Annotated in this window: 44 protein-coding genes and 1 tRNA gene (2 of these 45 only partly in view); 21 read left to right on the forward strand and 24 right to left on the reverse strand. The window is 34.0% G+C overall.

The genetic code is table 11. From position 1 onward, the window contains the following. The 5 genes from ITJ86_RS04710 to ITJ86_RS04730 all read left to right on the forward strand — a co-directional run. Positions 1-732: the 3' portion of an aspartate-semialdehyde dehydrogenase gene (locus tag ITJ86_RS04710; RefSeq protein ID WP_195870453.1), read on the forward strand. 258 nt of this gene lie to the left of the window's left edge; the window shows 732 of its 990 coding nt (coding positions 259-990); its start codon lies off the left edge, out of view; the stop codon is at positions 730-732. A gap of 196 nt (positions 733-928) precedes the next feature. Beyond that, positions 929-3,094 (forward strand): prolyl oligopeptidase family serine peptidase, encoded by a 2,166-nt coding sequence (locus ITJ86_RS04715; RefSeq protein ID WP_195870454.1) that lies wholly within the window; start codon positions 929-931, stop codon positions 3,092-3,094. Between the two features lie 171 nt (positions 3,095-3,265). Beyond that, the gene (locus ITJ86_RS04720; protein WP_230080221.1) at positions 3,266-4,627 is read left to right on the forward strand and encodes an Ig-like domain-containing protein; all 1,362 of its coding nucleotides are present in this window, start codon (positions 3,266-3,268) and stop codon (positions 4,625-4,627) included. 11 nt (positions 4,628-4,638) lie between these two features. Further along, the gene (locus ITJ86_RS04725; protein WP_195870455.1) at positions 4,639-7,113 is read left to right on the forward strand and encodes an FG-GAP-like repeat-containing protein; all 2,475 of its coding nucleotides are present in this window, start codon (positions 4,639-4,641) and stop codon (positions 7,111-7,113) included. A gap of 135 nt (positions 7,114-7,248) precedes the next feature. After that, on the forward strand, positions 7,249-8,163 hold the full coding sequence (locus tag ITJ86_RS04730) for an ABC transporter ATP-binding protein (RefSeq protein ID WP_195870456.1): 915 nt from the start codon (positions 7,249-7,251) through the stop codon (positions 8,161-8,163). Here the strand turns inward: ITJ86_RS04730 and ITJ86_RS04735 are convergent. After that, positions 8,142-9,152: a helix-turn-helix transcriptional regulator gene (locus ITJ86_RS04735; RefSeq protein ID WP_195870457.1), complete on the reverse strand. Its 1,011-nt coding sequence runs from the start codon at positions 9,150-9,152 to the stop codon at positions 8,142-8,144. The genes ITJ86_RS04730 and ITJ86_RS04735 overlap by 22 nt on opposite strands. A gap of 861 nt (positions 9,153-10,013) precedes the next feature. Between ITJ86_RS04735 and ITJ86_RS04740 the strand changes: the two genes are divergently transcribed. The 6 genes from ITJ86_RS04740 to ITJ86_RS04765 all read left to right on the forward strand — a co-directional run bounded on the left by ITJ86_RS04740 (position 10,014) and on the right by ITJ86_RS04765 (position 17,194). Continuing rightward, on the forward strand, positions 10,014-10,544 hold the full coding sequence (locus ITJ86_RS04740; protein WP_195870458.1) for a hypothetical protein: 531 nt from the start codon (positions 10,014-10,016) through the stop codon (positions 10,542-10,544). Between the two features lie 479 nt (positions 10,545-11,023). Beyond that, positions 11,024-11,134, forward strand: a tRNA-Met gene (locus ITJ86_RS04745). Positions 11,135-11,427: 293 nt separating this feature from the next. After that, on the forward strand, positions 11,428-13,266 hold the full coding sequence (locus ITJ86_RS04750; RefSeq protein WP_195870459.1) for a hypothetical protein: 1,839 nt from the start codon (positions 11,428-11,430) through the stop codon (positions 13,264-13,266). A gap of 613 nt (positions 13,267-13,879) precedes the next feature. Next, positions 13,880-15,286: an RtcB family protein gene (locus tag ITJ86_RS04755; RefSeq protein ID WP_195870460.1), complete on the forward strand. Its 1,407-nt coding sequence runs from the start codon at positions 13,880-13,882 to the stop codon at positions 15,284-15,286. Positions 15,287-15,398: 112 nt separating this feature from the next. Next, positions 15,399-16,145: a nucleotidyltransferase domain-containing protein gene (locus ITJ86_RS04760; RefSeq protein ID WP_195870461.1), complete on the forward strand. Its 747-nt coding sequence runs from the start codon at positions 15,399-15,401 to the stop codon at positions 16,143-16,145. Continuing rightward, on the forward strand, positions 16,142-17,194 hold the full coding sequence (locus ITJ86_RS04765; protein WP_195870462.1) for a nucleotidyltransferase domain-containing protein: 1,053 nt from the start codon (positions 16,142-16,144) through the stop codon (positions 17,192-17,194). The genes ITJ86_RS04760 and ITJ86_RS04765 overlap by 4 nt, the downstream gene beginning before the upstream one ends. Positions 17,195-17,754: 560 nt before the next feature. Here the strand turns inward: ITJ86_RS04765 and ITJ86_RS04770 are convergent. The 3 genes from ITJ86_RS04770 to ITJ86_RS04780 all read right to left on the reverse strand — a co-directional run bounded on the left by ITJ86_RS04770 (position 17,755) and on the right by ITJ86_RS04780 (position 21,573). Continuing rightward, entirely contained in the window at positions 17,755-19,653 is a 1,899-nt protein-coding gene (locus ITJ86_RS04770; RefSeq protein WP_195870533.1) for an amidophosphoribosyltransferase, read from the reverse strand. Positions 19,654-19,747: 94 nt separating this feature from the next. Beyond that, positions 19,748-20,674, reverse strand: coding sequence for a PfkB family carbohydrate kinase (locus ITJ86_RS04775; RefSeq protein ID WP_195870463.1), 927 nt, complete (start codon positions 20,672-20,674; stop codon positions 19,748-19,750). Between the two features lie 179 nt (positions 20,675-20,853). Then, complete coding sequence (locus ITJ86_RS04780) at positions 20,854-21,573, reverse strand: hypothetical protein (RefSeq protein WP_195870464.1); 720 nt, start codon at positions 21,571-21,573, stop codon at positions 20,854-20,856. A 411-nt stretch (positions 21,574-21,984) separates the two neighbouring features. On the opposite strand from ITJ86_RS04780, the gene ITJ86_RS04785 reads away from it, so the two are divergent. Then, complete coding sequence (locus tag ITJ86_RS04785; protein ID WP_195870465.1) at positions 21,985-23,586, forward strand: T9SS type A sorting domain-containing protein; 1,602 nt, start codon at positions 21,985-21,987, stop codon at positions 23,584-23,586. Between the two features lie 117 nt (positions 23,587-23,703). Here ITJ86_RS04785 and ITJ86_RS04790 read toward each other — a convergent pair whose 3' ends face one another. After that, positions 23,704-24,345 (reverse strand): ribonuclease H1 domain-containing protein, encoded by a 642-nt coding sequence (locus ITJ86_RS04790; protein WP_195870466.1) that lies wholly within the window; start codon positions 24,343-24,345, stop codon positions 23,704-23,706. A 95-nt stretch (positions 24,346-24,440) separates the two neighbouring features. Beyond that, a complete protein-coding gene (purN, locus tag ITJ86_RS04795; RefSeq protein ID WP_195870467.1) occupies positions 24,441-25,007 on the reverse strand; it encodes a phosphoribosylglycinamide formyltransferase in 567 nt (188 codons plus the stop codon). 276 nt (positions 25,008-25,283) lie between these two features. On the opposite strand from purN, the gene ITJ86_RS04800 reads away from it, so the two are divergent. The 5 genes from ITJ86_RS04800 (at position 25,284) to pyk (ending at position 29,586) form a co-directional block, all read left to right on the forward strand. Then, positions 25,284-25,517 carry an acyl carrier protein gene (locus tag ITJ86_RS04800; protein WP_013750595.1) on the forward strand — a complete coding sequence of 78 codons (234 nt, stop codon included), beginning with the start codon at positions 25,284-25,286 and terminating at the stop codon, positions 25,515-25,517. 12 nt (positions 25,518-25,529) lie between these two features. Further along, entirely contained in the window at positions 25,530-26,780 is a 1,251-nt protein-coding gene (fabF, locus tag ITJ86_RS04805; protein ID WP_195870468.1) for a beta-ketoacyl-ACP synthase II, read from the forward strand. A gap of 7 nt (positions 26,781-26,787) precedes the next feature. Continuing rightward, positions 26,788-27,528: a ribonuclease III gene (rnc, locus tag ITJ86_RS04810; RefSeq protein WP_195870469.1), complete on the forward strand. Its 741-nt coding sequence runs from the start codon at positions 26,788-26,790 to the stop codon at positions 27,526-27,528. A 131-nt stretch (positions 27,529-27,659) separates the two neighbouring features. After that, entirely contained in the window at positions 27,660-28,139 is a 480-nt protein-coding gene (locus ITJ86_RS04815) for an IPExxxVDY family protein (RefSeq protein ID WP_195870470.1), read from the forward strand. Positions 28,140-28,143: 4 nt separating this feature from the next. Then, positions 28,144-29,586, forward strand: a complete 1,443-nt coding sequence (gene pyk, locus ITJ86_RS04820) for a pyruvate kinase (protein ID WP_195870471.1) — start codon at positions 28,144-28,146, stop codon at positions 29,584-29,586. Between the two features lie 22 nt (positions 29,587-29,608). On the opposite strand, the gene dinB is transcribed toward pyk, so the two are convergent. After that, positions 29,609-30,712 (reverse strand): DNA polymerase IV, encoded by a 1,104-nt coding sequence (gene dinB / locus ITJ86_RS04825; protein ID WP_195870472.1) that lies wholly within the window; start codon positions 30,710-30,712, stop codon positions 29,609-29,611. Positions 30,713-30,801: 89 nt separating this feature from the next. Between dinB and ITJ86_RS04830 the strand changes: the two genes are divergently transcribed. After that, positions 30,802-31,269, forward strand: a complete 468-nt coding sequence (locus tag ITJ86_RS04830) for a CYTH domain-containing protein (RefSeq protein ID WP_195870473.1) — start codon at positions 30,802-30,804, stop codon at positions 31,267-31,269. A 58-nt stretch (positions 31,270-31,327) separates the two neighbouring features. Here ITJ86_RS04830 and ITJ86_RS04835 read toward each other — a convergent pair whose 3' ends face one another. From ITJ86_RS04835 to ITJ86_RS04850, 4 genes are all read right to left on the reverse strand, one after another. After that, the gene (locus ITJ86_RS04835; RefSeq protein ID WP_195870474.1) at positions 31,328-33,235 is read right to left on the reverse strand and encodes an OmpA family protein; all 1,908 of its coding nucleotides are present in this window, start codon (positions 33,233-33,235) and stop codon (positions 31,328-31,330) included. Between the two features lie 21 nt (positions 33,236-33,256). Next, positions 33,257-34,165, reverse strand: coding sequence for a PorP/SprF family type IX secretion system membrane protein (locus ITJ86_RS04840; RefSeq protein WP_195870475.1), 909 nt, complete (start codon positions 34,163-34,165; stop codon positions 33,257-33,259). 26 nt (positions 34,166-34,191) lie between these two features. Further along, positions 34,192-40,287, reverse strand: a complete 6,096-nt coding sequence (locus ITJ86_RS04845; protein ID WP_195870476.1) for a fibronectin type III domain-containing protein — start codon at positions 40,285-40,287, stop codon at positions 34,192-34,194. A 223-nt stretch (positions 40,288-40,510) separates the two neighbouring features. After that, on the reverse strand, positions 40,511-41,461 hold the full coding sequence (locus ITJ86_RS04850; RefSeq protein WP_195870477.1) for an endonuclease/exonuclease/phosphatase family protein: 951 nt from the start codon (positions 41,459-41,461) through the stop codon (positions 40,511-40,513). Positions 41,462-41,533: 72 nt separating this feature from the next. Between ITJ86_RS04850 and hflX the strand changes: the two genes are divergently transcribed. Both hflX and ITJ86_RS04860 read left to right on the forward strand, forming a co-directional pair. Beyond that, positions 41,534-42,745, forward strand: coding sequence for a GTPase HflX (gene hflX / locus ITJ86_RS04855; RefSeq protein WP_195870478.1), 1,212 nt, complete (start codon positions 41,534-41,536; stop codon positions 42,743-42,745). A 200-nt stretch (positions 42,746-42,945) separates the two neighbouring features. After that, positions 42,946-45,216: a transglycosylase domain-containing protein gene (locus tag ITJ86_RS04860; protein WP_195870479.1), complete on the forward strand. Its 2,271-nt coding sequence runs from the start codon at positions 42,946-42,948 to the stop codon at positions 45,214-45,216. 74 nt (positions 45,217-45,290) lie between these two features. On the opposite strand, the gene ITJ86_RS04865 is transcribed toward ITJ86_RS04860, so the two are convergent. From ITJ86_RS04865 to ITJ86_RS04925, 13 genes are all read right to left on the reverse strand, one after another. Next, complete coding sequence (locus tag ITJ86_RS04865; RefSeq protein WP_195870480.1) at positions 45,291-46,199, reverse strand: DUF3078 domain-containing protein; 909 nt, start codon at positions 46,197-46,199, stop codon at positions 45,291-45,293. 140 nt (positions 46,200-46,339) lie between these two features. Continuing rightward, positions 46,340-46,846 (reverse strand): DUF2480 family protein, encoded by a 507-nt coding sequence (locus ITJ86_RS04870; RefSeq protein WP_195870481.1) that lies wholly within the window; start codon positions 46,844-46,846, stop codon positions 46,340-46,342. A 17-nt stretch (positions 46,847-46,863) separates the two neighbouring features. Beyond that, complete coding sequence (locus ITJ86_RS04875) at positions 46,864-48,699, reverse strand: ABC transporter ATP-binding protein (protein WP_195870482.1); 1,836 nt, start codon at positions 48,697-48,699, stop codon at positions 46,864-46,866. Positions 48,700-48,712: 13 nt separating this feature from the next. Next, the gene (locus ITJ86_RS04880) at positions 48,713-49,039 is read right to left on the reverse strand and encodes an iron-sulfur cluster assembly protein (protein WP_195870483.1); all 327 of its coding nucleotides are present in this window, start codon (positions 49,037-49,039) and stop codon (positions 48,713-48,715) included. Between the two features lie 70 nt (positions 49,040-49,109). Beyond that, positions 49,110-49,532 (reverse strand): SufE family protein, encoded by a 423-nt coding sequence (locus tag ITJ86_RS04885; RefSeq protein WP_195870484.1) that lies wholly within the window; start codon positions 49,530-49,532, stop codon positions 49,110-49,112. A 33-nt stretch (positions 49,533-49,565) separates the two neighbouring features. Beyond that, positions 49,566-50,387 (reverse strand): META domain-containing protein, encoded by an 822-nt coding sequence (locus ITJ86_RS04890; protein WP_195870485.1) that lies wholly within the window; start codon positions 50,385-50,387, stop codon positions 49,566-49,568. Positions 50,388-50,433: 46 nt separating this feature from the next. Beyond that, a complete protein-coding gene (locus tag ITJ86_RS04895) occupies positions 50,434-51,648 on the reverse strand; it encodes an aminotransferase class V-fold PLP-dependent enzyme (protein ID WP_195870486.1) in 1,215 nt (404 codons plus the stop codon). 154 nt (positions 51,649-51,802) lie between these two features. Beyond that, positions 51,803-53,116 carry a Fe-S cluster assembly protein SufD gene (sufD, locus tag ITJ86_RS04900; RefSeq protein WP_195870487.1) on the reverse strand — a complete coding sequence of 438 codons (1,314 nt, stop codon included), beginning with the start codon at positions 53,114-53,116 and terminating at the stop codon, positions 51,803-51,805. 152 nt (positions 53,117-53,268) lie between these two features. Beyond that, positions 53,269-54,021 (reverse strand): Fe-S cluster assembly ATPase SufC, encoded by a 753-nt coding sequence (gene sufC, locus ITJ86_RS04905; protein WP_195870488.1) that lies wholly within the window; start codon positions 54,019-54,021, stop codon positions 53,269-53,271. 4 nt (positions 54,022-54,025) lie between these two features. Then, a complete protein-coding gene (locus ITJ86_RS04910; RefSeq protein WP_195870489.1) occupies positions 54,026-54,433 on the reverse strand; it encodes a hypothetical protein in 408 nt (135 codons plus the stop codon). A 60-nt stretch (positions 54,434-54,493) separates the two neighbouring features. Continuing rightward, entirely contained in the window at positions 54,494-55,942 is a 1,449-nt protein-coding gene (gene sufB / locus ITJ86_RS04915) for a Fe-S cluster assembly protein SufB (protein WP_195870490.1), read from the reverse strand. Between the two features lie 15 nt (positions 55,943-55,957). Then, positions 55,958-56,287 carry a HesB/IscA family protein gene (locus ITJ86_RS04920; protein WP_195870491.1) on the reverse strand — a complete coding sequence of 110 codons (330 nt, stop codon included), beginning with the start codon at positions 56,285-56,287 and terminating at the stop codon, positions 55,958-55,960. A gap of 136 nt (positions 56,288-56,423) precedes the next feature. Further along, positions 56,424-56,663, reverse strand: a complete 240-nt coding sequence (locus ITJ86_RS04925; RefSeq protein ID WP_195870492.1) for a hypothetical protein — start codon at positions 56,661-56,663, stop codon at positions 56,424-56,426. 274 nt (positions 56,664-56,937) lie between these two features. On the opposite strand from ITJ86_RS04925, the gene thiL reads away from it, so the two are divergent. Continuing rightward, positions 56,938-57,671, forward strand: the 5' portion of a protein-coding gene (thiL, locus tag ITJ86_RS04930; RefSeq protein ID WP_195870493.1) for a thiamine-phosphate kinase. Its footprint extends 319 nt past the window's final position; only the first 734 of its 1,053 coding nucleotides appear in the window; the start codon lies at positions 56,938-56,940; the stop codon falls past the right edge of the window.

A 57,671-nucleotide genomic window follows, 5' to 3' on the forward strand; every position in this document is an offset into this window, starting at 1 on the left:
ACTACAGTGATTGATAATTCTTCAGCATGGAGAATGGATTTGTCAAAAAAATTAGTGGTTCCAGAAATTAATGCAAGCGAGTTAGAAAAAACAGATAAAATTATCGCTAATCCTAACTGTTCTACGATTCAGATGGTAATGGCATTAGCTCCACTTCATAAAAAATATAAAATTAAACGTATTGTTGTTTCAACCTATCAGTCCGTATCTGGTACAGGTGTTAAAGCTGTTGAACAAATGGAAAATGAAATCGCTGGTGTAAAAGGCGATATGGCATATCCTTACCCAATTCATAAAAATGCAATTCCTCATTGCGATGTTTTTGAAGAGAATGGTTATACCAAAGAAGAAATGAAATTGGTAAATGAAACGCAGAAGATTCTAAACGATCGTACAATTGCGGTAACTGCAACTGCAGTAAGAATTCCTACAGCTGGTGGACATAGTGAAGCTATTAATGTAGAGTTTGAAAATGATTTTGATCCTAGTGAAGTAAGACAATTACTTAACGAAACAGACGGAGTTACCTTGCAAGACAACTTAGATGTTAACGTATACCCAATGCCAATGTATGCGCATGGTAAAGACGATGTTTTTGTTGGTCGTATTAGACGCGATGGGTCACAACCAAACACATTAAACCTTTGGGTTGTAAGTGATAACTTAAGAAAAGGAGCTGCAACAAATACGGTTCAAATAGCAGAATACCTTATTAAAAACGGTTTAGCGTAACGCTATCCATTCGTTTTTGTATTTTTTTTATAATAGGGATATATTCATGTATTTCAACTAATTAATTAGATGGTTAGTTGAAATACAGTTTATATATAAGTCCAAATTTACTGTAAGTTTTTAAGGGGTTGATATTATCTCAAAACTAAAACCTTATATTTGAAGTAATATTGTTTTATTTCGAAAACCCTTAGTTATGAAAAAATTACTCCTTCTTACTTTAGTGCTAACATTTTTTGTATCATGTAAAAATGAAAACGAAACTGTGAAATCGATTACCGTAGAATACCCAGAAACTAATAAAGTAGATACTGTAGACACTTATTTTGATGAATCTGTTGCGGATCCTTACCGTTGGTTAGAGGATGATAGAAGCAAAGAAACTGAAGCGTGGGTAAAAGCTCAAAACGAAGTTACATTTGGCTATTTAGATCACATCCCATATCGCGAAGAATTAAAAGATCGACTGACAAAACTTTGGAATTATGAGAAAGTTGGTGCGCCATTTGTAGAAGGTGATTACACTTACTTTTATAAAAATGATGGTTTACAAAACCAATCCGTAATTTATAGATTTAAAACAGGAGAAGACCCTGAAACCGCTGAGATTTTCTTAAATCCAAATACCTTTAAAGAAGATGGTACTATTTCATTAGGTGGCATGAGTTTTTCTAAAGATGGTAAAACCTTAGCATATGCTATTTCTGAAGGAGGAAGCGATTGGAGAAAAATTCTTGTGATGAATACCGAGACGAATGAAATCGTTGAAGATACTTTAATTGATATAAAATTCAGTGGCATGTCTTGGTATAAAAACGAGGGCTTCTACTATTCTAGTTACGATAAGCCAGAAGGAAGTGAGTTGTCTGCAAAAACAGATCAGCATAAACTGTATTATCATAAATTAGGTACAAAACAATCCGAAGATCAATTAATTTTTGGTGGTACTCCAGAAGAAAAGCACAGATATATTGGAGGAGGAGTGACAGAAGATGACAATTATCTTGTTATAACAGCAAGTGTTTCAACCTCTGGAAATAAACTTTTCATAAAAGATTTATCGAAACCAAATAGTAATCTTATTGCTATTTTAGATCATACAAATAGTGATTCTAATATCATTGAAAATGTAGGGACAAAGCTCTACATTATGACAAATTTGGAAGCTCCAAACCAAAAGATTGTAACCGTTGATGCGGCAAATCCAACACCAGAACATTGGGTAGATTTTATTCCGGAAACCAAAAACGTATTGTCTCCATCAACAGGAGGTGGTTACTTTTTTGCAAATTACATGGTAGATGCAGTGTCAAAAGTATTGCAATATGATTACGACGGGAAATTAATTAGAGAAGTTGCGTTGCCAGGCATTGGTACAGCTACAGGTTTTGGCGCAAAGAAAGAAGAAAAAGAGCTTTATTATTCATTTACTAATTATGTTACTCCTGGAAGCATATATAAATACGACATTGAAAACGGAACGTCTGAGCTCTACAAAAAACCATCTATAGATTTTAATACAGAAGACTACGAAAGTAAACAAGTATTTTATACGTCTAAAGATGGTACTAAAGTGCCAATGATAATTACACATAAAAAAGGTTTAAAACTCAATGGTAAAAATCCGACAATGCTGTATGGTTATGGAGGCTTTAATATTAGCTTAACACCAAGTTTTAGTATAGCAAATACAATTTGGCTAGAGCAAGGAGGAATTTATGCTGTACCAAACCTAAGAGGTGGAGGTGAATACGGAAAAGCATGGCACAATGCAGGAACTCAACTCAAAAAGCAGAATGTATTTGACGACTTTATTGCAGCGGCAGAATATCTAATTTCAGAAAAATATACATCATCAGATTACTTAGCAATTAGTGGTCGTTCTAACGGAGGTTTATTAGTTGGTGCGACAATGACGCAACGTCCTAATTTAATGAAAGTCGCTTTACCTGGTGTTGGTGTTTTAGATATGTTACGTTACCATACATTTACAGCTGGAGCTGGTTGGGCATACGATTACGGAACTGCAGAAGATAGTAAAGAGATGTTTAATTACTTAAAAGGATATTCTCCGGTTCACAATGTGAAGTCTGGTGTAGAGTATCCGGCAACAATGGTAACTACAGGAGATCATGATGATCGCGTGGTGCCAGCACATAGCTTTAAGTTCGCTGCCGAATTACAAAGTAAGCAAGCAGGTATTAACCCAACATTGATTAGAATTGAAACCGATGCAGGCCATGGAGCTGGTACACCTGTAAGTAAAACCATTGAGCAGTATGCAGATGTTTTTGGTTTCACGCTTTATAACATGGGATTTGAAGTATTACCATCAAAAACCGAAGAAAAAGTAAAAGACTAATGTTAGTGAAATAACACTTAAATCAGTGAATTTGTCGCTTTACTTACATCAAAAATTGTAAAAAAAAAGAGTATAAATATTCTTTTTTCAGATAACTAGTTTCTTTTTTGTTAACTTTTGTAGGACTTTTAAATTCTAAACTGTCTTATTAATAGTGCGTAAGTATTGTAAATGAAAAAAAATTACAACATATTTTTTCTTTCAATTTTGTTTCTGTTTTCTTGTAGCAATGACGATGGATTAACACCATTAGTTATAGAGACAAATCCAGATAGTTTAACTATAGTTCAGGATTCGGAAATTGAGATTTTTATATTTCTTAACGATTTAAATATTCCGTCTATCGGAGAATTATCGGTAAGCCAACCTGTAAAAGGTAATGTTGTAATAATAGACCCTAATAATACCCCAAATAACCCGAGCGACGATCATATAAAATATACGGCGAACCCAAATGAAGTTGGTATAGATACTTTTGAATACACAATTTGTAGTGCTTCAGGCGATTGTAAAACAGAACTAGTTTCTATTACTATTTCAACAAACTCTAGTGTGCTTTATGATTTAGAAAACATGCCGTTTTCATCATTATCAGATTATCAATTTTTTGAAGGTGATCTTAAAAACCTACAGCCTACAAATGGTGTCATTCCATACACATTAAATGCCACATTGTTTAGTGATTATGCTAAGAAAAAACGTTTCATTTGGATGCCAAATAACAGTAAGGCGTCGTTTGTAAGTGATCACGAACTTTTAGATTTTCCTGTTGGAACCATTTTAATAAAGAACTTTTATTACGATAATGTTTTACCAGATAACACCACCCAAATTTTAGAAACAAGATTAATAATTAGAAAACAAGACGGTTGGGTTTTTGCAAATTATGTTTGGGATGAAGAACAGTCTGAAGCTCGTTTAGATCTGGATGGGAGTTATGTAGATCTGCAGTGGCAACAAGCAGGAACTACAAAATCTGTGCAATATAGAATTCCGTCAGGAGCTGAGTGCCATACCTGTCATAAAGTGTCAGAAATAGCAAAACCAATAGGCCCAAAACCTAGAAACTTAAATTTAAATTTTGAGTATATTGATGGTGTCGAAAATCAATTAGAGAAGTTAGTAAGTCTTGGTTATTTAGAAAATGCACTGCCAGGAACCATTTCAACGATTCCAGATTATACCGATAGCAGTATTGCCTTGGAAGAAAGAGTGCGAGCGTATGTAGATATTAACTGTGCACATTGCCATTCAGAACATACACATTGTTCATATAGACCAATGCGATTAGATTATTTATCTACTGAAGACCTAACAAATTTAGGGGTTTGTGTTGATGCAGATACTGATCTTGGTTTTGGACTAGGCCACATTATAGAACCAGGTGATGCAAGAAATTCTGTAATGCATTTTAGGCTAAGTGCTGTAGAACCTTCAGTTAGGATGCCTTTGTTAGCACGTACTGTTGTGCATACAGAGGGTGTTCAACTTATTGAGGAGTGGATAAACTCATTAGATATAAACTGTAATTAAAAACAACCGATATGAAAAAACTATTACTCATTACATTGCTTGTAATGTTGTTTTGCGCTCATAGTTATGCGCAACAACTAAACCAAAATGCTAACTGGCCAAATAATCAATGGACAGTTACGGGTTCTTATGATGCTACTTATCTGTTTGAAGACCCAACATCATCTGAAAGCGGATCGTTTTCTTTTGATGATAATCTTCCTGGTGGCTCTTCAGACAATACGGTTGCGGCAGAATCTCCTATAATTAATCTTAGTGCAGCTTACAGTGCCAATGAAACTGAATTGACAGTTGTATTTCCATATGTTTTTAATACATGGCAAGATGGTCAATCTCTAAGCCTTCAGTATTGGAATGCTGGTTCTAATGAATGGGTAAATTGGGGAAATGAATTGCAAGATAATTCCGAAAGTTTTAATGACTTTTGTGATGGCACACCAACAAATTTCACAAGTGAAGCCCTAAATATTGCTTCTTTTACAAGTACACAATTAACAGGATTTAAATACCGTATTTACTTTAATGACAATTCGACGTATGGTTGGGGTTTTTGTGTGGACTCGCCTTCTATTAGTTCAGCCGAACCACCAGCATGTCCAAATGTAACTTCAGTATCAGTCAACAACATTAATGCTGTAAGTGCCACTGTTAATTGGGGTGCAGGTGCATCAGAAACATCTTGGGAAGTTGCTATTGTATTAGCTTCAGAAGGTATTCCATCTTCAGGTAATACCACAGCAACCAATACTTATAGTTTTAATGGATTGTCTTCAGAGACTGATTATGTAATTTATATAAGAGCAAATTGTAATGAAGGAGGTTATAGCCATTGGGTAAGCCAGAGTTTTACGACTGGAGTAGATACGTCTGCTTATCCTGTGTCGTTTACAACAAACCCAATAAATACAACGGGTTCTAACGACTTAGCGTTAGTGGATTTAAATGGTGATTTTTTAGACGACGTGGTATCAGTTAGTGCTAATAATTTAAATATTCATTACCAATTAGCTTCTGGTGGGTTTAGTATGAGTAATATAGCAACTCCAACTGCGGAAAACACGCCAGATTGGAGCTTAGCTGCAGGCGATTTTGATGGTAATGGTTATAACGATCTACTTTATGGAGGCTTTGGTGGTGTTACGTTTATGCAAGCAAATAGTACAGGTACAGGTTATACAGAAATATCAGGCTCAGACTATGTGTTTTCTCAACGTTCAAATTTTGTTGATATTAATAATGATGGTCATTTAGATGCTTTTGTTTGTCACGATGTACAAGCTAATGTGTATTATATAAATGATGGAACAGGTGAATTAACGTTTTATCAAGGGCCAAGTACAGCATTGCCTAATGGCATAGGAGTAGTGCCTGGTGGAGGTAATTACGGTACAGTTTGGATAGATTTTGATAATGATAGAGATATGGATTTATTCATTGCAAAATGTAGAGGTGGTTCTTCAATTAGTATTAATGAGTTATGGAGAAATGATGGAAATGGTGTGTTTGTAAATGTCGCAGACAGTAATGGTTGGCATAACACCAATTATCCAGGTGTTGGTCATGATAATTCTTCAAATTTGGGAGATTTAGTGCAAACATGGTCTTCAGCTTGGGCAGATTTTGACAACGATGGAGATATGGATGTTTTTGTTGGCGCAAGTAGTACAGTAGATGGAGATTCTAAATTAATGCGAAATAATGGAGATGGTACTTTTACCGATGTAACGGCTGGATCTGGCGTTTTAGATGCGTCTTTAGGTCGGGAAAACGCACCTGCAGATTTTGATAATGATGGTTATGTAGACATTTTAAGTAATGGAGATATATTATTTAACAATGGAGATTTTACATTTACAAAGTACACAATAAATATGCCGCCAAGTGGAGCTATTGGAGATACAAACAACGATGGTTTTTTAGATGTGTTTCGCAACGGAAATATTTATTTAAATAATACAAATGCGAACAATTGGATTAAAATTAATACCGTAGGAACCGATAGTAATATCAATGGAATTGGTGCTAGAGTAGAAATACAAACAGACAACGGAACGCAAATAAGAGATGTTAGAAGTGGCGAAGGATTTGAATTTATGAGTACACTTAACACCCATTTTGGGATTGGTACGTTAACAAGTATTAATAGCATAACTATTTATTGGCCATCTGGTACTGTAGATTTTATAGCGAATCCGGCAATAAACACATCGCATACTATTGTAGAAGGTTCTGCATTGAGTGTTATTGATGAAACGTTAGTAGATCTTACTATTTATCCTAATCCGGTTGAGGCAGACCTTACTATAAAAACGTCTGCAGATGTTATTAATAAAATCGCTACGGTTTTTGATGTGAATGGAAAGCGTGTTTTAAATCAAAAGTTGAAATCGAATACCGTTGATGTTTCGAATTTAACAAGTGGAGTTTACTTTTTAAGATTAGAATCTGAAGGAAAAATTATAAAGCGAAAGTTTATTAAGAAATAATAGACTGTCCGTTCGAGCGCAGTCGAGAACTAAATGGAACGACCTTAAAAGATGAATCATTTACTTATAAACCGTTTGAGAAATCAAGCGGTTTTTTTATGCTAGTTAATTTTTTGAAACATTTATATTTGCATTATGCTTCAGGTAAAAAATGTCACTTTTGGATATTCAAAAACTAAGGTTTTAAAAGCAATTGATTTTACAGTCAAAGCTGGAGAAAATCTTGCTATTATTGGAGAAAGTGGCTCTGGTAAAAGTACTTTGTTGAAATTAATCTATGGCGAATACGATTTAAAACAAGGGCAAATATTTTGGAAGGACGAAGAAATCCTAGGACCCAAATACAACTTAGTGGTTGGGTATGATTTTATGAAATACGTCACCCAAGAATTCGATTTAATGCCAGTGACTACAGTTGAAGAAAACATAGGTAAACATTTGTCGCGTTTTTATCCTGAAGAAAAGCAAAGACGAACAGACGAACTCATTAAAGTTGTAGAACTTGAAGCCTTTGCTAACACTAAAGTAAAACTATTAAGCGGAGGCCAAAAACAACGCGTTGCCATTGCGAGAGCCTTAGCTAAACAACCCGAGATCTTATTATTAGACGAGCCTTTTAGTCACATAGATAATTTTAAAAAACAATCGCTTAGACGTAGTATTTTTAAATATTTAAAACAAAAAAACATCGCTTGTGTTGTCGCTACTCATGATAAAAATGATGTCCTTGGTTTTGCAGATCAGTTATTGGTTATTCATAACGCTGAGATTATTGTAAAAGATACTCCTCAAAACATTTACAAAAACCCTAAACTACCTTTAATAGCCTCATTTTTTGGTGAGTTTAATGTGATTGAGCCTTATGGAATTGTGTATGCAAATCAGCTTAAAATCGTTGAGGAATCCGATTTAAAAGCACTTGTAAAAAGGTCTTATTTTAATGGTAGTTCTTGGTTGATTGAAGCAGAATATAATTCGGAATCTATTTTTATAACTCATGACATCCGATTAGAAAAAGGAACCACAATTTACTTGTCAATTTCTTCATAGTTCTTTACTGAAGTTTTCAATTTTTTAAGCATTCTATTTCTCAATTTTAATGGCTTCAACACTTCAATACTATCACCAAAACCTAAAATGAGACGTTCTAACTCAAAATTAATTTGAACAAAAATATTGAAAATCATACCATCATTTGTTTTTTCAATCATACGTTGTGAGGAGTGAAATGGTTTTGTAATCACGTAAGGTGCATTTTTCAAGTCTATTTTAAACTGAATGCGTTCCGCTCGAGAATTTGAAACCGTTACTCCAATCACTTCTTTGTAATATTCGTCGCCATCAATTTGAAAATCATCATAAAATTCGTTTTCAAGTTTTACTATTTCAGTAATTCTGTCTAAAGCCAAAGTGATATATTTTCCGTTTCGTGCACACAGTAGAAACCATCGATTATTAAATTCTTTAAGTAATTGCGGATGTACTTTCATTACACTGGCTTTTCGTGCTTTAAAAGATTTATAAGTGACTTCAATCACTTTTTTCGATTGTATGGCATTGTATAAAACATCTATATATTCAAGACCTTTTAATTGCTCATTTTTATCTAAATGAATAATAGCACGTCTATCCTTTTGAGTTGAATTTACTGAATCTTCTAACCGCTGTAATACACCATCCATTTCTTGAAACAATGAGAAATCCTTGAATTGTTTCAGTAACTGAATGGCTTCATTCATAACTTTCACATCTTTATCAGTTACAGCAATTTTTACTATACTATAATCAGCATCCTCATACTTATAATACTTTCGGTCATAGACCACAATTGGCGCATTATAACCCAACTTATCACTTCGCATCATTTGTAAATCTAACTGAACCGTACGTTTGCTAACATTAATATCTTTACCCTCATATTCATACAGCGCATCAGAAACTGCTTCTATTAAATCGTTAAGTGTCCATTGTCTAAACTGATTTTGAAGACACTTATCAATGGTTTTATATCTAATTAATGCGTTTTTATTTACTGCCATATCATTTATTTCCGTTAAGAGTCCTGTAAGGTTTCAAAAACCTGACAGGTCTGAACTTATAAATTTAAACGAATAAAAACAATACGCAAAAGGATTACGTAGTTCCTAAAACTTTTCATTTCAAAAAAAATGACCATATTTGCACCTATAAACAAAGAAAAAACAACCTATGACAATACAAAATTTACATAATCGGATGCTGAAAAGCTATTTCTGTAATGTAGAGAAATAGGTGAAAACTAAAAATAGTCAAGTTTAAAAAGCATCCTCATAAAAAAGGATGCTTTTTTTATTAATTTTTTTCAAGTTATTAATTATGCATGCCTAAAACACAAATAACTACGCTTCAATTCTTTAGGTAATCTGCCATTTGCGGACAGGAATTCTATACTCAAAAACCACCATAAAACACTGATAATCAATAAAATAAACTTATTTTTTATTTGGAAATTAGAAATATTCATCTTTATATTTGCATCGCAATGTCATGCTGAGCGCAATCGAAGCACAACCAAAAATACAAGTTGAATTAAAAATTAGAAACTATGAGTTTATTTATAACATATCAAATCGATCCAAAAGGAATTCTGCCTTTTGTGAGGCTTCGTGATTATCGTTAGATAAACTTTTCAAACTTATAAATGAAAATCCGAAGCCAGTTAAATACTGTTTCGGATTTTTTTTTATTCTGAATTAATTTCAGAATCTCACAATTAGCATTTCTGCTAAACATCTTTCCACAAACAGTAATTATAAAAATCGAATCTCAATGTCATGCTGAGCGTAGTCGAAGCATCTCAATTCAATTCTAAAGAAATTAATAATTAAGAAAACCTGAAAATAGTTCAGGACAAATAAAAAATGGACACCAATTTATTAAACAATTATGTGCTTAAAGCCATAGATGCTTATCCATACGAACTAGAAGAAACTGTAGAAAATCTAAACTACGCCTTATCCTACGAAGCTAACAACGCTTATGCTTTGTATTTAATGGGACGTTTACAAGCCGAACAATTTGGCGATTACGAAAAAGCCAAGCAGTATTATGCAGAAGCTTTGGCTAACAAACTAGATTTTCACAAGGTGTATTCGCACTACATTTTAGTGTTGATATGGAACGAAGATTATAAAGAAGCTCAAAAGCTAATCGACTTTGCCTTTACTGTAAAAGGACTGAACAAAGGCGAAGTTTATATGTTTCAAGGGCAATTATTTGAAAATCTTCAAGCCTATAAAAAAGCTATAAAAGCACTAAAAAAGGCTAAAATTTTTGGATATAACGATGGATTTATCTGTACTGTAAATTCTGAAATTTCAAGAATTAAGAACAAAATGAAACCAAAGAAGAAGAAATCTAAAAGCAGAAAGAAGAAGAAAAAAAAGAAATAATAACCTAGCCTACAACTTTGTCATACTGAACTTGTTTCAGCATCTCAACTTTATAGATTATAAAATAATAAACGATGAAATGACAAGTATTAACTAAAAGATTTTTAACCAGAACAGACAAAAACAGGACGACTTATCGTCAGTTCTAAGATTACAGGTATCACTTATTTCGTTGAGCCTATTGATAATGGCAAACCAGATAAACTTTGGGGAGGCGTTGATTCGACAACAAATAAATTGACTGGAGATTACGAAAACAAAGTCATAGGAGCTGTAAAAGAAAAAGACAGAAGAGATAAAGTTTATGAAAATCAATAAATTTTGAAATATTTTTAACTACGCAAAAACATTGCGCAATAGCGTAGAATATTTGCATTGTAATTAATAAGAAGTCTCTTTGGAATCAGACTTTAAAAGTAGTGCTCTGCCAGATAATGAGGCTGGCAGAGTTTAATAAAACGTTCTTTAACATAAAAAATAGTCCAGTAGCTCAGAAGGTAGAGCAACGAATACTTTTCGCCATCAGCACAAAAAGGTTCCTATAAAGATTCATAATCCGTGTGTCGTGGGTTCGATTCCCACCTGGACTACAACAAAAATTACTGACACAGAAAGTTCCTATAACATTCATTGGAGAAATTACTTTCCGTTAGTAAAAGACATAAAGCGTTCCTATAATCTGGTTCGATTCCAGAGCTCGAAAGAGCTTGAGGCTAATTTACGCTTCGTCTTAAAAGACAACTAGAGTTCCTATAATTTCCCCTCATCGCTCTTAGGAGCATGATTTATTACTCTTCGTCTTTAAACATAATAGGTAAAAGGTGTTCCTATTCATTGACTGTTAATCAAAACCATACACCTCACTTATTTAAAAATTAATATTATGAACACATTAAAATTATTTAGCGCTGTAGTAGCGAAAACATCAAACGAAAAGCCATACATCTCAGATGAAGGTTACATTATAGCACCAAATGCACTTTGGGCAAAAGACAGAATCATTGCTTTTTTAAAAGCTGAAAAACTAAATGGCAGTGATTTGAATAAAACCTTTCACAAATCATGGAGTAAAATCAAGAATAGCTCTACTTTCGAATTGTGTATAGAACAGATTAATCACTATATGTCAACCTATGGAAGTGATTTTCAGGATGATATTTATATTCCTGAAGAAGTTTTAAGCATTCCAAATGTAAAGCTTAACTATAAAGTTATTAATGCATATTCTGCTGATATAATGAAGCAAAAATGTTTGGCTTTATTAAAATCTGGCATGGCCTTAAAAGAAGATACCGTAGATGAATTAATCATTGTTTTAATAGATGAATTAGGCTATACTTTTACTGGAAAAGAAAATATTAAGAACAAAGAAGCTATTGTAAAATTAGCCGAGTTTTATAATATTTATCCAGAGAATGCTGTTGAGTTTTTTAGATACATAATCTATAGAGCAACTGATACGACTTTGTTAATTAAAAATGATGCGTTAATTGAATTGATTAAGAACAGTTCATACAACCCAACGCAAGCATTTAACAATTTTGGACTAGAAAAACTTGCTGAAATCTTTAACCGATTTAAACCTCTGTTTTTGGCATTCAAAAGCAAGGCACCAAAAACGATTAATAAAATTAGTAAGCTATCTAAAACATATCACAAGCCATTAGTTTCTAATCCGTTAAACGATGTTACAAATACATTACTAACTGATAAAGATGTACACTGGTTAGATAACGCAACACCTTTTGCTTTGTTCAAAGCTTTGTCTGCTTGTTACACAAGAAAACAAGGTCAAGATGCCTTTTTATACAGAATTAGAAACGGTAAATCTTGGGTAAAAACCAATGATGTTTCCACTACAAGTAGTACAAATTTGCTCGCTAACCTTTTAAAGAGAAATAAAACTGGTAAGCACAAAAAAGCAGTTGTAGAAAATAATGTATTCAAGGAAAATTATCAGTTTTTACTTAACTATTTAAAGCAACGTTTTAATTTGTCTGGTAAGTGTTTGTTTTTTCCAGAGGATATTACTTACGCTTTGCCAACATCAGAAAAATTGTATGTAGGTAACATTCCTACTGGTACACGTTTTTATGGTAAAAAGTTAGCGGTTGGTATTTATTGGGAAGATGCCTGGGGAGCGCGCGATTTGGATTTATCTGGTATAAATATTGCTGGTAAAATAGGTTGGAATACAACTTATAACCAACAACAAGGTAACCTAATGTATTCTGGTGATATTACCTCAGCACCAAATGGAGCTGTAGAATATTTATATGCCAATAAAGGATTGAATGTACCTGCTTTGATTCAAAATAATGTATATAACGGAACTGCAGATTGCGGTTACAAAATTGTAATTGGTAAAGGAGCTAATATCTCTAAAGATTACATGATGAACCCAAACAAAGTTTTTGCTGACATTAAATGTGAATCTGTACAGAAGCAAACTATTTTGGGCATGTTAATCCCTAAAAAAGATAAGCAATGTTTTGTATTATTAAATTTTGGCGCAGGTAATACTAGAGTTTCTGGTAATTCTGAAGTATCAACTTTAGCAACCAAAGCCTTGTACCAACAATGGAACGAACCTTTGTCATTTGATAATTTGGTGAGAACTTTAGGTGCTGAGATTACAGATTATAAAGACGAAGCAGATTTTGATTTCTCTTTGGAGAATTTAGAAAAAGATAGTTTTTTAAAACCTTTTATATCAAAGTAGATTTCTGTTTTGGGCGTTACCCTCTTTCGCAAAAGAACTTCAGAGGGTCGCGCTTTCCACTATATCTTTTGCAAAAAGGCAAAAGGATGCCGTTTCTATCGCTAACGCAGAGCAAGGAACATTTAAATACAAGTAAGAGAACAAGAACACAAGGATTGAAAACAAAATAAGTAAAATCTCAAATCCTAAATCAATTCATAGAATTGAACGTCAAGGCGCAGAATAGATGAAGAAAAGCTTCGAAATCAGGAGAACGAAGTTCGACGCGAAGTTTTCAAATCGGTTTCAGTTTGAAAAACTGAAAATTCCTTGGATTGACCGTGATTTTTTGGCTTGGTTTATCCTGAGCGTAGTCGAAGGGTTTTGCATCAAGGCAAAATGAACAAAAATAAAAAAACAATACCTACAAGAATAGATACTGAATCAAGTTCAGCACATGCCTTGCAGGATAAAAAACAACTACGCAAAAACAACGCGTAACAGACTATAATATTTGTAGTGTAATTAAAATGTCATTCTGAGTGTCACACTGAGCGCAGTCGAAGTACAAAGCGAAGAATCTCATTAAAGAAAACTATTAATTAAAAGGTTCCCACTTTCGTGGGAAATGAATATGGAAACAAATAAAAAAATAACAGGTCACGATTTAAAAGCCCTAGGTTACAGACAAGGCAAATGGATGAAAGAAGCCATTGCACATATCAACGAAAACAAACTCGAAGGTAAAGAAATGGAAACCTATTTAGAGCAATTCAAATCGCCAGACCCAATAGCATTACACAACACACCAATTGACTTTTCAATAAATATCAAAGCAGAAAACGAAGAAGAAAAAGACAACGTAGATAAGGTGATTAATTCCATGCAAACCCTAATGAAAACACCAACATTGGTCAATGGCGCCATTATGCCAGATGCTTGTCCAACTGGTCCAGATGGAACAATTCCAGTGGGTGGTGTTGCCGTAGCAAAAAACGCCATTCATCCAGGCATGCATAGTGCAGATATTTGCTGTTCGGTAATGTTAACCGATTTCGGAAAAGCAGACCCAAAGGCTATTTTAGATGCAGCACATACTAATACTCATTTTGGTCCTGGTGGACGCGATAGAGATTCGCAATTCAGATTTCCAAAGGAATTATTAAACGCTTTTGAGTCTAACTATTTCTTGAATGATGGTAACATGATGCAAATCGCAAGGTCACATTTAGGAACGCAAGGCGATGGTAACCATTTCTTGTTTGTTGGTAAATCTAAAAACACAGGAAACACCATGTTAGTGACACATCATGGTTCAAGAGGTCCTGGTGCAAAATTGTATACCAAAGGCATGAAAATAGCAGAACGTTTCAGAAAGGAATTGTCACCAGATACCAAAAAGCAAAATGCGTGGATTCCGTTTGAAACAGAAGAGGGACAAGCGTATTGGGATGCTTTGCAGATTATAAGAGATTGGACAAAAACCAATCATGAAGTATTGCATAATTCCGTGGCAGAAACTTTAGAACTAGAGATTGAAAACCGTTACTGGAACGAGCATAATTTTGTCTTTAAAGATGGTGATTTATTTTACCATGCTAAAGGCGCAACACCTTTAGACCCTAAGTTTATGCCAGACATTACAGGACCAAGATTGATTCCGTTAAATATGTCTGAACCTGTTTTGATTGTTGAAGGTAATACCACCAACACCAATTTAGGGTTTGCACCACATGGCGCAGGTAGAAACGTAAGTAGAACCCAACATAGAAAAAGCAAAACAGGTACAATCATGCAAATCTTTAAAGAAGAAACGCGTGGATTAGATATCCGATTTTTCTCAAAAGAAATTGACATTACTGAGTTGCCATCGGCTTACAAAAATGCCAATACGGTTAGAGCCCAAATGGACGAATTTAACCTAGGAAAAGTCATTGACGAAGTAATGCCTTATGGTTGTATTATGGCTGGAGATTGGCAGAAGAATGCACCGTGGAAAAAACGACGTGAGAAACGTAAAAACTCTAAAAGTAGAAAATAGTAAGACCTCGCAGGTTTTTAAAACATTGCAGGTCTAAAATGTTTAACCTTAGAAAGGAAAAAAGGTGGACTGACTTCGGTTGGTCTGCTTTTTAAAATTATATACTTACAAAATGAAAACTAAAATACTTGAAAAACTCTCTCAAATAGAGAAAGATAAGAACATAGAAATACTATTTGCAGTAGAATCTGGAAGTAGAGCCTGGGGATTTGAATCACCAGATTCAGATTATGATATACGTTTTGTTTATAAGCATAAAAAAGAATGGTATCTCAACCTTTGGGAACAAAAAGATACTATAGAATTTATGAACGAAGATGATTTAGATGGTTCTGGTTGGGAATTTCGTAAAGCCTTAAAGCTGTTAGCAAAATCTAACGCTTCTTTTTTAGGTTGGCTATTTTCGCCTATTGTTTATCGTGCTGATCAAACGTTTTTAAATGAAATAAGAATTTTAGCACAGAACAATTTTAATCCTGTGTCTGGGTTTTATCACTATCATAGTATGAGCAAAGGTTTTGAAGAAACACTTGATACTGAAGAAATGACTTTAAAGAGTTTTTTCTATGCTATAAGAACCGCTTTGTGTGCGAATTGGGTTTATAAAAAAGGAACGATTCCACCAGTATTGTTTACTGACTTATATCCAATAATCGATGCGGAATTTCATTCAATCTTAAACGATTTAATAGTTTTAAAAAGTCTGGAAATTGAAAAAAGTTCTAAACCAGTTGATGCTATTTTAATAAATTTAGTACGAGTTATTATTGCAGAAAACAATAGCGTTAAAAATGACTTGAAAAACAAGAATGCTAATCCTGAAGAGTTTAATGAATTCTTCTTAAAAGAAATAAAATGACAATTGAAGATTTAAAAAAATCAGGATCAATAATTTTTGAAAGTATTAGTGGCAGTAGGGCTTATGGCTTAGATACTGCCACTTCTGATACCGATATCAGAGGCGTGTTTATTTTACCTAAAGAAGAATTCTATTCTTTAAATTATGTTGGGCAAATTAATAACGAAACCAATGATATCGCTTATTATGAGTTAAACAAATTTGTGGAATTGCTTTTAAAAAATAATCCTAATATAATGGAGCTTTTAAATGTTCCTGAAGAATGTGTGCTTTATAAACATCCCATTTTTGATTCCATTAAAAAAGAAGATTTTTTATCAAAACTTTGCAAAAATACATTTGCTAATTATGCTTTTACACAGATAAAAAAGGCAAGAGGCTTAAATAAGAAAATCGTAAATCCTGTGGATAAAGAAAGAAAGTCCGTTGAAGATTTTTGTTATGTTAGAGATGAAAAACAATCCGTTCCTTTTAAGGGTTTTATTACAGATAAGAGCCTAATGCCTCAACATTTTGGACTGGTTAAATTGTCTCATATGAAAGATTGTTATAATCTATTTTATAATGAAAACTTAAATTATAATGGAATTTCTAGACCGAATGCCAATGAAGTTTGCTTAAGTTTGGTACCGAAACCTGAGAAGCCAGTTGCAGTTTTATATTTTAATGTTGATGGCTATTCAACCTATTGCAAAAAATATGCAGAATATTGGAATTGGGTCGAGAAAAGAAATGAAGAGCGTTATAAAAGTAATATTTCGCACAGTAAAAATTACGATGCAAAAAACATGATGCATACGTTTCGTTTGTTACATATGGCTAAAGAAATTGGTTTAACCAATGCGATAAATGTTAGAAGACTAGATAGAGATTTTCTGCTATCGATAAAAAATGCCGAATTTGAATACGATGATTTAGTCCATAAAGCTGAAAAAATGAAATCGGAACTTGATGAGATCTACACTAATTCAAACTTAATTGACCGACCAAATACTGAAAAGGTTAATCAATTGCTTTATAACACTAGAAATCAATTTTATAATCTATAAAAAATGACCTAGCAGGTTTCAAAAACCTTGCAGGTCTAAAATGTTTAACCTTAGAAAGGAAAAAAGGTGGACTGACTTCGGTTGGTCTGCTTTTTTGTTTTGTAAAGAGTATAAAAGAAGCTATTTAGGAAACACTAGAAAATGAAAAAGGATGAACAGACGTTCATCCTTTTTGCCCCAAATCTACCATAAACTTAACCTACTTATGTTATGGTGAGTCAAATATAATAGTACACTATTGTAATTTTAGTATTTTTTGGATAAACGACCTATAAATTAGTCTAAGCGTGGAAAGTGTTGTTTTTATGGAATATTAAGTGTTAAAATAGGCTTTTCGGCAAATTTTAAGGTTTAAAGTAACACTTTAATAAAGGGCATAAAAAAAGGCGAACGAAGTTCACCTTTTTTTGCCCCAAATCTACCATGAACTTAACCTACTTATGTTATGGTGATACCAATGTATATTTAATTTGTTAAAACGAATCAATTATCCGACGAAATGCAATTTAATCCGATTAAGCACTTAATTAATCGGATTAAAGGTGCTGTAAATGTGTGTTTTAGTAGGCGCGTCTATTATTGCCCTCATAAAAATTAATAAAAGCTCTATTGACAACTCTATTACCTCCAGGAGTTGGATAATCTCCAGTAAAGTACCAATCTCCTAAGTTTTTAGGACATGCTTTATGCAAGTTTTCAACAGGTTGAAAAATAATTTTAACTTCAGCATTTATGTTTTCACCACCCAATAACTCTGATATTTTTTCAGAAATTTGTTCATCTGTAAATGGACTATAGATCTCCTTTACATAATTTACAATCTTCTTATCCTTCATCTCGACCTGTGCTACACACTTCTTGTAAATCTCTTCTACAATATGATATTGATTATTATCTTTTAATAATTCTAGAGCAGCTCTGAAAGCAATTAAGGTTTCAAGGTTTGCCATGTCTATACCATAACAATCTATGTAGCGGATTTGAGGAGCCGAAGAAACCACAACAATTTTCTTAGGGTTTAATCGGTCCATCATCTTAATGATACTCTTTTTTAGTGTGGTACCTCTTACAATACTATCATCTATTATAACTAAGTTATCTGTTGGTTTAATAACACCATAAGTAACATCATAAACGTGTGCCACCAAATCGTCTCTACTACTATCTTCAGTAATAAAAGTTCTTAGTTTAACATCTTTAATGGCTATTTTTTCAATTCTGGGACGTTCAGATAAGATTTCTGTTACCTTTTCTGAAGATAGTTTGCCACCGCCATTGAGAATGGATTGTGTTTTCTTTTCGTTGAGATGATCTTCAACGGTTTCAATCATTCCATAAAAGGACGTTTCTGCGGTATTCGGTATATATGAAAACACACTATTTTTAGTGTCGTTATTAATGGCTTCAAGAACTTTAGGCATTAATAAACTACCAAGCATTTTACGTTCTTGGTAAATTTCTGCATCACTTCCACGTGAAAAATAGACACGTTCAAAAGAACACGCTTTTCGTTCTAACGGTTCTAATATCTTTTTAATTTTGGTTTTACCAGATTTTTTGGTGATAATGGCATGTCCAGGTTCTAATTCTTTAACCGCTTCAAAAGGGACATTAAATACCGTTTGAATTACAGGGCGTTCAGAAGCTACAACAACAATTTCATCATCTTTATAATAGTAAGTTGGTCTAATACCAGAAGGATCTCTTAATACAAAAGAATCACCATGACCTAGTAAACCAGCCATAGCATAACCACCATCCCAGTTTTTAGCAGCTCGCTTTAATATTTTACTAACCTTTAGGCGTTCAGCAATTAAAGGTGAACATTCATTTTTATTGTAGCCCTCTTTTTTAAGATCTTTATAAATTTTAGAAACGGCATCATCTAAGAAATGGCCAATTTTTTCCATTACAGTAATGGTATCTGCTTTTTCTTTTGGGTGCTGACCTATTTCAATAAGATTATCAAAAAGTTCATTAACATTAGTCATGTTAAAGTTACCAGCGACGATGAGATTTCTGTGCATCCAATTGTTTTGTCTTAAAAACGGATGAACACTTTCTACACTATTTTTTCCATAGGTACCATAACGCACATGACCTAATAAAACTTCACCAATGTATGGAATTTTACTTTTTTGTAATTCAACATCATTTTGATATTCTGGATGTTTGGTCAACTCATCATTAATACGTTCATTAATTTGAGCAAAAATATCTTGAATAGGTTGTTGCGCTATAGATCGTACTCTACTGATATAGCGTTCACCTGGTTTTACGTCTAATTTAATGCTTGCAAATCCAGCTCCATCCTGTCCACGGTTGTGCTGTTTTTCCATCATTAAATACATTTTGTTAACACCATAAAAAGCACTTCCATACTTTTCTTTATAGTATTCTAATGGTTTTAAAAGTCTAATAAGTGCAATTCCACACTCATGTTTTAACGCATCACTCATGATTAATTTTTCGGCTATTAATTTTTTGTATTCAGAAGGTACTGAAATAAATTCAGCACTAAAGAAAAACGCGCTCAATTTTGAGCGCGTTAGTTTATGTTAATTCGATATCAAATTGAGTTAGACTCTTAAATTGGTCTAATCGTTTGTAAATTTCTTTGTCCGTTAGGTTTTGCATGCGCTCTGTTCCAAATTTTTCAACACAGAAAGAGGCTAGAGTAGAGCCGTAAATAACAGCTGTTTTCATGTTTTCAAAAGAAAAATCTCCTGTTTTTGCTAAATAACCAGCAAATCCACCAGCAAAGGTATCACCTGCACCTGTTGGATCAAATACTTCTTCTAATGGAAGCGCAGGAGCATAGAATACATTACCATTATGAAATAATAATGCTCCGTGTTCTCCTTTTTTAATGACAACATACTTTGGACCCATTTCATGAATCTTTCTTGCTGCAACTACTAAAGAGTATTCACCAGATAGTTGTCTTGCCTCTTCGTCATTAATAGTGATAACATCTACATTTTTAATTACAGAAAGCAAGTCGTCTAATGCGATATCCATCCAAAAATTCATGGTATCTAAAATGGCTAATTTAGGCTTTTTAGACATTTGATCTAACACGCCTTGTTGTACTAGTGGATGTAAATTTCCTAACATAACAACGTCAGAATCTTTGTAGCTATCTGGTACAACCGGATTAAAATGTTCTAATACATTCAGCTCAGTGACTAAAGTGTCACGAGAGTTCATGTCATTATGGTATTTTCCACTCCAGAAGAAGGTTTTTCCTTCGTTTACAATTTCTATACCTTCAATGTCAATATTTCTATTTTTTAAAAGGTCTAAATAGTCTTGAGGAAAATCGCCGCCAACTACAGAAACTGCAGCAGAATCTACATTAAAATTTGAGGCAGATAAACCTATATATGTTGCAGCACCACCAAGGATTTTATCGGTTTTACCAAATGGTGTTTCAATGGCATCAAAGGCTACAGTGCCAACAATTACTAATTTACTCATAGAAGCTGTTTGAATTAAAGTGCAAATTTACGTAAAATATATTCCTTGTGAAACATGAAATTTATCAATTAGTGATTGAGTTTTTATGTCTTAAATAAGATGAAATTAAAAAAGCCACAATTTAAAATTGTAGCCTTTTTAATTATAATTCTAGATTATAATTTAATCTTGATTGTTACTTATAATTTATTTATACCAATATGTAATAAATCACCATTTAGATTGCTAGATCCATTATCAATTAAATATTTAATATTTACATTGTCTCCTGCTGTAAAATGATATTGAAAAGTACCTGATACACCAAAATAATCTTGAGATGTTGATGTTGCAAAACCTCTTGCCATATAACCTATACGCTGGGTACCTATAAAAACAGCAAGAATGTATTTGTTACTTCCGCTTCTTAAATTTCTAACTGAGAAACTACCGTTAATTAAATAACTACCTGTTTTAAGAATTTCAATTTCACCATCTCCTATGACGTTAAAATATTCAGAATCAATTTCTGTAATTTCAGTAGTTCCAAGTGGAAATTGAGTAAAGTTTGCACTTCCATTTGAAGAAGTAATAGAGCCTGATGCTCCATCTAAATTTTTATACATTGTTAAAGAAGGTGTGCCATTTTCTTCTTTAGATAAACGTTTCCAACTTGTTGAACTTAATTCGTAGACCTCAAGACTCTCGGTAGTGGTATTATAAATAGTTAGACCTTCAGCGGGAGATGAAATTAAATCGCGCTCAGCAGTTGTAAGTCTAGGTAATAATAAGCCTTTATCGCTACTTTTTAATTCTAAAATACTAGATGCATCTGGATCTTCTACACCAATACCTACTTGTGAAAAGCTTAGGGTTGTAAAGATTAAAAACAGGCCTAATAGGGTTAAGTTTACTTTCATTATACTATAAAATTATGAGATTTTAGAGACAAATAAACACTAAAATTATTAAGTATCAAATTTTATGCGCAATTATTTACGAATGATACGTTTGAATTTGCGCGTTTAGTTTTGATCTTTTTACATTAATTAGTGTGCTATGATGACGGGGTTACTTTTTTTGTGTTTATGAATTGACATATGCTCAATATGTCGATTTCGGCATAACGTATTAAATATAATGTTTGCAGATGTAACGTAAGTTCGCTTTTAGAGTAAATACGATAAATTATTTTATTAAAACATAAACACCTGACAATAAGGATGTAAGATAGGTTTTAGGTGGTTTGGAAACTTAATTAATTATAATTTCATTTGATTAATTAGAATTATTAACGTTTATTGCATCTTCTCCCTTAAAACTTAACTCACATGAAATACAATTTTTTAGTATTATTTTCAATATTCTATAGCTTAAATATTGACGCTCAAGATTTATCTAGTACTATGACTGTTGCTCCTGGTACGTCTGTTTCAATAAAAGGTGGTACAACATTATCTGCAGCAGAATTAAACCTAAAATCTACATCAGATAGTTTTTCTAGCGTTATGTTAGATGGCACCATTACGCCTTCAACAGTAGTTAATTATGACCGATATGTCAATGTTGTAGGAACTACTGGAGAAAATGGAGGTAATGATTTAATTTCATTACCAGTTAAAACTGCAAGTGTTACTTTTGGTGATTTTTTAAACTATAGTGCAGACTATGGCTCAACTGTCAACTCAGCGTCTATTCCTACAAATGGCTCTGTATATGGGTTTGGTCCTTATAATAATGCGAATCAGTCTTATACTAATTACGCTTCAGCTACTCCGGGTAATGGCGACGTGTTAGAGCGTGCCGTTGGTTATAGAGCAGCTTCTAATTTAGGAGAGACTTTAAGATTTTCAGGTACTATATCTAAAGATACAGAAACTGTAACTATTACGACTACAGATCCAATTATTGCACCAGAGGCAGATGGTAATCCAAAAAACTGGAACTCAGTTGGTAATCCATATCCAACGTATTTAAATTCTTCTTTGTTTTTAGAAGAAAATGAAGATCAATTAGCAGTAGATGCTACAGGTATATATGGTTATAACAGTGGTACACAGTCTGGTACTGGTATTATTGGTAATTTTACAATAATTAATAGATTGGTTAATACAGATCTTAATATAACTCCTGGTCAAGGTTTTTTACTTGCTAATGATTTTACTGAAGCTTCTAATGTAATAAGTTTTACACCTGCAATGCGTGTTTTTAGTGGCTCTGATGATTTTATATTAGGAAGAAGCGATAATGTAAATGAAATGGTAAGACTAAAGGCAGAACATGCTGGCGGTGATTTTGCAACAGAAATATATTTTAATGAGAATTCTACTCGAGGCTTAGATCCTGGTTATGATGCCAGACTTTTTGGAGAGGCTTCTCTTGATTTTTCATTGTACTCACATTTAGTTGAAGATAATGTTGGAACAAGCATGGCGATTCAAAGTTTAGGATCTACAGATCTTAGTTCTGTTCGTATTCCATTAGGTCTTAAAGCATCGCAAGGACAACAAATAACGTTTAGTATTGAGATATCTACTCTGCCAGCAAGTGCAGAAGTTTATCTTGAAGATAATGTTGAAAATACATATACATTATTAAATCAAGGAGATTACACATTTACAGCAGATACTGCAATTAATGGAACTGGAAGATTTTATTTAAATATAGGTACCGAAACGTTATCTCTAATCGATAATGATGTAAATACACTAAGCTTATATGCAGCCAACCATAAGATTTTTGTTAAAGGTGAATTGTTAGCGACAACTCAGGTTAATGTTTATGATAGTTTAGGTCGTGCGGTAATGTCTTCTAATATCTCAGTAGGCTCAGATTCAAACGAAATTAATGCATCGCAATTAACAACAGGTATTTATATTGTTAAATTAAATAATGGTGTGCAAGAACTTACTGAAAAAGTAATTCTTAAATAATATCCATTACATATAATCTTAATGGGCTATTAATTAAATGTTAATTTAATTAATAGCCCATTTTTTTAGATTAAAATTACTAGATAGCCTATTGGTTAACTAACGTGTTGTGATTCGTTATTTCCTGCCAAAATCTGCAGGAATCTCGCCCCAAGCCTTAGTTTCCCACTTTACAATAGTAGTAGAGTAATCGTTTGTTTTTAACCATTGTACAGCACGATCTACTAAGTCGTAAACAGGTTTGTTTTTGGTGTTACGCGGGAGTTTAGAATTACATGATTTTTTGCGTACCCAACTCATAGCTGTTCTAGAATCGGTGTACATAATGCGATCACTTTTATGCTGTTTTAAAAACGCTAACCCATGGACTAAAGCTAAAAATTCACCAATATTATTAGTGCCTTGTTCAAAAGGCCCTTGATGAAAGAGTTGTTTTTTTGTTTTGGTATCTACACCTCTGTATTCCATAATGCCTGGATTTCCGCTTGACGCTGCATCTACAGAAATAGAATTATAATTGGGTTGCCCTATTTTTTTGAGTTCTGTTTCAGAAAGTCCACTGGAAAACGATTTATTTTTTCCTATATAATCAAAATAATTCCCTTTTAATGCTTTTTCGGCTTCATCACGTGTGGGGAATGATTTGTATTGTGCACCTTGATAATCTTTAATTTGAGATTTACAGGCATTCCAAGAGGTATAGACTCCTTTTTTATGACCTTTCCAAACGGTATAATATTTTTTTTTCTTTTTACTCATCTTTAGTTCTCGCGATAACGGGAATCTCTGTTGTTATTCTGAATGAAATAAAGAATCTCAAAACGATGCTTCAAAACATTCAGCACGACATTTGATTAATTTAATAATAACTCATTAACTACGCTCGGAAAATGCTCCATCTCTAACGAATGAATCTTTCCAGCCACATCGTCCGCAGAGTCCGAAGCTAAAACTTCACATTTTGCTTGAAAAATAATCGCTCCTTCATCATAGTTTTCATTCACGTAATGGATTGTAATCCCAGTTTCAGTTTCATTATTCTCAACAACAGCTTGGTGAACATTCATACCGTACATGCCTTTTCCTCCATACTTTGGTAATAGTGCAGGATGAATATTAATGACTTTGTTTTCGAACTCTTTTAATATGAATTCAGGAAACTTCCAAAGAAAACCTGCCAATACAATAAGATCTGGTTGTGATGCCTTTAATAGGTTTAATACATCATCTGACTTTGAAAAGGCAGTCCTGTTAAATGATAATGCGCTAACATTCAATTTTTTACAGCGATCTAAGACTTTGGCATGAGGATTGTTAGTTAAAACCTGAATAACAGACGCAATATCGCTGTTGTAAAAAAACTTAATTAAATTTTCAGCATTAGAGCCACTTCCGGACGCAAAAATTACAACACGTTTCATCAATTAGTTTATATTTTAAATTATTGTTTGATGGAATTCACTAATTTAAAAATCACAGAATGCACTGCAACTTTTGTTTAAGCTCATTTCATTTACAAGTATATTTCTTCTTAAATATTCGAACAAAAAAAAGAATAATAATTAACAATTAGGGTAATTCCAAAATACATTATCTTTTTTTTTACTAAATTACAAACACATTTTAACGGTAAAGATGAATAATCAAATAAAGTTTTTTATTTTTGCCATCTAATTAAAACTTAAAATTAAAAAATTATGTCAGACATTGCATCACGAGTAAAAGCGATTATCGTAGATAAATTAGGTGTTGATGAAAACGAAGTTGTAACTGAAGCAAGCTTCACAAACGATTTAGGAGCGGATTCATTAGATACTGTAGAATTAATCATGGAATTTGAAAAAGAATTCGATATTCAAATACCAGACGATCAAGCTGAGAATATAGCAACAGTTGGTCAAGCGGTTTCTTATATAGAAGAAGCAAAATAATAACTCAATTTTATGGAATTAAAGCGAGTCGTAGTAACGGGTTTAGGTGCACTAACACCTATAGGTAATACCAAAGATGAATATTGGGATGCTCTTATTAATGGAATAAGTGGTGCTGCTCGTGTAACACATTTTGATGCTGAAAAGTTCAAAACGCAATTCGCTTGTGAAATAAAAAACTTTGAGGTTACTGACTTTATTGACAGAAAGTTAGCGCGACAAATGGATAAGTTTTCGCAGTATGCAATGGTGGCTTCTGATGAAGCAATTGCAGACTCAAAACTAGATCTAGACGTTATAAACAAATTAAGAGTGGGTGTAATTTGGGGAGCTGGTATTGGTGGCTTAGAGACATTTCAGGATGAAGTGTTAAACTTTGCTGCTGGTGATGGAACACCTCGATTTAATCCACGCTTTATTCCAAAAATGATTGCTGATATAGCACCAGGAAACATATCTATAAAATATGGTTTTATGGGTCCAAACTATACTACAGTATCTGCATGTGCATCCTCTGCAAATTCAATGATCGATGCCTTAAACACTATTCGTTTAGGGACTTGTGACGTGATTGTAACAGGTGGAAGTGAAGCGGCAGTTACTATTGCTGGTATGGGAGGATTTAATGCTATGCATGCCATGAGTACTCGAAACGAAAGCCCTGAAACAGCTTCTAGACCATTTGATGCTAACCGAGACGGTTTTGTATTGGGAGAAGGAGCAGGTGCAATTGTATTAGAAGAGTATGAGCACGCCAAAGCAAGAGGAGCTAAAATCTACGCAGAAGTTGTAGGTGGAGGTTTGTCTTCAGATGCATATCATATGACAGCGCCACATCCTGATGGTATTGGTGTTGTTGCGGTAATGAAAAATTGTTTAGAAAATGCAGGCTTAAATCCTGAAGATGTAGATCATATTAATACACACGGAACATCAACACCATTGGGTGATGTTGCCGAATTAAAAGCTATATCCGAAGTATTTGGCAGTCATGCTAAAAATATAAATATTAATTCTACAAAATCTATGACAGGTCACTTGTTGGGTGCTGCTGGAGCTATAGAAGCAATTGCGTCTATTTTAGCCATGAAGCATGGTTTAGTACCACCAACAATAAACCATGAAACGGTTGACGAAAACATAGATCCGGAATTAAATTTAACGCTCAATAAAGCTCAGAAACGAGATATTAAAGTCGCTATGAGTAATACCTTTGGATTTGGCGGACACAACGCTTGTGTATTATTTAAAAAATTAGATTAAATCCCGAATGAGCTTCATTCGTAACATATTAAATTCCCGTTCTCAAAAAGACGGGAATTTTTTTTTAAAAATTAAAGATATCATTGGGTTTAAACCCAAGTCTAAGTCTCTTTATATCAATGCGTTTACGCATCGTTCTATGAATATAAAGGACGATAAAGGAAACCCTATTAATTACGAGCGTTTAGAGTTTGTAGGTGACGCTATTCTTGGTTCTGTCATTGCTGCTTATCTATTCGAAAAAGTGCCTCATGGAGACGAGGGCTATCTTACAAAAATGCGTTCTAAAGTGGTAAGTAGAGAGCATCTCAACAAATTAGGTGAAGAATTAGGACTTATTAATTTTGTAGAAAGTAGAATTCCAACGTCTAATTTTGGGAATAACATACACGGTAATCTTTTTGAAGCTTTAGTTGGTGCTATTTATTTAGACAAAGGCTATAGTTGCTGCGAAAAATTTATTTATAAACGTGTTATTAATCCACATGTAGATATTGAATCTTTAGAAGGCAAAGTCATTAGCTATAAGAGCTTATTGATAGAATGGTGCCAGAAAGAAAAAAATACTTTCGATTATGAAGTGTATGAAGATACAGGAAAAGATGAGCTAAAACACTTTTCTGTAAAACTCACTATTAATGACAAAGTGGTATCTAAAGCGCGAGCAACATCTAAGAAAAAGGCTGAAGAAAAAGCATCTAAACGCGCCTTTTTTGCTTTACAAACTCAAATTACTAAACTGGATTAAGTTTCATTCTTCAATAGAAATAAATCAACGCAACTATAACGTTTTCGTAGATTTTAAGTGTTAATCTTAGCATTTTCTTAATTAAATTAAGCGATTAATGTGCTATATTTACCATTCAAAGTTATAATTGTATGGCTTTACACAAACTTCAGGTAGATGATTTCTATGATGATTCCTATAAACTAATTGCGATTCATTGTAGGATAGAAGATTATCGATTGGCTTATTTGCTCAACAAGCATTTAGAGCTTAAGTTAGAACGTAAGGAACAAGATATCGATTTTAAGTATTTAGAATCTTCATACAGTATTTTTGAATGGGATAATGAAACGGAATATGTGTTATGGAATTTAATTTCTAACATATGTAAAAAAGAAGAGGATAGTTTAAGTAGTACAGGAACGTTATTTAGCGCTTCTGAAAAAGTGCTTAAAACATTCCATTTAATTTCCGAATATAAAAAGGTTGATTATTTCATTAAAATTTCTGACGAAATACAGAATGTAGATGAAAAAATGATCTTAAATAAGTTACAAGCCATTCCGCAAATTATAACAAGTTATACGGTAGATCCGTTAAAAATAAAATCGAAAGACCATTTAATATTTTAGATTAATGTCAATAAACAAGAAAACAAAAATAGTAGCAACTTTAGGACCTGCAACAAGTACAAAAGAAGTATTAAAAGCAATGCTAGATGAAGGTTGTAATGTATTTAGAATTAACTTCTCTCATGCCGATTATAAAGACGTTGAAGAACGTATAAAAATGATTAGAGAGCTTAATGAAGAGTTTGGTTATAACGCTTCAATTTTAGGAGATCTTCAAGGACCTAAATTAAGAGTAGGTACCATGAAAGGTGAAGTGGTTGTAAATGAAGGTGACGAAATTATTTTTGCAACAGGTAAACGTTTCGAAGGCACTAAAGAACGTGTTTACATGACCTATGATAATTTTCCACAAGATGCACAACCAGGTGAACGCATCCTATTAGATGATGGAAAATTAATTTTTGAAGTTGTTTCTACAGACAAAGTTTCTGAAGTTAAAGCACGAGTTATTCAAGGAGGTCCTTTAAAATCTAAGAAAGGAGTTAACCTTCCAAATACTAATATTTCACAACCAGCATTAACTGAAAAAGATATTGAAGATGCCATTTTTGCGATTAGTCAAAAGGTAGATTGGATGGCCTTATCGTTTGTACGACACGCAGAAGATTTAATGCAATTAGAGGAATTAATAAGTGAGCATAGTGATTATAAAATTCCAATAATAGCTAAAATTGAAAAGCCAGAAGCGGTTGAAAATATCGATAAAATTGTTGCGTATTGTGATGGTTTAATGGTTGCGCGTGGTGATTTGGGTGTAGAAATTCCTGCTGAAGAAGTGCCATTAATACAAAAACAACTCGTTTTAAGAGCTAAACGTGCGAGAATTCCGGTAATTATTGCCACCCAAATGATGGAAACAATGATTACAAGTTTAACTCCAACACGTGCAGAGGTTAATGATGTAGCCAATTCTGTGATGGATGGAGCTGATGCTGTTATGTTATCTGGAGAGACTTCGGTTGGGCAATATCCAGTACAAGTTATTCGCCAAATGTCGAATATAATTCGTAGTGTAGAAGATTCACCATTAATTGAAGTGCCACAATCTCCTCCACATATTCGTACGAAGCGTTATATAACAAAAGCTATTTGTTTCCACGCAGCAAACATGGCCAATGAAATAAGTGCTAAAGCAATTTCTACATTAACGAACAGTGGTTATACTGCTTTTCAGATTTCGGCATGGAGGCCATCTGCTCATATTTTAGTGTTTACATCAAACAAACGTATACTAACACAACTAAATCTTCTTTGGGGAGTTACAGCGTTTTACTACGACAAATTTGTAAGTACAGACGAAACTATTGAGGATGTGAATAGAATTGCGTGTAAAAAAGGCTATTTAGAAGTTGGTGACATGTTAATTAGTTTAGCGGCAATGCCAATACAAGATAAAGGTATGGTAAATACGTTACGAGTTTCTGAAATAGAGAATTGTAGTTTTTAGACCATATTTGTAGAGGAACTAATTAAAACTTAAACTGTAATTGTACACTTACAGTGTTTTCTTTTAAAGGTTCAGTTTTTTGTGGCTTAGTATTTAAATTAGACATTGAAATACCTAAAAGCCTAACTGAATTATTTAAAGTGTTTTGATATAACAAATCTTTAGCTGTTTCTAGTATTATAGCCTTATCGCGCACAAAATAAGCCAAGGTTTTACTTCGTGTTTGCAAGGTAAAGTCGCTATACTTTATTTTTAAGGTAATGGTTTTGCCTGAAACATTGTTTTTATGTAAGCGTTTAGATACTTCTTCTGCGATATGCTCTAGTTTTTCGAGCATAAAAATTTCAGAAGAAAGGTTTTCATTAAACGTGCGTTCTGCAGCTAAAGATTTACGTATTCTATTTGGTCGGACTTCACTATTGTGTATACCTCTAACGACGTGGTAATAGTAGCTTCCTGATTTTCCGAAATGGTCTTCTAAGTAGTCCAAAGATTTTGCTTTTAAATCTTTACCAGTAAAGATGCCCTTTAGATACATTTTTTCAGCTGTGACTTTTCCGACACCATAAAATTTACGAATGTCTAAATCTGCTAAAAATTGAAGCACATCTTCTGGGTTTACCGTATGTTGCCCATTGGGTTTGTTATAATCGCAAGCCACTTTAGCAATAAACTTATTGATAGATATGCCTGCAGAAGCCGTTAAGCCAACTTCTCTAAAAATGCGCTGTCTTATCTCTTCTGCAATTAAAGATGCGCTAGGGAAGCCTAATTTGTTTTCTGTAACATCTAAATAAGCTTCGTCTAAAGATAAGGGTTCAACTAACTCTGTATAGTCAAAAAATATGTTACGTATGCGTTTAGAAATTTCTGTATAACGTTCAAAATCTGTTTTTACAAAAATAAGTTCAGGACATAATTTTATAGCTAAACGACCAGACATGGCGCTTTTTACACCAAATTTTCGTGCTTCATAACTTGCAGCACTAACGACTCCACGTGTTCCACCACCTCCAACAGCAATTGGTTTACCTTTAAGGTCAGGATTATCCATCTGTGCTACGGAGGCGTAAAATGCATCCATATCCACATGAATTATCTTTCTTATTGGTAAATCATTAATCATAATGTAAATTTATGAATTCCTACGGTTGCCGGAATATCAAATTGAATATTAATACGTAAATAAGTCGTCTTGCTTAGCAAGAATTAAGGATGATAGAAATAGAACGAAAATTTTTAGTGAATTCAGAAGCTTTTAAAACAGAAGCTTACAATAGCTATGCTATAAAACAAGGTTTTTTAAATAGTGATAAAGAGCGAACGGTACGCGTACGATTAAAAAAAGAGGTTGGTTATATAACCGTTAAGGGTAAAAGTACTTCCAATGGTTTATCGCGTTTTGAATGGGAAAAAGAAATTACAATTACAGAAGCTGAATCCCTTTTAAAGTTGTGTGAGCAAGGTATTATTGATAAAACACGTTACGAAGTAAAATTTGGAAATCACACTTTTGAAATCGATGAATTTTATGGTGATAATGAAGGCTTAGTTATAGCTGAGGTAGAATTAAACTCAGAATCCGAAAGTTTTAAAAGGCCAAACTGGTTAGGTAAAGAGGTGACTGGTGATCCTAAATATTACAATTCGCAATTGAGTAAAAAGGCTTATAATAAATGGTAAAAGAAAAAGCCTATTCGTTTTAAAGAATAGGCTTTTTAATTTTTATGTGAACTAGAGCTTATTCAGCTGTATCACTAACTATAATAAACTCTGAACGTCTGTTTTCTGCATGCTGTTCTTTAGTACAACCTGAACTACAATTTACTTTAGGCTCAGTTTCTCCTTTACCTTCTCCAGAAATACGAGATTCATCGATACCTTTAGAAATTATATACTGAACGGTAGTTTTTGCTCTACGATCAGAAAGTGCTGCATTGTACGAATCTGAACCTCTATTATCTGTATGAGAGGTAGCATTTATAACCATGTCTGGATATTTCGTCATGATTTGAACTAATTTATCTAATTCAAAAGCTGCTTGAGCAGTAATGTTTGATTCATCAAATTCGAAGAAGATTGGTGCTAAATCAATACTTTCAGGAAGAATTAATTTTTCGATTGGATCTAATGAAATTTGAACATTATTTTCTTCCTCGTTAGAACCTGCGACTTGTACTTTCTTGCTATCAAAACCGTCCATTACAACTTCAAGTTCAGAATTCTCGTCACATTCTACCATAAACTCTGCAACACCGTCTTCATTTGTTGTTTTTGAAACAACTTTATTTCCTTCTGCATCAAATAACGAAACAGTGGCACCACTAAGAGGCTCACGTGTTGTGTCATCTAAAACAGTTGCGATGGTTAAAACATCACAAAGCGGTTGTAGTTTTTTAAATTCATACACATCATCACTACCTTTTCCACCGGCTCTATTTGATGAAACAAATCCTTCATCGTTTTCTTCATCAATAATAAAAGCAAAATCATCTGCATTACTGTTTATAGGAATACCAACATTTCTAATAGGTGCCATTTTACCATCAATTTCTTTGGTGTAAAAGACGTCTAATCCACCAAGACCTAAATGTCCAGTAGATGAAAAATATAGTGTGTTATTACTACTAATATAAGGGAACATTTCTTGACCTTCGGTATTTACTTTCTGGCCTAAGTTCACAGGTTCACCAATGGTACCGTCAGCGTTTATTTCAGCTTTGTAAATATCAAACTCTCCAAAACCACCTGGCATATTTGATGCGAAGTATAACGTTTTTCCATCTGCACTTACTGATGGGTTTTTAACCGAATAGTTTTCGCTATTTATGGCTAAACTTTCTACCATATCCCAGTCATCACCTAACTTAGTTGCTTTAAAAAGATATAATTGACTAATTTTTGCACTAGAGGTAGAGTCCTTTTCAAAATCTTTTTCGTAATAACTCTCTCTTGAAAAATACATGGTTTTATTATCTGGTGTGAAGGAAACTAAACCTTCGTGATATCTTGTATTTATGGTGTTGTTAGCTAATTCTGCTTCTTGAAAGGTCCCATCAGTATTTTTTGAAATCGTATAGATATCTAAAAAAGGTTGGTCGTTCCATCCGTAGGTCTTACGGCTGTCATTTCTACCAGAAGTTATATATAGCTTACCATCATTCATTGTACCACCAAAATCAGATTGCTCAGAATTGAACTCAGCATTTTGTACGTTAAACTTTTTACCTTGTTCTAATATTTTAGGAAGATAATCAGGGTTTTTTCTATAAGCCGTAGCTCTATCATCTGAAGGGCGCAATGTCGCAAATCTGTCCATTTGTTGGTTAGATTCGTCATATTTACCATTGGCTTTAAGCATTTGCGAGTACCTGTAAACCATTTCTGGGTTATCTGAAGTTTCTAATGCTTTAGCATACCAACGTTCAGCTGCTTCTGTATTAAAAATGTTATAATAACTTTCTGCAAGTTGACCGTAAACATAAGCATCTGCTTTACCATTTTCTACGAGCTTATTGTAGTTTTCTGCGGCTTTTACAAATTCGTAGCGGGCAAATTGTTTATCTGCTTTTTTGGTGTCTTTGTTTTGAGCAGTTAGGCAAAAACCACTCATCAACGTAAGTAATAATATTGTATTAAAGTTTTTCATAATTGTTTTTAGCTTAACTGATTAAAAGTATCTAGGTGAACGGGAAATTCGTTTCGGGAAATTAAGATCAAATAATAACATGATCTCGTGTGATGCTGGCGCGTATGCTTTAATATCTGAAGTGATAGCATCATAGGCATAACCAATCCTTATTGAAGGTGTTACAGCAAAATTAACTAAACCAGAAAAAGAATCATCTAATCGATATGAAGCTCCTATTTCAAATTTCTTATAGAATCTTGCATTTAAATTGACATCAAAAGATGTTGGCGCATCAAATGCAGACTTTACCATCACAGATGGTTTTAGCTCTGTATTTGGTGAAAGATCGAACACATAACCACCAGTTAAGAAATAGTGCTGTGTTTCAGATCCTATTTTATTCCCATCAGCATCTAAATGAACTGATGATAACAAGTTAGGTGCAGATAAGGATAGGTAATATTTATCTGTATAATAAAAGAATCCTGCTCCGATATTAGGAGTTGTTGTATTGATGTCTTGCGCAAAAAATGGATCTGTGTTATCCACTACAGCTACTCCAGAATTTAAGCCAATATCATGAAATGTAGCACCTGCTTTTACACCAAAAGCTAATCTGTGTTCACCACCTAACTGTAAGGTATAGGAAAGATCTACATAAGCATTAGTTTCTTTAACCGGTCCAATATGGTCTGAAATAAGAGATAATCCTAATCCAAGGTTACTTCCAATCGGTGCATGGCCGAATAGTGTTCCTGTTTCTGGTCCACCATCAATTTTTGTCCATTGATTTCTGTATAATAGACCAAAAGATAAATTTTCTCTTGAGCCTGCATAAGCAGGATTAACTAAATTCATATTATACATGTACTGTGTGTACTGCGGGTCTTGTTGCCCATGCATTTGAAATGCTAATAGCAAAACAGCTATAATAGAGAGTTTTTTCATTATAATAAGTTGATTTTTTTGTTTGATTATCTGTTAATATATACCCAAGCACTTTTTGTTTTGGTGCCACCTTCGTATTCAACTGTATAGAAATAGGTTCCTACTGGTAACTCTTCACCATCGTTGGATTGTCCTACCCATTCATCTGTGTAATTATTTTTTGAATAAACTAATGTTCCATATCTATTAAATATTTCAAGTTTAGTAACATCAAAACTCTTTAAGTCAAATGTATCATTCTGACCTGGTGAAACACCTGGAGAAATACCTTCTGGGAAAATACAAGACTCAGCTTCTTCAACGTCAATTGATATAGGTGCACTAGAACACCCACTTTCATTAAATGTAATTGTTGCTGTATACTCACCTGCAAAAAGTACAGTACTTAAGGTGGTTCCACTTCCATCTATTGGATCACCATCTAAAGACCAGCTTATAGAAACGTCTGATTCCGTAAAGTTAGAAGGCGTAATACCAATTGTAATTGGCACCGTTGCTGATGGACATACGATATAGTTATATTGATCATCAAATTCAGCCAATGGTACTATATTCACTTCTAATGCAAAAGAAGTGGTCTGGTAACAGCCAGTATCTGGATCTTCTGCTCTTACATAAATAGTTTCTCCACTACTCGTATAAGGACTAGACAAAGCACCAGATGCGGCTTCCGCATTGTCTAATGACGTATAATAAGAAATAATCATACCCTCGTCATTAGTAACCTCACTATTTATAGAAACTAAATCAAATTCTGTTTCACCGTCTACCACACCATCTAAATCATCACATACAATTAAGTCTTCTGGTTGATTGATTTCTGGTCTAGGGTTAACGATTAACTCTACTTCAGATATTTCTCTACATCCTAAATACTCTGGGTCTTCAGCAGCATTTTCATCTTCTATTCTAATGATTAATGTTTCTCCACTTGAATCATATTGAGAAGCTACAGGGTTTATGGCTTGAGATGCATCAGCTTCATTCAAATGATAGGTAACTTTAAAGCCTTCTAGTCCAAGTGACGCAGTAAACGCATCTAAATCAAATGTTTCTGTTCCGTCTGCTTCAGGTCCATCACATGCTGTAAGTGTCTGTGGTTCTAATGGCTCTGGATCCTCATATAAATTCACAATTACGATTTGAGATAAAGCAGAAGAACCACACTGATTATCAGTAGCTAAAACTTGGTAGTTGGTTGCTCCCAGTCCAAATCCTTCGGGTGTTACTGTTAGTGAGCTAGAGTTTTCATTAGGAATTAGAAAACCGTCTTCATACCACTCATATTCATCAGCAAATGGTGAGCTTGTAGTAATAGTCACAGAATCGAAACCACAAACTGACACTTCATCGATTTCAGTTGGATCATTATCTGGGTCTATAAGAACTTCATCACTAACAATCTCAGCAGAGATTTCAGCTTCAATAGATCCATCATCTGGGCTACCTCCATTAGTTTGCTCTATTGTAATTGTACCTGGTTGGTTTCCAAAATTTGAAACAAGTAAGATGTAGACTTCACCTTCTAAGGCGTTGTCTATTGTAAGTGTTTCTACAGAGGCTGCTGACCAACTACAATCGGCAATGTTTCCATAAGGATAAAATTCTGGTGCGTATGGAATTCCAGGACAATCACTTGGATCTGGACACCCTAAATCTAAATTGTTACAAGACTCTTCAACAGACTCAAAAGGACCCCAAAGTGCATAATCAACATCCAAACCGTCACCATCATCATCTACTTGAGATATTGTGATTTCAATTTCCCCAGGATTACCAATTTGAATGGTGTTCCACGTTGGGTTTTGAGCTGAAGTTAAACATGCTATTGGTCCTTCAGAAGGAATGCCAAAAACACTAGCTGCTTCTAAAGCTCCTCCGTCCGAACAGAAATTTTCTGCATTTTCACATACGGTATTGGTAGGTGCAGGTCGTATACAAAGGTCAAATGTAGCCGTTTCTAATTGACTACCTCCACTAAATACTCTTACATAATAGGTTGAACCTACAGTTAAAGAAGGTGTTATACTTGCTTCGTTGTCTGAACAATATAATTCAGTTAAAGATCCACAAGCTCCTTCGTAAACGGCGTGGTCTATATTGGCTCCACCAGTAACGTTCAGTATTGAAATGAGTTGAACGTCACTTAATGCTGTGAACTCAAACCAAACATCATCATTTGGTGTCCCTGTACAAGAACTGTCTGGTACATTAGAAGGTGTTGCAGCTAAAATTGTACCTGAGGTTACTTCATCACAACCACCAAACTCATTAACTACTGCAGTAATTGCCCCTTCACATTCATCATTACTTGGAGGACAAGCTAAAACTTCGAAAGTACTACTGCTAACAACACAATTATTATCTTGTTCATTAGTAACAAATACCTTAACAGCAGTTCCAAAAGCAAAAGGACCCGCTTGATAAGTACCAACTTCTGATACTTGTTCAGTCTCACTATTAAAATCATTTGAAATTTGTATAGTGTCAGCATCTCCTAAACTTGTGATATCAACATCTATAAAAAATTGGTCATTTTCGCAGTCTGGTGAAGTTGCAAAGCTAGCTTCAGGCAGTGTACACATTAATTCTTGCACGTTAACTGTAAAGTCCATAGTTATACCCCAAGACCCATTATAACATGGCTCAGGATCAGCAAAATCGGTTCCTACAATACGCATTCTATGTTCCCCAATAGGTGCCGTTAATGGCATTAGAAAAGAGGTGTCAAACATATGAAAACCATCGGCAAAATTTCCACCAGCAGATTCACCTTGAAAAACGAGTTCTGTATCATCAAAAACTAAATCGTCATTAAAATCAATCCAAATAGCAGTGTTATAAGTTATGGTATGTCCAAATTCTATTAAAACATTAGTATTTAGACCTTGAAAAACATTAACAACAGGTGATGTGTTATTTTCATAGTTTATATCACCAGGACTTGGAAAGTCAGTAAAGCCAACTGTAACATTATTTACGCCATTGCCATCGTTAGATGATGGTATAGACTCACAATATCCAGTAAAGAACTGGAATGGTCCGTTAAAAGAACTTTCATCTCCTGAGCTACAAATGGCTTGTACATAAAACTCATAACTGGTGTCTGCTGTTAAACCAGATAAGATGTATGGGTTAGTATCAATGTCAGTTAAATCTATTCCGTCTCCTAGTGTAAAACCAGCTTCACCATATTGTATATTCCAAGTCGTTGCTGTGCCACTTTCTGTCCAGCTTAATTCAGTCGAAGTTAAACTTAGGTTGGTCGCAGTTAAATCTGTTGGTTCAGGACACGTTGGAATACCTCGTACTCTAAAGTTATCAACAAATATGTCGTTATCGGCACTATCATCTACAGTACCACTAGTTGCATAAAATGCAAATTGTACTATCTGACCACTGTATGCTGTTAAATCTATCACAGGATGATCTCCATTAGGAGCTGTAGCGGATGTGTTATCATAAGTTATTAGAGAAGACCATGTTGTGCCATTATCAGTAGATATTAAGAATTCTACGACATCATCAGAACCTAAAGTTCCTGCAGTAGTACTTCCCCATGTTGTAATACCAAAATCAAACTCTACTTGAAAAGGACCACCTGTTAAATCAAATTGCGGTGTTAAAATCCAATCGTTAAATGGATCACCAAAGAATGGTGCGTAAATATTTATTTTATATGCTCCTGTACTTCCATCATTAAGAAATCCATCAACAGTCCATGAACTAAGTCCTAAATCTGTAGGACCAGTTGTTAAGTCACCATTATCGGCTTCATCCCAACATTCAGGTGGAACCGTAGCGGTAACATTAGCGAAGTTTTCAATATAATCAGGAGTAAAGACATCACATAAGGTTGTAAAGCTAATTGGACCTGTAAAGACACTTGACTCGCCACCACAGTCTGATTGTACATAAAAATCGTATGAGGCAACTGGGTCCAAGCCAGTAGCTATATAAGGGTTAGAAACGTTTGTATCTGTAGGTGTACCTGTTGGTGTTTCTCCAGATTCTACTATTTCTACATTCCAAATCGTAGAAGTTCCTGCTTCGGTCCATGATAACTGCGCTCCTTCAGAAGTTATATTTGTTACGGCTAAATCATTTGGTTCTGGACAGTTTGGTACTGCTCTTACTTGAAAATTATCTACAAACACATCGTTATCTCCACCTGAAGTAGTACCACCTGTTGCATAAAATGCAAATTGAACTATATCACCACTATAAGCAGATAAATTCACAACAGGATGCGCACCATTTGCTGGTAACACTGATGAGGAATCATAAGATAATAATGATGTCCATGTAGCTCCATTATCATTAGATATTAAGAACTCTACGAGGTCGTCTGAACCTAGAGTCCCTGGATTATCATTACCCCATTGTGTAATCCCAAAATCAAATTCTACTTGAAAAGGATCACCTGTTAAATCAAATTGTGGTGTTAAAAGCCAATCGTTTAAAAATGTACCAAATACGTTTATTTTATATGCACCTGTTGTACCGTCATTGAGAAAACCATCAACAGTCCATGAACTAAGTCCTAAATCTGTAGGGCCAGTGGTTAGATCACCATTATCGGCTTCATCCCAACATTCAGGCGGAACAGTATCCGTAAGGTCTGTAAAGTCTTCTAGATAATCTGGAATAATGACATCACATAATGTCGTAAAGGTAAATGGCCCTGACCATGCGCTTAGTTCGCTACCACAGTTAGCTTGAACATAATAATCGTAACTTGTTAAAGCATCTAAACCACTTACTGTATATGGATTTGTAACATCACTTTCCGTTGGTGTGCCTGTTGGCTCTGTACCAGAAGGTACAACTTCAATATTCCATTGCGATACAGCTCCGACTTGAGTCCAACTAAGTTCTGCAGAATCTGCTCCAATTCCATTAGTTGTTAATGCATTAGGAGGAATACAGTTTGGTGCTGCTGTAACATTTATAGTAAAGTCCATTGTAACTCCCCAAGCACCGCTGTAACACGGGTCTGGTGACGTTGCTGTTTGAGCTAAATCTGCAGTACCAATTCTCATATTATAAACACCTAAAGGAACATCTGGCATTAAAAATGAAGCGTTAAACACTGTTGGATTCGCTGCTTCACTTGTACCTTGAAAAACTATTTCTGTTTCGTTGTCATATACTAAGTCATTGTTAAAGTCTATCCAAACATTTGTGTTATATGTTGGTCCTGTAGTAAAAGTAATTTGTAAATTAGAAGTAACCTGAGCAGCTAAATCTACAGTCGGTGAAGTAAAATCTTCATAAGTTATTTCATCTCCCCCCGAAGTAAACGTCTCAGTACCTAAGATAACTTGACCTATACCATCACCATCAGTTGAAGATGGTATTGATTCACAAAGACCTGTATAAAACGTAAATGGACCAGCCCATTCGCTTAATCCATCGTCAGTGCCACAATCTGCTTGATAATATACATAATACTCTGTGTTCGGAGTTAAACCTGCTAAGGAAGTTTCAGCAGTACCTGCGACAACGGCTGAAGCTTCTTCTTCACCATTGCCAGGTGTGAAATCTGAGCCACTGTTATATTCAACATTCCAATTAGTTTCAGAAAAGCCTGCTGTCCATTCTAAATCTACTTCAGTAGTTGTTAACGTTGTCGTCATCATGCTTGAAGGTGTAATACATGTTGGACTTTCAAAAAGTGTTACAACAATATTAGACCAATCGGCATCCGACCCATCGTACTCTTGATTAGGGGTAATTTCTAGAAAACCATCTGTTGTTGGATCGTATCCAGCAGGTAACTCACCTTCAAAGGTAAGTGTTGTGTCATTACTATTGAAGCCTCCACCAGTGCTTGGCTCCTCTAAAAACACATCTCCAGCGGATGTAGACACTGTAAGTTGTGCCTCATTATTGTATGGAAATCCATCTCCTTCAGTCCAATCAGCTGATACTATAAATGACAAGTATGATCCAGAAGAGGATGCTGGAACCCCAGCTGTGTTCGCTATATCATTTACGTTAATAGGAATATTTTCCCCAGAAACGACTGATGTTGGTCCTTGAATTGCGGGAAATTCATATTGAGCGCTAGCAGAAATACAAAATCCTAGCATGATTAAGAATAGAGTAATTTTTTTCATTATTAATCGGTTTGTTAAATTGTTTATTTTGTTTATAATCCTTTGATTATAAAGTGATTTGTTAGTTTTTGAGAAAATTTTTGATGTGTTTCGCAAAGCTACCGCTGGTTTAGACGATTTCACAATGCAAACCCGAATATATAAAAAATGACTATTAACATGTTGTTAACACTGGTAAAATAGATTAACTACAGTATTAATCGATAAATGGTTTGGATATTTCTTAAGAAGATTTTAATTGAATAAAAACAGGAAAATGATCACTATAGCCTCCTTTATATTTTAGGCCTACGTAAGTGCGAAATGGTTGTCCTTTATATTTGCTTTTATATTGCTCCAGAAATTTGCTTTTAAATACTTGAGCATCACTAAAACTTAAATTTGAATTATTGGTGTCAAAAAAATTAGTGGAGAATAATATTTGATCGAAGAGATTCCATTGAAAATTATAGCTTAAACTGCCATTGTCACGAGACCAAACTGTTTTAAAAGGGTTATAAAGACTACTTTCTTTTTCGAGAATTTCTAAACTTTTACAATTGGGATTGTCATTAAAATCTCCCATTACAATAATTTTCGTTTCTGGGTTTTCACTTTTTAGATTTTTAATAATAGAGTTAACCACGTTTGCTGCTGCGATACGCTTAACCTCAGATTCCTTTACTCCTTCTCTTCGCGAGGGCCAATGATTCACAATAATATGTACTTGTTCGTTGTGTAATTCACCCTGCACTAAAAGTATATCTCTCGTATAATCTCGTTGTCCACGTTCATTTTGAAGATATACAGAAAAAGTTTCAGAATAGTGTACGCTAAAAAAATCGGTTTTATAGAGTAAGGCGACATCTATTCCGCGTTCATCTAAAGAATCATAGTGCACATAATCGTAGTTTTCGTCTTTTAAATTTTTACTATGTATTAAGTCTGAAAGTACTTTTTGATTTTCAACTTCAGCCAAACCAACTAAAACAGGTGCAACCTCAGTGTCATCTTTACCAATCTTAGAAATGGCTGTGCCTAACTTCATTAATTTATTTTGATAACGTTTAATAGTCCATCGTTTTGCAGAAGTTGGTAAAAAATCGTCATCATTTGTTAACGGATCGTTTTCTATGTCAAATAAATTTTCGATATTATAAAATGCAATGGAGTAATAGTCTAAAGTTTTTTTCATAGGATTAAATATAGGTTTTTAAAATATTATTAGGACGAATCCATTTGCTTAACTTTGTACTTTAATGAATTTATGATAGAGAAAAAAGATATAGAATTAGAAAAAGCAGTACTCATTGGTGTTATAACACAAGATCAAGATGAAGAAAAATCCAAGGAGTACTTAGACGAATTAGAGTTTTTAACCTTTACTGCAGGTGGTGAGGTGATAAAACGCTACACTCAAAAAATGACTATGCCAAATCCAAAAACCTTTATAGGAACTGGAAAAATGCAAGAAGTCACCAATTTTGTAAAAGAAAATGATATTGGTACTGTGATTTTTGATGATGAGTTATCACCTGCCCAAGAACGAAATATTAGCAAAATTCTAGATTGTAAAATTCTCGATAGAACTAACCTTATCCTAGATATTTTTGCTCAGCGTGCACAAACTAGTTATGCCAGAACACAAGTAGAATTGGCACAATGTGAATACTTATTACCTCGACTAAAAGGCATGTGGACACACCTTGAACGTCAAAAAGGAGGTATTGGAATGCGTGGACCTGGTGAAACAGAAATTGAAACAGATAGACGTATTGTTCGAGATAAGATAGCCTTACTAAAAGCTAAAATAAAAACGATAGATAAACAACAAGCTGTACAACGCGGTAATCGCGGTAAAATGGTACGAGTAGCCTTAGTTGGTTATACCAATGTTGGAAAATCTACGTTAATGAATGTGATTAGTAAAAGTGAGGTGTTTGCAGAAAATAAATTATTCGCAACCTTAGATACTACAGTTCGAAAAGTGGTTATTGGCAACTTACCGTTTTTAATGAGTGATACGGTTGGGTTTATTAGAAAATTACCAACACAATTGGTAGAATCTTTTAAGAGTACTTTAGATGAAGTTAGAGAAGCCGATTTGTTGCTTCATGTCGTAGATATTTCTCATACTAATTTTGAAGAACACATTGATTCTGTAAATCAGATTTTAGACGAAATTGACAGTAAGGGGAAACCAACTATCATGGTTTTTAATAAGATTGATGCTTATGAAGCAGAACCTTTTGATGAGGACGATTTGGTAGAAGAACGGACTAAAGCCAATTATACCATTGAAGAATGGAAAAAAACGTGGATGTCTAGATTAGATGGAAATGCGTTGTTCATTTCGGCATTAAATAAAGAGAACATGGACGAATTTAGAAAACGAGTTTATGAGGAAGTGAGAGAAATCCATGTAACGCGTTTTCCATACAATCATTTTCTATATCCAGACGTTGAAGATATAGAATAAATAAAAGACATTAGACCGCTTTGCTTTTAGACTTGATTCTAATTCGCTGACAAGAATTTGTATTTGACTTGAATAATAATTTTTGAAAACGATTGAATTCATTTTTATATAATAATGAACGACTTTATTGAAAATAGTCTTACCAAACTAAATAGCTTTTTCGTCGTACACTTTTAATAAAATAACGTTATAGCCCAAAAATGAATCCTTATCTCATTAGTATTAAATCGCGATTGAAAACATTATGGCAAAATAAATGGGTGAGAGGCTTACTTATTTTATTCGTTGTAGCGGTATTGTTTTTAATAGGACTTTATATCAGTATATATCTCGGTGTATTCGGAAAACTACCAACGTCGGAAGCTATTAGTTCTATTAAACAAGAACAAGCCACACAACTTTTAGATAAGGACGAAAAATTAATAGGCAAATATTATATCTACGACAGGCAACCTGTAACGTTTGAAGATTTACCTAAACATCTTATTGAAGCTTTAGTTGCTACTGAAGATTCCCGATTTTATGAGCACGATGGTATAGACAACATCAGCTTAATGCGTGTGTTTGTTAAAAACCTAATTCTTCAAGATAAATCTGCAGGAGGTGGAAGCACTATAACACTTCAACTCGCAAAAAACCTTTATGGCAGAAAGAATTATGCAATGTTCAGTATGCTTATTAATAAATTCAAAGAATCTATTGTTGCCAAGCGAATAGAGTCAGTGTATTCTAAAGACGAAATTTTAATACTATACCTCAATACAGTTCCATTTTCTGACAATACGTATGGAATAGAAAGTGCATCGCTTAAATTTTTCAATAAATCTGTAAAAGATATTTCAATTGTTGAAGCCGCAACTTTAGTTGGAACATTAAAAGCCAATACATATTTCAACCCAAGAGTACATGGAACACGTAGTAGAGATAGAAGGAATGTGGTCTTAAGTCAAATGGTTAATTACGGATACCTTGCTAAAGACTCATTAGCGTATTATTCAGATCAAGAATTACAATTAGATTATAGATCCTTTAATCACGATTTAGGGATAGCACCTTATTTTAGAGCTGCAGTAAAAAAACAACTCAGTTCTATTCTAGACACTTTAAAAACACCTGAAGGAGAAAAATATGACCTGTATAAAGATGGTTTAATTATTCATACAACCCTAGATTATAAAATGCAACAGATAGCAGAAGACGCCATGAAAGACCACATGAGCAAGCTTCAAGCTAATTTTGAAACATCTTATGGTAAGCATTCGCCTTGGGAAACCAATTCTAAATTGCTCAAGAGTGCTATTGCGAAATTAGCCCAAGTAAAAACCTATAAGGAGAACGGGTTAACTGAAACTCAAATTAAAGATTCATTAAATGTGAAACGTCCAACGGATGTGTTTAGTTGGAAAGGCGATACCATTAAAAATCTATCTACCATAGATAGCTTAAAGCATTATCTTAAATTTTTAAACACCGGAATGTTATCTGTTGAGCCAACTACTGGAGCCGTAAGAACTTATGTCGGAGGTATCGATTATCGCTATTTTAAATACGATCATATTTCGCAAAGTGAACGGCAAGTAGGTTCTACCTTTAAACCTTTTGTTTATACTGCTGCCATTGATAACGATTTAAGTCCTTGTACTTATTTCTCGTTAAATAAAGTAACCTATACAGACTATGACGATTGGACACCAACCAATTCTGGAAGTGATGACGAAGACCCTTATATTAATTACACTTTAGAAAATGCGTTAAGCAACTCTGTTAATACTATTTCTGTGAAGGTTTTAGAGGAGGTAGGAATACCAAAAGTGTTGGAGCAGGTTGAAAAAATGGGAATTTCTAAAGCACTACCTAACGAGCCATCGTTAGCCTTAGGTGTTGCAGAAATTAGTTTGAAAGACTTAACAGGTGCATATGCTAGTTATCTTAATAAAGGCAAATCTGTAACTCCATATTATATCACAAAGATTGAAGATAAATATGGAAATGTCATAGCGACTTTTGAACCTGAAATTTCAGAGAAAGAAGCGTATAGTGAATTTACAAGACAAGTCCTTTTAGAAATGATGAAATCTACTGTTAATAAAGGCACTGCATCACGAATAAGAAGTACCTATGGTTTAAAAAATGACATTGCCGGAAAAACAGGAACAACACAAGACAATAAAGATGGTTGGTTTGTTGGCTTAACACCAAACTTAGTAACTATAACTTGGGTAGGAAACGACAATCACAGTATAGGATTTAAATCTACAGGAATGGGTCAAGGTGCTAATTCTGCCTTACCTATTTTTGCAAAGTTTTATCAGAAACTAAATAACGATAGTGACTTTAGACCTATAACAAGTGCGCAATTTGAAACACCTTCAGAACAGGTTTTAACCGCCTTAGATTGCGAACCCACAAAACGCGATGGTTTTATTAAACGCCTGTTTAAGAAAAAGAACAAAAAGAAAAGTTTTAATTAAGTTCTTATTGAACATAAAAAAAACCTGTCTAAATTTTAATCTAGACAGGTTTTCTGTTTTATACTTGGCTGTTATTAAAACTTGTAGCTTAAACCAAGTGTATAATAAGATTGTAAGTTGTTATCGGCATCAGCTAAGTCTACACCTTGAACATTTGCAGCTTCTTGTTGGTTGCTTCTTAAACCAAAATCAAAACCAACACCAATCATTTTCCACAATGTATAACCGAAAGAGTTCGTCCAAGTCCAGTTAGATAATTCGCTTGAGTCGTAGCTTTGGAATGTAGAAAAATTGGTTTTAAAGTTAATAGCTCCAATTTGTCTTGTATAGTCTGCTACAATTTTAGCACCAGCAGAAGATTCAAATGCTGCATCATTATCTGCAAATACAAAGTTGTAGTTTAATGGGTGAATTACGACAACTAAATTTTCAACAGGAGTCCATGTAGCACCAATACCAAGATCTAAGAATCCAGGATCATTAAAGTTGTTTAAAAGTGTCGTTCTGTAATCTGCTAAACCAGATATTGCCCAAGTTTTACTAATGTTTCTACCATAAAGAGAAGAGATATTAAAAACATCTGTTCCTTCTTGAAAACTATCATCATCTGTTGGGTCGTTTTTGTCATCAAATTTTACCCAGCTTAGGTTTGTAAATAAAGAATTTCTCCAGAAATATTTATCTTCAATTTTATTAGCATAAGCATTAAAAGTAATTCCAAGGTTTCCAGAAGAAAGATCTGGTGTTCCTTGACCATACCAATCGTTAAATTTAGACAAGTTACCACCAATAGTACCAAAAGCACCTACTCTCCAACCTGGCAACGCATCAATCTGTGCTTGTAAGGCATCAGCTTCTGCTTGAAACTTATCTGCTTCTGCTTGTTTTTCAGCTTTTTGAGCTTGTAATTCTTCTTTTGTTTGAGAAAAACCAAAGGTTATAGCAAATAAAAAGAATGCTGAAAAAAGTAATTTCTTATTCATAATGTGTTAATGTTTAGTAATTTAAATTTGATTTAATTTGCAAATATACGTGTTTATATAATTTTGATGAAAACTTTGATTGTTTATCACCACTGTAGTTTAGACCAAAAAATTACCAAAAAGTCACATTTTTTTTTGAATTATTTTCTTTTGAAAAGAGGCACTGAAGAACACGCCTCACCAAACATAATAGATTTTGCTATGGGTTTTAATTTTTGAGACAGTAATACTAAGGCATTTGAGGGTACAGGTTTATGAGAACACCCTTTTATAATTACAGGTAAACCTTCATACTGTTTAACCTCTAAATTCGAAATAATTTCAGTAAATAAAATAGATTCCAATTCTTCTAATGAACCAATCACAGTCAATTTAGCATAAGCTTGCAACTCAATTGAAATAAGCATATAAGCCCAATCTGGTACAATAGCATCGGTTGAACAATGTAAGGCTACATAGCAATCTTGATATTGCGACCAATTTTGTTCAGAAACAAAAGCTCTAAAGTCTTTTTCTCGTAGTACAAACCCTTCAAGTAACCAATCTTTTATATCAAAGAGAACACGTTCGCCTATTGGGTAATAGTCCTCTAAATCTATAACTTTTAGCTTGCTGTTTGCAACTCTATTTATAATCTCATCTGCCATAATACAAAGATAATTGTTTATTGATAGCCTTCAGCTTGTAAGGTGAACAATTCAGAATATAAACCTTGCTTTGCCACAAGTTCTTCATGTGTTCCAATTTCTAAAACCTTTCCATGTTCTAAAACTAAAATTCTATTTGCTTGGCGAACTGTACTAAATCTGTGCGAAATTATAATACTTGTTTTTCCTTCGGTTAAACCAATAAACCGACCAAAGACTTCACTTTCTGCTCGTGCATCTAATGCTGAGGTTGGTTCGTCTAAAATCATAACTTCGGCACTTTTCATATATGCTCTGGCCAAAGCCACTTTTTGCCATTGTCCACCAGATAATTCTTGGCCATTAGAAAAACGCTTTCCTAATTGCTGATTGTATCCATGTTTTAGTTCTGACACCACTTCGTTAGCCAAACTTAATTCTGCCGCGTTTATAATTTTATCTTGGTTATTTAATTCGTCAATATTTCCAATGGCGATATTCTCTTTAACGGTAAATTCATACCTAAAGAAATCCTGAAAAATAACTCCAAAATATTCTTGATACTCTGCAATATTAAAACGATTAATATTGGTGCCATCTAATAATATTTCACCAGAAGTGGGTTCGTAAAAACGCAATAATAATTTTATTAACGTGGTTTTTCCAGCACCATTTTGTCCAACAAAGGCTAATTTTTCTCCTGCTTTTAGGTTGAACGTGATGCCTTTTAAAATTTCAACTTCCGAATTAGGGTACGCAAACCGAACATCCTTAAACTCAAACCCTGTTTTAATTTGTTTAGGAAGCGGCATATCTTCTTTCACTTTTGAAACAATTGAAATGTCTATAAAATCGAAATAATCTTTTAAGTATAGAGCACTTTCAGAAATCCGTGTAAATTTTGAAAAGAAATCTTGAAGGTTTCGCATTAAGCGATTAAACGATCCTGATAAAAACGTTAATTCACCAAGAGTAATGGCTCCCGAAAGCACACGATATATTATAAAAACATACGCTCCGTAATAACTTAAAGACCCTAAAACATTAAACAAAAAGCCTAGGGCAGACCGTTTAATAGAAAGGGTTTTATTGAGTTGATAATATTCTTCGGACAGATTTTTAAAGCGATCTACAACAAAATCGGTTAAGCCAAAAAGCTTAATTTCTTTTGCGGTTTTATCATTAGCTCCTATAAATCTTAAATAATCTAATTCGCGTCGTTCAGAGGTCCAGCTTCGTGCTAAAGAATATTGACGTTGACTAAACCGGACTTCATTTATAAACGAAGGAATAATACTTAGTACCAACAGGATAATTAAATACGGTTCAAAATAAATTAAACCAGCCACAAGTGTTGCAATAGAAATAGCACTTTGCGCTTGCCCTAAAACATTAGACATTAGTGCAACACGCCCTGTGGTTTGTGTTCTCGCACGTTCTAGCTTATCATAAAACTCAGAATCTTCTAATAAACTAATATTAATCTGATTGGTTTTTTTAATGATAGTTACGGAAGTAGCAATATTATACTCATCGCCAAGTAGGCCATCAGTTAATGAAATGGCTCTACTGATTAAATCGGAAAGGATAATTAAACCAAACTCCATCGCTACATAGGTCCAGAGTGAGTTATAATCAGGAACATCTAACGAAATCTGTAAAATGATTTCATCAATAATGAGTTTTCCAACCCATAAAATAACAACAGGAAGCAATGCGCCAATAAGTCTACAAAATGCAGATAATAGAAAGAGTCCTTTGTTTACTTTCCAGATTTCTTTAAAAAACCTCGGAATATAAACTAAGGCATTAAAAGACGATTTAATACTCGTTTTATTGTCGTCTTTTAAAGAAGTAGGTGTACGTCTTCGCATTTATTGGTTTTAGTTAAAGCATTCCAAGCTCTAACCTTGCTTCTTCACTCATTAATTCTTGAGACCAAGGCGGATCGAAAGTAATTTCGACTTCAGCATCCTTAACCTCATTAATAGATTTTACTTTTTCTTCAACCTCCAATGGTAAGGTTTCTGCTACCGGACAGTTTGGTGTTGTTAAGGTCATTAATATTTTTACTTCGTAATCTTCGTTTATTAATACATCGTAGATTAAGCCTAATTCGTAGATGTCTACAGGAATTTCTGGATCGTAAATGGTTTTTATAACTCTAAGAATTTTCTCTCCTAATACTGTTGTGTCTATAGTTGTGTCGCTCATAATATAATGTTTGTCGTTAGGTTGTTTGTCGTTTCGTCGAAGTCGAATCAACGACTTTACAACAAATAACTTAACTCAGTTGTGTTTGGTATGCAATAGCATACAGTTTTAATTGTTTTATCATGCTTACTAGGCCATTGGCTCTAGTTGGTGATAAGTGTTCTTTTAGGCCAATTTTATCAATAAAATCGGTATTGGCTTCGATAATTGCTGCTGGGTGCTGATTAGAAAATGTTCTAATCAAAATCGCAATAATGCCTTTGGTGATTATGGCGTCGCTATCTGCTGTAAAGTTTACTTTGTCGTCTACCATATTGGCATGAACCCAAACTTTACTCTGGCAACCTTTTATAATGTTATCTTCAGTTTTATATTTTTCGTCTATTAAAGGTAAGTCTTTACCTAAATCTATCATGTATTGGTAACGTTCCTCCCAATCTTCAAACATAGAAAACTCATCAATAATTTCGTTTTGTACTTCTTCTATGGTCATAATCTTATTGTTTATTGCAAAATTACAAAATAGCTACTGTTTTATGGTTTTTTCTTTTATGGATAACACTTTATTAACTAATGTTTCAATTTCGCTTGGTGGATTTCCATGATCAAATGTTGGTGTTATATATTCCACATCACCTATTTGTATGGCTAAAGTAGCATGAAGCGCTCCATCATATTGATGTTTTTGTGAAGGCGCTTTTAATTCTTGAAGTGATTCTACATCCACATCTTCTATTAAGGTTTTAAGTTCTTTCCATTGAGCGGCATCTATCGCGTGTTTTTCAATATCTTGAAGTCCTGCATCTTTTGAAATCGAAATGCCATTTTGAGATATTAATATAAAATCGAATGATCCTCTTGTTGAGGCTTGGTATTTAACAGCAGTTTTATATGTGTCTTTTGATGTTGTACTTTTTTTAGAAACCACTGAGGTCGATGAGGCCTTGATTAGGATGGTATCGTTTTCTAATAATGAAACGGCATTTTGATCAATTGAAAATGAGTTTACCGTACGTAATGCTTTTAGCACTGCATTTTCAATAGACATAATTTCTTTTTGACACAATTTTTTTGAAGCGCCAATACTTCCAAAACTGATACTGTTATGTTCTATAGAATAGTTGCCAAAAAAACTATTGCAACCTGCAAATCCATTGACTGTATTTGTTGTAGCATCAAAAGAAATAGCAATTTTGTTGGCAGAAACATCAATACTTCCAACTTGCGTTATATAATAGGTTCCTGAAAGTGTTTCTCGCATTTTCTTATTGTTTTCAACCGCTTTTTTAGACGTATCACAAGACGTAACCGTTATTAAAAGTGTAAATAGGCTTATTATAAATTTCATCTTTTAAAGTTTTATACAGAATAAGATACACTTTTAGTGCCAAAGTTTAGGACAACATCATAACTGCTTTTTTTAGTGCAGTTATAAACGTATCAATTTCTTCTTTGGTATTGTAAAACATAAAGGAAGCACGTACTGTCCCAGGAATCTTATAGAAATCCATAATAGGCTGTGCACAATGATGACCTGTACGTACTGCAATGCCCATTTTATCTAAAATGGTTCCAATATCATAAGGGTGAATGTTCCCAACATTAAACGAAATTACAGAGGTTTTTTCTTTGGCAGTACCGTAAATTTTTAAACCTTCAATCTTTAGTAATTCTGAAGTGCCGTAGTCTAAAAGTTCGTTTTCATAGTTGGCAATAGCATCAAAACTAATGCTGTTCATATAATCTAAAGCAGCACCAAAAGCAATGCCACCACAGATGTTGGGTGTGCCAGCTTCAAATTTATGTGGCAAACCTGCGTAAGTGGTTTTTTCAAACGAGACTTCTGCAATCATTTCGCCGCCACCTTGATAAGGTGGTAATTTATTAAGCCATGCTTCTTTGCCGTACAACATACCAACTCCTGTTGGGCCACACATTTTATGAGCTGAACAGACATAGAAATCAACATCCAAAGCTTGAACATCGGGTTTTATATGTGGGCAAGATTGTGCGCCATCCACTAAAACTGCCGCTCCAACAGCATGTGCTTTCTCAATGATTTTTTCAATAGGATTGATAGTCCCTAAAGCATTTGAAATATGATTTACAAAAACCAACTTGGTGTTATCATTTAAAAGGGCTTCATATTCTGAAAGAATTAATTCGCCATGGTCATTCATGGGTATCACTTTTAAACTTGCACCTGTACGTTCGCAAAGCATTTGCCATGGTACAATATTACTGTGATGTTCTAAAGCTGAAACAATAACTTCATCGCCTTTTTTCAAAAGTGACGAAAAGCCGTTGGCCACTAAATTAATACCGTGAGTAGTACCAGCCGTATAAATAATTTCGTGACTGTGCTTGGCATTAAAATGGTTCTGAATTTTAAGACGCGACTGCTCATAGGCATCCGTAGCTTCTTGACTTAAGCTATGCACACCTCTGTGAATATTAGCATTATAATTGCTGTAATAATCTACAATGACATCAATAACTTGTTGAGGGGTTTGTGATGTTGCTGCATTATCAAAATATATAAGTGGTTTCCCGTTCACGGTTCTGTTTAGGATGGGGAAGTCTTGTCTTATGTTTTGTACGTCTAACATTTATTTCTTTAAATTTAAAACCTCAAAGGTTTCAGAAACCTTTGAGGTCTGAAGTGTTTCAAAATCTCAAATAGAACTTAACCTATTACAGGTTTAATATGCGCTTTTATTCATTATTGGGGTGAAAATTATGACATTTTTAGACTCGTATTAATTATAAGTCAAACCCAATATTAACTCCCAATTTTTCAGCGATAATCTTAGTGATTCTATCTTTAAGCTCAGGTATTTTTACAGAATCTAAAACAGTATTACTAAAAGCAAACATTAATAAGGCTTTAGCTTCCTTTTCAGGAATACCACGAGAACGTAAGTAAAACATGGCGCTTTCATCTAACTGTCCAATTGTACAACCATGCGAACATTTTACATCGTCTGCAAAAATCTCGAGTTGAGGTTTGGTGTTTATGGTCGCTTTATCACTTAATAAGATATTATTGTTTGCCTGAAACGCATTGGTTTTCTGAGCTAATTTTTCAACAACAACTTTACCGTTGAAAACACCAGTTGCTTTATCATCAAAAATACCTTTGTAATCTTGGTGACTTTCGCAATTAGGTTCTATATGATGCACTAAAGTATTGTGGTCTACATGTTGTTTGTCTCCAATAATAGTGATGCCTTTCATGGTAGAATCAATACGCTCACCATTTTGATAGAATTCTAGATTATTTCTCACCAATTTTCCACCTAAAGCAAAGGTGTGCACTTTGGCTAAACTCTCTTGTTTTTGGTTGATAAAAGTGCTGTCAATTAATGAGGCACTTTGTCTATCGTTTTGAATTTTGTAATAATCAACAATAGCACGTTTGTTGGTAAAAATTTCAGTTACCGAATTGGTTAAAACAGGATTATCTGTTAAGCTTTGATGACGCTCAATAATTTGAACATGTGCATTTTCATTGACTATAATTAAGTTACGCGGTTGTAACATGACTGCAGCTTCGTTCCCTGTTGAAAAGTGTATAATTTGAATGGGTTTATCAACCACTTTATTTTTTGGGATGTTGATGTAAGCTCCTTCGTAAGAAAACGCGGTATTTAAAGACGATATCCCATTTTTTGAAGCAATTTTATTGAAATAATTATCAATAATTACTTTGTATTTTGGTTTGGTTAAAGCAGCAGACATTAAGCAAACATCTAAACCATCGTGTGTGGTTTGCGATAAATGTGATGCATATTTTCCGTCGATAAAGATGATTTTATAAGCATCAATATCATGCGAGAAATAAGGTTTTATATCTTTAAACTCAATGTCATTTTCAGATTTTGGAAACACACTGTAATCGTGTTTTAAAACCGAATTTAACGATGTGTATTTCCAGTCTTCTAAACGCTTAGAAGGAAAGCCTTCAGCTTCAAAATTCTTTATAGCTTCAGTACGAATATCATGTATGGATGAGTTGACGTCTATAGTGTCCTCGAATGCCATAAATGACGATACTAATTTTTCTTTTAATTCCATTTTTTTTCAGTCTTCAATCCACAGTCTTCAGTCTTCAGTTTTTAACTAATGACGAAAAGTTGTTTCTAATTTTAATTTGAAAGAGTGTTATAGCAAGAGTAATCAGAATTGAGTCAGCAACTGCCAACTGAAGACTGACCACTGACAACTATTTAAGCGTTAACCTCTTCCTTAATCCAATCGTAACCTTTAGCTTCTAATTCGTGAGCTAGTTCTTTTCCTCCTGTTTTTACAATTCTACCTTCGTGTAAAACGTGAACAAAATCAGGAACGATATGATCTAATAAACGTTGGTAGTGTGTAATCACTATTACAGCGTTGTCTTTAGATTTTAATTTGTTAACTCCATTGGCTACAATACGAAGTGCATCGATATCTAAACCAGAATCCGTTTCATCTAAGATGGCTAATTTTGGTTCTAACATTGCCATCTGAAAGATCTCATTTCGTTTTTTCTCACCACCAGAAAAGCCTTCGTTTAATGAACGTGATAAAAATTTACGATCAATTTCTAAGAGTTCTGATTTATCTCTAATCATTTTTAACATGTCTTTTGCAGGCATGTCTTCTAAACCTTTTGCTTTACGCGTTTCGTTTATAGCTGTTCTGATAAAATTAGTTACACTAACTCCAGGAATTTCTACAGGGTATTGAAACGATAGAAATACACCTTTGTGAGCACGTTCTTCTGCCGATAATTCTTCAATATCTTCATCCTCTAACATGATGTTTCCTTCGGTAACTTCGTATTCTTCTTTACCTGCAATTACAGAAGCTAATGTACTTTTTCCAGAACCATTTGGTCCCATAATAGCGTGTACTTCACCAGGTTTTACTTCAAGATTTATACCTTTTAATATACTTTTATCTTCTACATTTGCATGTAAGTTATTGATCTTTAACATAATTTTAGTTTGCTAATTTTATAACGTCTTCTTTATTTGGATCTGGTGCTTCCACCTTTAATATTTCCTTTATTTCTACTTTGTATTGCCAGCCTTCTTCCAGAGAATCTTTTTCAAATTTTCTAACTCTTACGGTTACGGGAACCATGTCAGTGGCTTCTTTTTTATAGGCTTTAACTTGATCAGCTAATGCGTGCATATTATCATCGATAACCACACCATAGATTTCTTTTGGAGTTTGTAAAACCGCAGCATCTGCGAAATAAACAAAATCCCCTTTCACGGTTATAAAGCCATCATTTTGATCGTAAGATTTTGCTCGGTTATCCTCGAGATTAACATCTTGTTTTGTTTCGTTTTTGCAAGCGAACATCACTAAGGCTAAAACAATAATTAAATTTATTTTCTTCATAATATTTAATCAATCCTATATTTATTTGGATTCTTGATTTCGCAGGAATAACACTGTTGGTTATCCTACAGAACCTTCTAAACTAATTTCCAATAATTTTTGAGCTTCAACAGCAAATTCCATTGGTAATTTATTGAGAACCTCTTTACTAAAGCCATTCACAATTAATGCAATCGCTTTTTCGGTATCGATACCTCTTTGATTACAGTAAAATAACTGGTCTTCACCGATTTTACTTGTTGTGGCTTCGTGCTCAATCATGGCACTTTTGTTTTTAGCTTCTATATAAGGGAAGGTATGTGCTCCACATTCATTTCCCATTAGTAAACTATCACATTGTGAAAAGTTACGTGCGTTTTCAGCACGAGAATTGATTTGAACCAATCCACGATACGAGTTTTGTGATTTACCAGCGGAAATACCTTTGGAAATAATGGTCGATTTTGTGTTTTTACCTAAATGAATCATTTTGGTACCAGTATCGGCTTGCTGATAATTATTAGTGACAGCGATCGAATAAAATTCGCCAACTGAATTATCACCTTTTAAGACGCAAGATGGATATTTCCATGTAACAGCAGAACCTGTTTCAACTTGTGTCCAAGAAATTTTTGCGTTTTTCTCACAAAGTCCTCTTTTCGTTACAAAATTATAAACTCCACCTTTACCTTCTGCATTTCCTGGGAACCAGTTTTGAACGGTTGAATATTTTATTTCGGCATCATCCAAGGCAATAAGCTCTACAACTGCTGCGTGTAATTGGTTTTCATCGCGGCTTGGTGCTGTACAACCTTCTAAGTAAGAAACATAACTACCTTCATCAGCAACGACTAAAGTTCTTTCAAACTGCCCGGTTCCTGCTTGGTTAATTCTAAAATACGTTGATAATTCCATAGGACATTTTACACCTTTTGGAATGTAACAGAACGAACCGTCACTAAATACAGCAGAATTTAAAGCCGCATAAAAATTATCTTTTTGTGGTACCACAGTTCCGAGGTGTTTTCTTACCAATTCAGGATGTTCCTGTATGGCTTCAGAAATACTCATAAAAATAATGCCTTTTTCGGCTAAGGTTTTCTTAAATGTTGTAGCTACTGAAACAGAATCGACAACAACATCCATTGCCACACCAGCTAATTTCTTTTGCTCGTCTAATGAAATACCTAATTTTTCAAAAGTGGCTAATAATTCTGGATCAACCTCATCGATACTATCGTATTTTGGTTTGCTATTTGGTGCCGAATAGTACGAAATAGCCTGGAAATCTGGTTTTTTGTAATGTACATTTGCCCATTCTGGCTCAGTCATTTCCTTCCAAACTTTAAAAGCTTCAAGACGCCATTCGGTCATCCATTCTGGCTCTTCTTTTTTCTTAGAAATGGCAATTACAATTTCTTCATTTAATCCAACAGGAAAGGTTTCAGATTCAATATCTGTGTAAAAACCATATTCGTATTCTTTGGTTTTTAATTCTTCCCTTAAGTCGTCTTCAGTATATTTTGACATGTCTTTATTTTAATTTTAAAGTGAAAATGATTCACCGCAACCGCAAGTTCGGTTGGCATTTGGGTTGTTAAAAACGAAACCAGTTCCGTTTAGACCTCCTGAATATTCTAAAGTGGTGCCTATGAGATAGAGAAAGCTTTTTTTGTCTACAATGATTTTAATGTCATTATCTTCAAAAACTTTATCGTCTTCAGCTTGTGCTTTATCAAATTTTAAATCATAAGATAAGCCAGAGCAACCACCACTCTTAACACCAACTCTAACGTAGTCTGTGCTTGGGTTGTAGCCGTCGTCAGTCATAAGTTCTATGACTTTCTTTTTTGCATGTTCAGAGACTTTAATCATATCGTTTAACTAGATTAGTTCTAAATAGAATGCAAATATACGATATAACTAAGGTTTTACCATAGGTACTAACATTATATTAGTATATGATTTCATAGTGTGTGGCTATAAGGGATAAAGCCGAAGGAAAGTAGAATTATAGAGCTACTTTTGTTTTTGGAAAACGCCTTGTAAGTCTATACAATTCTTGTAAGGCATCTGTGATTTGACTATTAGCAACGGTGTGGTTTTCAAAGTTTCCGTGTTGATCTGTGACAACCACAGTATCGCAGTGTGAGCATGTCATTTCAATTGTATGATCTAAATTGGTTTTGGATCTTACATAGTTGTGTCCAAAAACGGCGCAAGGTAAAGCTTCAGTTGAGGTAGGTCTCATTTTCATTGATTTAGGGGAGGGCAATTTAAAAAATGAAACTTAATTCGTGTTAAAATACCTAATTTTTCGATGAAATGCACGTTTATTTCAGATTTCGGTTATTATTACACAAATTTTATATGGTATTTTTATAAATAACTTAAGATTAAAACATAGCAGAACACCAAGATGCTGCGTAACTTTACATCAAATGAATTATTTAATTTTAGGTTCGTAAGAAATAAATAATTCCATTCATACAGTCTATTATAAAAAAGCATAATATTTTTGCAATATGATTGAAGATAAAAACCCACAGCGAACTCCTTTGAGTGAATTAGGAGAATTTAAATTAATTGAGCACTTAACGGATCATTTTAAAGTGACTCAAAAGTCAACTATAAAAAGCATAGGTGATGATGCAGCAGTTTTAAATTTTGATAAAAAACAAGTGGTCGTTTCTACAGACCTGTTAGTAGAAGGTGTCCATTTCGATTTAAGTTATGCTCCTTTAAAACATTTGGGTTATAAGGCTGTAGTGGTTAATCTATCGGATATCTATGCTATGAATGCTGTAGCGACACAAGTAACAATCTCTATAGCTGTATCTAATCGTTTTCCTTTAGAAGCTTTAGAGGAATTGTATGCAGGTATCACAACCGCAGCTAAATTTTACAATGTAGATGTTGTTGGTGGTGATACGACGTCTTCAACCTCTGGTTTAATTATTTCTGTGACTGCTATTGGTGCCGTTGAAAAAGGAAATGAAGTATTGCGATCTGGTGCAAAACCAAATGACTTATTAGTGTTAACAGGTGATGTTGGTGGTGCATATATGGGATTGCAAGTGCTAGAACGCGAAAAGGAAGTGTTTAAGGTGAATCCGAATAATCAACCCGATTTATCAATGTACACCTACATCATAGAACGACAGTTAAAACCGGAAGCTCGAAAAGATATTGTGGAGTTGTTGAAAGAATTAGATGTTAAACCAACAAGTATGATAGATGTGAGCGACGGCATTTCTTC

Source organism: Winogradskyella marina, assembly GCF_015645385.1.
GTDB lineage: Bacteria > Bacteroidota > Bacteroidia > Flavobacteriales > Flavobacteriaceae > Winogradskyella > Winogradskyella marina.

What these genes read in the sequence shown, in the direction of transcription:
- ITJ86_RS04715 (WP_195870454.1), top strand. Translation starts at nt 929, where the DNA reads ATGAAAAAATTACTCCTTCTTACTTTAGTGCTAACATTTTTTGTATCA.
- ITJ86_RS04720 (WP_230080221.1), top strand. Translation starts at nt 3,266, where the DNA reads ATGAAAAAAAATTACAACATATTTTTTCTTTCAATTTTGTTTCTGTTT.
- ITJ86_RS04725 (WP_195870455.1), top strand. Translation starts at nt 4,639, where the DNA reads ATGAAAAAACTATTACTCATTACATTGCTTGTAATGTTGTTTTGCGCT.
- ITJ86_RS04730 (WP_195870456.1), top strand. Translation starts at nt 7,249, where the DNA reads ATGCTTCAGGTAAAAAATGTCACTTTTGGATATTCAAAAACTAAGGTT.
- ITJ86_RS04735 (WP_195870457.1), bottom strand. Translation starts at nt 9,152, where the DNA reads ATGGCAGTAAATAAAAACGCATTAATTAGATATAAAACCATTGATAAG.
- ITJ86_RS04740 (WP_195870458.1), top strand. Translation starts at nt 10,014, where the DNA reads ATGGACACCAATTTATTAAACAATTATGTGCTTAAAGCCATAGATGCT.
- ITJ86_RS04750 (WP_195870459.1), top strand. Translation starts at nt 11,428, where the DNA reads ATGAACACATTAAAATTATTTAGCGCTGTAGTAGCGAAAACATCAAAC.
- ITJ86_RS04755 (WP_195870460.1), top strand. Translation starts at nt 13,880, where the DNA reads ATGGAAACAAATAAAAAAATAACAGGTCACGATTTAAAAGCCCTAGGT.
- ITJ86_RS04760 (WP_195870461.1), top strand. Translation starts at nt 15,399, where the DNA reads ATGAAAACTAAAATACTTGAAAAACTCTCTCAAATAGAGAAAGATAAG.
- ITJ86_RS04765 (WP_195870462.1), top strand. Translation starts at nt 16,142, where the DNA reads ATGACAATTGAAGATTTAAAAAAATCAGGATCAATAATTTTTGAAAGT.
- ITJ86_RS04770 (WP_195870533.1), bottom strand. Translation starts at nt 19,653, where the DNA reads ATGAGTGATGCGTTAAAACATGAGTGTGGAATTGCACTTATTAGACTT.
- ITJ86_RS04775 (WP_195870463.1), bottom strand. Translation starts at nt 20,674, where the DNA reads ATGAGTAAATTAGTAATTGTTGGCACTGTAGCCTTTGATGCCATTGAA.
- ITJ86_RS04780 (WP_195870464.1), bottom strand. Translation starts at nt 21,573, where the DNA reads ATGAAAGTAAACTTAACCCTATTAGGCCTGTTTTTAATCTTTACAACC.
- ITJ86_RS04785 (WP_195870465.1), top strand. Translation starts at nt 21,985, where the DNA reads ATGAAATACAATTTTTTAGTATTATTTTCAATATTCTATAGCTTAAAT.
- ITJ86_RS04790 (WP_195870466.1), bottom strand. Translation starts at nt 24,345, where the DNA reads ATGAGTAAAAAGAAAAAAAAATATTATACCGTTTGGAAAGGTCATAAA.
- purN (WP_195870467.1), bottom strand. Translation starts at nt 25,007, where the DNA reads ATGAAACGTGTTGTAATTTTTGCGTCCGGAAGTGGCTCTAATGCTGAA.
- ITJ86_RS04800 (WP_013750595.1), top strand. Translation starts at nt 25,284, where the DNA reads ATGTCAGACATTGCATCACGAGTAAAAGCGATTATCGTAGATAAATTA.
- fabF (WP_195870468.1), top strand. Translation starts at nt 25,530, where the DNA reads ATGGAATTAAAGCGAGTCGTAGTAACGGGTTTAGGTGCACTAACACCT.
- rnc (WP_195870469.1), top strand. Translation starts at nt 26,788, where the DNA reads ATGAGCTTCATTCGTAACATATTAAATTCCCGTTCTCAAAAAGACGGG.
- ITJ86_RS04815 (WP_195870470.1), top strand. Translation starts at nt 27,660, where the DNA reads ATGGCTTTACACAAACTTCAGGTAGATGATTTCTATGATGATTCCTAT.
- pyk (WP_195870471.1), top strand. Translation starts at nt 28,144, where the DNA reads ATGTCAATAAACAAGAAAACAAAAATAGTAGCAACTTTAGGACCTGCA.
- dinB (WP_195870472.1), bottom strand. Translation starts at nt 30,712, where the DNA reads ATGATTAATGATTTACCAATAAGAAAGATAATTCATGTGGATATGGAT.
- ITJ86_RS04830 (WP_195870473.1), top strand. Translation starts at nt 30,802, where the DNA reads ATGATAGAAATAGAACGAAAATTTTTAGTGAATTCAGAAGCTTTTAAA.
- ITJ86_RS04835 (WP_195870474.1), bottom strand. Translation starts at nt 33,235, where the DNA reads ATGAAAAACTTTAATACAATATTATTACTTACGTTGATGAGTGGTTTT.
- ITJ86_RS04840 (WP_195870475.1), bottom strand. Translation starts at nt 34,165, where the DNA reads ATGAAAAAACTCTCTATTATAGCTGTTTTGCTATTAGCATTTCAAATG.
- ITJ86_RS04845 (WP_195870476.1), bottom strand. Translation starts at nt 40,287, where the DNA reads ATGAAAAAAATTACTCTATTCTTAATCATGCTAGGATTTTGTATTTCT.
- ITJ86_RS04850 (WP_195870477.1), bottom strand. Translation starts at nt 41,461, where the DNA reads ATGAAAAAAACTTTAGACTATTACTCCATTGCATTTTATAATATCGAA.
- hflX (WP_195870478.1), top strand. Translation starts at nt 41,534, where the DNA reads ATGATAGAGAAAAAAGATATAGAATTAGAAAAAGCAGTACTCATTGGT.
- ITJ86_RS04860 (WP_195870479.1), top strand. Translation starts at nt 42,946, where the DNA reads ATGAATCCTTATCTCATTAGTATTAAATCGCGATTGAAAACATTATGG.
- ITJ86_RS04865 (WP_195870480.1), bottom strand. Translation starts at nt 46,199, where the DNA reads ATGAATAAGAAATTACTTTTTTCAGCATTCTTTTTATTTGCTATAACC.
- ITJ86_RS04870 (WP_195870481.1), bottom strand. Translation starts at nt 46,846, where the DNA reads ATGGCAGATGAGATTATAAATAGAGTTGCAAACAGCAAGCTAAAAGTT.
- ITJ86_RS04875 (WP_195870482.1), bottom strand. Translation starts at nt 48,699, where the DNA reads ATGCGAAGACGTACACCTACTTCTTTAAAAGACGACAATAAAACGAGT.
- ITJ86_RS04880 (WP_195870483.1), bottom strand. Translation starts at nt 49,039, where the DNA reads ATGAGCGACACAACTATAGACACAACAGTATTAGGAGAGAAAATTCTT.
- ITJ86_RS04885 (WP_195870484.1), bottom strand. Translation starts at nt 49,532, where the DNA reads ATGACCATAGAAGAAGTACAAAACGAAATTATTGATGAGTTTTCTATG.
- ITJ86_RS04890 (WP_195870485.1), bottom strand. Translation starts at nt 50,387, where the DNA reads ATGAAATTTATAATAAGCCTATTTACACTTTTAATAACGGTTACGTCT.
- ITJ86_RS04895 (WP_195870486.1), bottom strand. Translation starts at nt 51,648, where the DNA reads ATGTTAGACGTACAAAACATAAGACAAGACTTCCCCATCCTAAACAGA.
- sufD (WP_195870487.1), bottom strand. Translation starts at nt 53,116, where the DNA reads ATGGAATTAAAAGAAAAATTAGTATCGTCATTTATGGCATTCGAGGAC.
- sufC (WP_195870488.1), bottom strand. Translation starts at nt 54,021, where the DNA reads ATGTTAAAGATCAATAACTTACATGCAAATGTAGAAGATAAAAGTATA.
- ITJ86_RS04910 (WP_195870489.1), bottom strand. Translation starts at nt 54,433, where the DNA reads ATGAAGAAAATAAATTTAATTATTGTTTTAGCCTTAGTGATGTTCGCT.
- sufB (WP_195870490.1), bottom strand. Translation starts at nt 55,942, where the DNA reads ATGTCAAAATATACTGAAGACGACTTAAGGGAAGAATTAAAAACCAAA.
- ITJ86_RS04920 (WP_195870491.1), bottom strand. Translation starts at nt 56,287, where the DNA reads ATGATTAAAGTCTCTGAACATGCAAAAAAGAAAGTCATAGAACTTATG.
- ITJ86_RS04925 (WP_195870492.1), bottom strand. Translation starts at nt 56,663, where the DNA reads ATGAGACCTACCTCAACTGAAGCTTTACCTTGCGCCGTTTTTGGACAC.